Genomic DNA, 57671 nt, shown 5'->3' with positions numbered 1-57671 from the left:
GCCCGCCACGCGCTCGCGCATGCCCAGCATGCCGAATCCGCTGTATTCGGTGTTGTCCTGGCGCAAACCCCGGCCATTGTCTTCCATGGTCAGGTGCAGGATGCCGTGCGCATCGGCGCGCAATTCCACCGTGGCGCTGTCAGCGCCCGCGTGGCGCGCCACGTTCGTCAAGCCTTCCTGCACCAGGCGGTAGATGGCGGTGGCCGTGCTGTCGTCGAGGCCGGCGGGGATGGCGTGCGACGCGTAGCGGCAGGCGATGCCGTGCTGCTGCGCCCAGCTGTCGCACAGCGCCTGCAGGGCCGCATCGAGTCCCAGGCTGTCGAGCGCGGGCGGGCGCAGCCGGCGCAGCATGGTGCGCACCATCGCATGCAGCGCTTCCGACGAGCGGGCGATGCTGGCCGCGCAGGCCTGCACATTTGCCTGGTCGCCGTCGCGCGCGCGCAGGATGTAGCTGGCGGCGGCGCGGATGGCCGTGCAATCCTGTCCCACTTCATCGTGCAGCTCGCGCGCCAGCGCGCAGCGCTCGTCTTCCTGCGCGCGCATCAGGCGCTGCGTCAGCGCCCGGTTTTGCGCCAGCAGGACCGCCACCTGGCGCCCCCGCCGCACGGCAAAGCCGGCCAGCGCCAGCGCCAGCAGCAGCAGGCTCAGGGCCAGCTCGTCAAGTTGCCAGTGCTCCTGGCGCCAGAGTGCGCGCGCCAGCCTTTCCGACAGGTCCAGCCTGGCGGCCAGCAGGAAAAACGCCGGCGCCAGCACGCAGGCCAGCAGGACGGCGCGTGCCGGCCTGCCGCGCGTGCTGGCCCGGGCGCTCAATTGATAGTGTTCCATGATGCACGCTCCCCGAGCACGGTCGATGCCGATGTTCTGCAATCTTCATGCCACCGCCGCCGGGCGGGCGTGGGCGCGCCGCATGGGCGGCGGGGCCGGGCGGGGTGTTCCAGGATGGAACAGGTGTACCGCGATGTGACGGTGCGCCGTGACGCTGACGCCAGGCGCGGTTTTCCAGCTTATCCGAAGTTGCCGGCAGATGCAGGCGCGCACGTTTGACGACGCGCTGGCCGTTGTGCGGATGTAACGTTGAGATTCGTCAAATGTTCATAGACGAGACAAAACAAAGTTTCGGGATGTTAGATAAAAAATAAATAAATGATATTAAAAATATGATATTTATTTTATGCAATTTGCTATATTTATTGGCACTTTTGTGAAAAAGCTGCAAGCGGGCGCCAGACCTGCCGACCTCTCTATCCACAACAATCAAGGGACCAGAATGAATCGCTCATCATGTGCAGTGCGGGTATCGCCCGCCACCGTCCATCGCTCCGCTACCCGCGGTCGCACAACCCTGTTATCCGCCCTGGCCACGCTGGCGCTGCTGTCTTCGGCGTCCGCCACGGCCAGCATCCTGACCTTCGACAGCTTGCGTCCCGACGTGTATGCAAGCGGGCAGACGCTCAATACCTCGAGCTACAACCTGCATTTCCTGGCCGACCCGACGACGGCGGCCAGCGGCGGCGTCAGCGGCGTGGGCGCCATCCTCGATGGCCGCGTGGGCTCGTCGTGCGATATCGCCGCCTGCCCGCAGGGCGCCACCGGCAATTACCTGGCCATCCTCAACGATGGCGGCGTGAATTTTTCGCGCGCCGACCACCAGGCGTTCAGCCTGGCCGGTTTCGACTATTCCTTCATCGCCCCCGTCTCCGGCTTGCCCGACATGCAGTGGGGCCAGCTGCAGCTGAGCGGCACCCTCAGCAACGGCCAGGTGATCAGCACCTCGCTGGCGTTTCCCGGCCAGGGCAGCGATGGCAATTACCATTTCCAGAGCGCTTCCCTGCTGAGCGGCTTCGGCAACCATGCGTTTACGGGCCTGACCTTCAGCGCCTGCATTTTCAATGACACTGGCGTATGCAGCAATTCCCTCGATTTCCCCGCCTTTAACCAGGGCCAGTTCGCGCTCGACAACATCAATATCAGCGCCGTGCCGGAACCGTCGACGTATATGCTGCTGCTGGCCGGCCTGGGCGCCATCGGCATGGTTGCGCGCCGCCGCAGCGGCAAGTTCGCCGCGTTCACCGTGCAAGGAGCGTGAGATGAAACTACGTCCCGTTTCCCTCGCCATCCTCCTGCTGGCCGCCAGCCTGGCGCAAACGGCGCAGGCGCAGGAACGCCGCTCCTACATCGTGCAACTGGTCGACAAGCCGGCCGCCACCTACACGGGCCAGGTCGACGGCCTGGCCGCCACCAGGCCGGCCCCGGGCGCGCGCATCAACGTGGGCGCCGCCGACGTGCAGGCCTACCTGAGCTATCTCGACAGCAAACAGGCCGCCGTGGCCGAAACCGTCGGCGCGGCGCAGATCACGCACCAGTACAGCGTCGTCTTCAACGGCTTTTCCGCCCTGCTGACGGACGATGAAGTGCGGGCCCTGAAGAAGAACAGCGGCGTGGCCAGCATCAGCGCCGACTCCATCCTGCAGCTCGACACCAGCTACACGCCCACTTTCCTGGGCCTGGACAAGCCGGGCGGCATCTGGGAGCAGCTGGGCGGCAAGACGCACGCGGGCGAAGACATCATCATCGGCATCGTCGACAGCGGCATCTGGCCCGAGAACACGGCCTTTGCCGACCGTCTCGACGAGAACGGCGTGCCCAGCCACAGCGGCAGCAATGTCGTGTACGGCGCGCCGCCGGCCAGCTGGCAGGGCAGTTGCCAGACGGGCGAAGGCTTTGGCGCCGAGAATTGCAACAACAAGCTGATCGGCGCGCGCTACTACCGCGCCGCCACGTCGGCCCTGCACTGGACGGAATTTTTGTCGCCGCGCGATTCCGTTGCCGGCCTGACGGGCCACGGCGGCCACGGCACGCACACGGCCTCCACGGCCGGCGGCAACAATGGCGCCATCGCCACCTCGAACGGCGTGTCGCTGGGCAAGGCTTCCGGCATGGCGCCGCGCGCCCGCATCGCCGCCTATAAAGTCTGCTGGACGGCCGCCTCGACGGGCCGCAACGGCTGCGCCACGGCCGACAGCGTGGCCGCCATCGACCAGGCGGTCAAGGATGGCGTCAACGTCATCAACTTTTCCATCGGCCCGAACGCGGGCGGCGGCGCCTTCGACGAGCCGACGGAAGTCGCCTTCCTCGGCGCGGCGGCGGCCGGCGTGTTCGTCGCCACCTCCGGCGGCAATTCCGGCCCGGCCACGCCGGCGCCCGACGTGCCGGCGCCCGTCTCGCACATCAGCCCCTGGCTGGCAACGGTGGCCAATTCCACCCACAACCGCCTGTATGCGGGCAATGTCATCCTCAGCAACGGCAGCAAGCTGGAAGGCGCATCGAGCAACGCGAATACGCCGGCGCTGCCGCTGATCCGCTCGCGCGACGCGGGCCTGGCCGGCGTGCCGCCGACGGACGTCAACCTGCTGCGCTGCTTCGGCGCGGCCGATGCCGCCCCGGCGTATCTGGACCCGGCGAAAGTGGCGGGCAAGGTGCTCGTGTGCGACCGTGGCGGCAACGTGCTGGTCAACAAGAGCGCGAACGCCAGGACGGCGGGCGCGGCGGGCGTGGTCATCGCCAACGTGGCCGGCGGCGCCAACACCGTCATCAACCAGGCGCACGTGCTGTCGACCGTGCACCTGGCGCAGGCGCAGGGCGACGCGCTGAAGGCCTTCATGGCGGCGACGCCCGATGGCGCGGCGGCATTGGGCGAAATCCATACGATTGCCGACACGACGGTGCAGGCGCCCATCGTCAGCGACCGCTCCTCGCGCGGGCCGAACGTGGCCAACGCAAACATCCTGAAACCGGACCTGTCCGCGCCCGGCACCAACGTGCTGGCCGGCGTGACGGCCGACCTGACGCCGGCGCAGCGCGACGCCGTGGCGGCCGGCGGCGCGGCGCCGGCCGCGGAGTGGGATTTCTATTCGGGCACCTCGATGGCCAGCCCGCACGTGGCCGGCGTGGCGGCCCTGCTCAAGCAGCAGCACCCGAGCTGGTCGCCCGCGGCCATCAAGTCGGCGCTGATGACGACGGCCTTCAGCACGTATTCCGATGGCTTGAACGGTTCCGTGTCGTGGGATGCCACGGCGAAGACGTCGGGCCAGCTGCCATGGGGCCAGGGCGCCGGCCATATCGCGCCCAACAGCGCGGCCGATCCCGGCCTCGTGTACGACATGTCGGAAATCGACTATGCGCGCTTCCTGTGCGGCCTGAACCTGAAGGTCTACACGGCCGCCACCTGCCAGGCCGTCGGCACCATTCCCGCCTACAACCTGAACCTGGCGTCGCTGACGGCGGCCAACGTGCTGGGTACGCAGGTGCTGACGCGCACGGTGACGAACGTGGGCGCCAGCAGCGCCGTCTACAACGTCTCGGTCAGCCTGCCCGGCTACACGGTGGCGGTGACGCCCGCGAGCCTGAGCCTGGCGCCCGGCGCCAAGGGCCAGTACCAGGTCAAGCTGACGCGCACCACGGCGCCGGCCAATACCTGGACCTACGGCGCCCTGAGCTGGACGGATGGCACGCACACGGTGCGCAGCCCGCTGACGGCGCGCGGCACCTCGCTGGCCGCCATTCCTTTGGTCAGCAGCGAAGCGGCCTCGGGCAGCAAGGTGCTGACCCTGGGCACGGGCTTCACGGGCGCGCTGGTCGGCGTCAAGTCGGGTCTCGTCGAAGCCGTGCGCGAGTCGCGCACGATCGGCCAGGCGGCGACGGGCGCCGCCGCTTCGGCCGCCTGCAAGGCCGGCGGCGCCACGGGCGTGAACGTGCACAACGTGGTGGTCCCGGCCGGCACCCTGGCGGCGCGCTTTGCCACCTACGACGCGGAAACGACGGGCGGCGCGAATACCGACATGGACATGGAGGTCTACAACGCCGCCAATGTGCTGGTCGGCAGCAGCGGCAATGAAAGTTCCAATGAGCAAGTGGAACTGCGCCTGCCCGCCGCCGGCACCTACAAGGTGTGCGTGATCGGTTTCGCGCCGCAAAACGGCCAGGCCGACTACACCCTGTCGTCGTGGGTGCTGGCGCCGGGCTTGAACAACGGCAACTTCAAGGCGCTGATGCCGGGGACGGCCTACGTGGGCGGCACGGCGTCTGTCTCGCTGAGCTGGTCCAACCTGGCCGAAGGCAAGCGCCACCTGGGCGCCGTCGGCTACCAGGTGGGCGGCGTGGTGCAGGGCGTCACGGTGGTCGAGGTCAATACCAATGATCCCGTGCCGCTGTTCCAGAACGCGCGTAGCGCCAGGCCGGTACTGGCCGAGTAAGTCGTTCATGGTACGAACAAAGGCGTGCCTCCGGGCGCGCCTTTTTTATGCACGCACCCCGTCCGGGAGGAATAGCACTTGCATGGAGGCAACGCCCCCGGTATCTTGTCGAACAGCCATGGCTTTGTGCCCTGGCATTCTTGGGGAGTCGCGCGTGACCAGTTTCCGCACCAATACCGACCGCCTGCTGGAAGTGCGCCTGCAGGATGAAAAAGTGCTGGCGATTGCCGGCGCCATGGTCGCCTACACGGGCAGCATCAAATTTGAGAAATCCCTGCTGGGCGGCGAAGGCATCTTCGGCGCGCTCAAGCGCAAGGTGACGAACGAAGGCATGCAGCTGATGCAGGCTTCAGGCAGCGGCACGGTGTTTTTCGCGCAGAATGCGGCCGAGATCACCGTCATGGCGCTGGCCGGCGAAAAGCTGACCATCGAAAGCAGCAGCCTGCTGGCCTACGACACGGGCCTGAAGACGGGCACCAGCTTTGCGGGCCTGCGCGGCGCCAGTTCCGGCCAGGGCCTGTTTTCCACCACCGTCGAAGGCCACGGCAACCTGGCCGTCATTTCGCGCGGCAACCTGATCATGCTGGAAGTGACGCCTTCTCACCCGCTGCGCGTGGACCCGGATGCCTTCGTCGGCTTCAAGGGCGATATCCGCCAGGAATTCGTTTTTGATGTCAACTGGCGCACCATGATCGGCCAGAGCTCGGGCGAATCGTACCAGCATAAATTCACAGGCCAGGGCGTGGTGTTCATCCAGCCCGCCGAACGTTAAGTCAGCGAGGACCCGCCATGCCTGTCTATCAGCAGATCAATGAAAAGATGCTTGAGGTCAAACTCGGCAATGAAGAAGTGTACGCGCGCAAGGGCGCCATGGTGTCCTACCAGGGCGACGTGGCGTTCAGCCGCTCCTTCCTGGCCGGCCAGGGCGTGCAAAGCCTGGCCATGCGCGCCGTCACGAACGAGGGTTACGCCCTGATGTCGGCGCGCGGCACGGGCAGCGTGTTTTATGCGCAGGGCGGCCTGTTCGTCACCATCGTCCCCGTGCGCGGCGAAACTTTCTATGTGGAAAGCGACTCCCTGCTGGCCTTCGATGCGCGCCTGACGGCCGGCACCATGTTCCTGGGCAACCAGGGCGGCGTGCAGGGCGTGGTGCGCGGCATGGCCACGGGCCAGGGCTTGTTTACCACCACCCTGCAAGGCACGGGCGAAGTGGCGATTTTGTCCGACGGCAATGCCATCGGCTTGCCCGTCACGCCGGATGTGCCCGTCTTTGTCGATCCGCAAGCGTATATCGGCCACACGGGGCAGCTGGGCTCGACCATCGTCACGGACCTGAACTGGAAAACCTTCGTCGGCCAGGCGTCCGGCGAATCCTACCAGGTGAAGTTCACGGGCCAGGGCACGGTCTACATCCAAGCGAGCGAAAGGTAAGCCATGACGATTTACACCCCCGATACCTTGCCGAAGAACGATAAGCTGAACCGTTTTTCGTATGTCATCGACGTCAAGGAACAGATCTTCATTCGCAAGGGCAAGATGATCGCCTTCTATGGCGAGCTGCGCTTCGAAGCCATGGGCAGCAGCGTGCTCGACTTGATCGTGCGCAATGCCTTCAATGCGCCGAAATACGTGCATCACTTTGTCGTGGCGCAAGGCCAGGGCCAATTAATTTTGGGCGACAACGGCAACGACCTGGCCTGCTACGACCTGGACGACGCCAACATGACCATCCGCGCGAAAAACCTGCTGGGTTTTACCAAGGACGTGATCTGCCAGGAATCGACCTTGCCCGGTTATCTCACCATGATAGGCACGGGCAAAGTGATTGCCTCGTCGAACGGCCCCGTGCACTTCCTGGAATTGCCGTGCCGCGTGGACGAGCAGGCCGTGCTGGGCTGGGCCGATTGCCCCAGCCCGTCGTATCACTACGACTACGCCCACGTGCAGGGCTGGGCCTCGGCCGCCGGCGCACTCACGGGTTTTACCTTGTCGGGCGAGGAAAAGCAGATCGACTTCACGGGCGCCGGCACGGTGCTGGTGCAGTCGTCCGAACTGGACGTGACGGGCAGTTCCACCCTGATGCAGCTGCTGGCGCAATTGCCGCTGCTGGGCAAGGAAGACCTGGGCAAGCTGAGTCTTTCCGTGCAGCAGCAGATGAAGGACAGTCGTTAAGACCAGGAAGTCCAAGAGTACCTGACAGAACCGTAGCGAGCGGAAGGGAGAGGTAGCCGAGAAGCGCAACCGTACTGAAGTACGGTGAGCATCGCAGGCTGCCTATACCGACGCGCAGTAGGTTCGGTCAGGTACTCAAGGCCGCGCCCAGCCGGGCGGCCGTTTCTCCAAAAACGCGGTAACGCCTTCCTCCGCATCCTCTTCCATCATATTGCGCGCCATCACGTCGCCCGCATACGCATACGCCTCGTCCAGCGGCAGCTGGCGCTGCCGGTAGAACATGGCCTTGCCGTAGCGGATGGCCGTCGGGCTTTTCGCCATGATCTGCTGCGCCAGGCGCGCCACGGCCTCGTCGAGCGCCGTGTCGGCCACGGTTTCGTTGATCAGGCCCCAGTCGGCGGCCGTGTCGGCGTCGATGAAGCGGCCCGTCACCAGCATGTCGAAGGCCCGCTTGGGCGAGACATTGCGCGACAGGGCGACCGATGGCGTGGCGCAGAACAGGCCCACGTTGATGCCGGAGACGGCAAAGCGGGCGGACGCGCCCGCCACGGCCAGGTCGCAGCTGGCCACCAGCTGGCAGCCGGCCGCCGTGGCGATGCCATGCACGCGGGCAATCACGGGCACGGGCAAGGTTTGAATGGCTTGCATCACGCGCGAGCATTGCGCGAACAGGGTTTGATAATACGCAAGCTGGCGCGTGGCCTGCATCTGGCGCAAATCGTGGCCCGCGCAAAACGCCTTGCCTTCTGCGGCCAGCACCACGCAGCGCACGTCGGGCTGCTGCGCGATGAGGTCGAGTTCGGCCTGCAGCGCCGCCAGCATGGCTTCGGACAGGGCATTGAATTGCAGGGGGCGGTTCAAACGCAGGGTGATGAGGCCATCGTGCTCGTCGCGCAGCACCAGCGGCGCATCGGTATCTTGCAAAGCGGTCATGCGGTCTCCAGCGGCCTGATGGCCTTGTTATTTTCAGGAAAACTTACTTGGCGGCATTCACGCTGCCGATGCCGGCGATCGACTTGTGCACGATCTTCGGCTTGCCGTAATAAATCAGTTCGCCCATGCCGCGCACGACGGCGTTCAGTTCGCCCGAGGAATACACCTTGACGGAGCCGATGCCGTCGAAATTGACGTCGACATTCTTTGCCAGCAAGGCTTTCGTGTCGACTTCGCCCACGCCTTGCGCCTTCAGGCGCAGCCAGTCGACCTGGCCATCGGCGGCCAGGCGGCCCGCGCCCTTGTAGCTGATGTCGACTCTTGGGCCATTGAGCTTGGTCAAGATCTTCTCGCCCGCGCCTTCCGCGATCAGCTTGCGCAAGGTGGGCATGGTGATGATGATGCGCGGGTCGCCCTCGGTCTTCTTGATGTCCTTGTCCTTCATGGAAATTTTCAGCTCGCCGTCGACCACCTCCGTGATCACGCCGCTGAGGAATTTCTGGTCGCCGCGCAGCAGCAGGGTCTGCTCCTTGCCCGATTCCACTTCGATGCTGATGGGGCCGCGGATATCGATGGCGTTGAAGGCGCCGACCGTGCGCGCCTGCTCGTCGGCATGCGCGAGGGGCGCGGCGAAAGCAAGGGACAGGACGGACAACTGGAACAGATGGCGCATGGCGGTTTCCTCGAGTAGTTGATCAGTGTATTCTATGTTGCAACATCTCCAAGGTGGAGAAATTTGCGACGAACGGCACAAATCGCGGCATGGATGAGACAGCTCCGCCGCCGGCCAGCCGCGCGCCTGGCGCGGCGCCGTTCGGCTATGCTATGGCGTACCGCGTCCTGGAGACTGCATGAAAAATTATCACAAAGAAGATTACCCCGTCGCCGATATCCGGCGCTTCCTTGAGCCGGGGCCGGTGGTGCTCGTCAGTTCCACCTGGAAGGGCGAGAGCGACGTCATGACCATGGCCTGGCACATGCTGATGGAATTGTCACCATCGTTGCTGGGCTGCTTCATTTCCGACGCCAACCACAGCTATGAAATGATCAAGCGCAGCATGGAATGCGTGATCAACCTGCCCACGGCCGACATGGTCGACCAGGTGGTCGCCATCGGTAATTGCAGCGGCGAAGATACGGACAAATTCGCCGCCTTCGGCTTGACGGCGCAGCCGGCCGAGCAGGTGGGCGCGCCGCTGATCGCCGAGTGCTACGCCAACTTCGAATGCAAGCTGGCCCAGGTGGCGGGCAACCCGAAGGGCGGCTTCTTCATCTTCGAGTGCGTGAAAGCCCACGTGGCCACTTCGCCCAAGCTGCCCGAAACCCTGCATTACCGGGGCAATGGCGAGTTCATGGTGTCGGGCCGGACCATCAGCCGCAAGAGCCTGATGAAGCCCGAGATGCGTTAACCCCAAACGCAAGGGCCGGGGTCGGACCCTCAGGGTCCGACCCCAGATTTTGTCATTGGGTCAAATGACCCCCTGCGCCAGCATGGCATCGGCGACTTTCACGAAGCCGGCAATATTGGCGCCATCCACATAGCTGACGGTGCCGTCGGCGCGCGTGCCGTACTGCTTGCATGCGGCGTGGATGCCTTGCATGATCTGCAGCAGACGCGCGTCGACTTCCTCGCGCGGCCAGGAAATGCGGGCCGCGTTCTGGCTCATTTCCAGGCCGGACGTGGCCACGCCGCCCGCATTGCTGGCCTTGCCCGGCGCATACAGCACGCCGGCCGCCTCGAACGCTTTCGCCGCCTCGATGGTGGTGGGCATGTTGGCGCCTTCGGCCACGCATTGCACGCCATTGGCGATGAGCAGGCGCGCGTCGTCGATGTTCAGTTCATTTTGCGTGGCGCAGGGCAGGGCGATGTCGACCGGCACATGCCATGGCGCCACGCCCGCTTCGAAGCGCACGCCCGTGCGCGCGGCGTAATCGCTGACCCGGCCATACAGATGGTTCTTGACCTCCATCAGGATGGCCAGCTTTTCCGGCGTAAAACCGGCTTCGTCGATGACGGTGCCGCTGGAATCGGAGACGGTGATGACTTTCGCGCCCATGGCCATGGCTTTTTCCACTGCGTACTGCGCCACGTTGCCCGAGCCGGAGACGGACACGCGCATGCCTTCGAAGGAGCGGCCCCGCGTTTTCAACATTTCTTCGGCGAAATACACGGTGCCGTAGCCCGTCGCTTCCGGACGCATCAGCGAACCGCCGAAGCTGGCGCCCTTGCCCGTAAACACGCAATCGGCGCGGTTGCTGAGCTTTTTCATCATGCCGGCCATATAGCCCACTTCGCGCCCGCCCACGCCGATGTCGCCGGCCGGCACGTCCGTGTCCGAGCCCACGTGGCGGAACAGTTCGCTGACAAACGCCTGGCAGAAGCGCATCACTTCGCCGGGGCTCTTGCCCTTCGGATCGAAATCGGCGCCGCCCTTGCCGCCGCCCATCGGCAACGTGGTCAGGGCATTCTTGAACGTCTGTTCGAAGGCGAGGAATTTCAGCACGGACAGGGTGACGGACGGGTGGAAGCGGATGCCGCCCTTGTACGGCCCGATGGCCATGCTGTGCTGGATGCGGTAGCCGCGGTTCACTTGTACTTGCCCATGGTCATCGACCCACGACACGCGGAACATCACCACGCGCTCCGGCTCGATCAAGCGTTCCAGCAAGCCTTGTTCCGCGTATTTCGGGTGCTGCTCGAGGAACGGCCACAAGCTCTCCATGACTTCGGTGACGGCTTGCAGAAACTCGGGCTGACCTGGATTGCGTGCGGCGACATGCTGGACATACTCGTGGGCAGATGCGTATTTCATCAGAATTCCATGGAGGTAATCGGTTATTTGGGCAACTATCATCGCAGATTTTGCACAAAAATGGTGCGGAAATTTGGTTTTGAGGGGTTTCTGCTACATTGTGGGGAGTTTTCAGGACTCTGCGAAAGCTGCGTGGGGAAACGACAACGCCAGCCCGAAGGCTGGCGTTGCGGTCATGATTGCAGGTTTGGCTGCTCAAGCCGGGATGGGCATCACCCCGCCATGCTGCGCAGGATCAAGCCCGTGATGTAGGCGCCATAGGTGCCCAGCGCGTAGCCGAGCACGGCCAGCAGCACGCCCACGGGCGCCAGGGCCGGGTGGAAGGCGCTGGCGATGACGGGGGCCGAGGCGGCGCCGCCGATGTTCGCTTGCGATCCCACGGCCATGAAGAACAGCGGTGCGCGGATCAGCTTGGCGACGAGCAGCATCAGGCCGCCGTGGACGGCGATCCAGATCATGCCCAGCAGGAACAGGAAGGGCTTGTCGAGCAGGGCTTTCAAGTCCATGTGCATGCCGATGGTGGCCACCAGCACGTACAGCATGGCCGAGCCGATGGTCGAGGCGCCCGCGCCTTCCAGGCTGCGCGCCCGGGTAAAGCTCAGCAACAGGCCGAAGGTGGTGGCGAGGACGACGATCCAGAAGAAGTTCGATGTCAGGCTGTAATCCTGCAGGCGCCATGCGGCTGGCAGGGTATTGATCCAGCTGATGATGGGGCCGGCCAGGAAGTGCGACAGGCCCGTCACGCCCAGGCCCACGCCGAGGATGATCATGATGTCGGTCAGATTGGCGACGCGCGCATGCTGGGCCCGGTAGCTTTCGATGCTGTCCTTGAGCGCATTGATGGCGGACAAATCGGCACCGGTCCAGCGGTCGAAGGCGCCCGCGCGGCCTGCCAGGAACAGCAGCACGGCCGTCCATACATTGGCCACCAGCACGTCGACGGCGACGAACTGGCCGAACAGCGTGGCGTCCACTTCAAACACTTCCTTCATGGCCGCCTGGTTGGCGCCGCCGCCTATCCACGAGCCGGCGACGGTGGTCATGCCGCGCCAGGTGTCGCCCGCCACCGTTTCCGGGTGGAACAAACGCAGGGCCTCGAAGGAGACGAGGGCGCCCAGCATGACGCCGAGTGTTCCTGTGAGAAACATGATGATGGCCTTGGGGCCGAGGCGGAGGATGCCGCCGAAATCGATGGCCACGCACAGCAGCACCAGCGCGCTGGGCAGCAGGTAGTCGCGCGCCACGGCGTACAGGCCGGAGGCATTGCCGTCGATGATGCCGAAGGTGTTGAGCAGCGCCGGGATCAGATAGCACATCAGCAGCGACGGGATATACGTGTAAAACTTTTTCCAGAAACCGTCGGCGCGGGCGGCGGTCCAGAAGACGCCCCCCAGGGTCATGGCGAGCAGGCCGAGGACGACGGCGTCATTGGTGATGAGGGCAGGTGTGGCAGGTGGCATCGGGGATTCCGGTGAACGTGTCAGGAACGCACGGGATGCCGATCAGGCCCCCGGGCGCAGGGTGGCCGTATCGTATAGCAATGTTGAAGCCTAAACAAATTATTTAGACGGTGGCGGCTGGAATTTTTCTTGTCAAATCAAACACTTGGAAACTGCTCGCCACCGCGCGCGGCAGACTGGCGGTTACAAATAGCGGGCCAGCAAGGCTTTGTTCAGCGCTCCGTCGAGTTCGATGCGCACGAAGTGGCCGCTGCCGGGCGCCACCTGGATTTCGCTGCCGTCATCGGCCAGCATGCGGGCGATGGTGAAGTCGCGGTTGCCGCTCGGGTGCAGGGCTTCGATGCGGTCGCCCACGGCGAAGCGGTTTTTCACTTCCACCCTGGCCCAGCCGTCGGCCACGCTCAGCACGTCGCCCACGTACTGGCTGCGGTCCGCCTCGGACGCGCCGCGCATGTAGTTCTGGTGCGCCTGCGTGTGGTGGCGCTGGTAAAAACCGTCCGTGTAGCCGCGGTTGGCCAGGCCTTGCAGCTGGCCCAGCAGGCTGATATCGAAGGGGCGGCCCGCCACGGCGTCATCGATGGCCTGGCGATAGACCTGCGCCGTGCGCGCCGCGTAGTACAGCGACTTGGTGCGTCCCTCGACCTTCAGCGAATCGACGCCGATCTTGACCAGGCGCTCGATGTGCTCGACGGCGCGCAAATCCTTCGAATTCATGATGTAGGTGCCGTGTTCGTCTTCGAGGATCGGCATCAGCTGGCCCGGGCGCTGGGCTTCTTCTATGAAGTATGGCTGGTCGGCCAGCGGGTGGCGCGGCTGCTGGTGCAGGGCGGAAAACGCATTGTTGTCGGCCTCGGCCAGCGCCTGGTGAAATTCCAGCGGCACCACCTGCATGCCGCCCAGGTCGCCGCTGGCGTCTTCCTCGGCATTCTTGACCTTGTAATCCCAGCGGCAGGAATTCGTGCACGTGCCCTGGTTCGGATCGCGGTGGTTGAAATAGCCGGACAGCAGGCAGCGGCCCGAATAGGCGATGCACAGGGCGCCGTGGACGAACACTTCCAGCTCCATTTCCGGGCAGCGCTGGCGGATTTCCTCGATCTCGTCGAGCGACAGCTCGCGCGACAGGATCACGCGCGTCAGGCCCATGCGGTGCCAGAATTTCACGTCGGCCCAGTTGACGGCGTTCGCCTGCACGGACAGGTGGATGGGAATCTCCGGCCATTTGTCGCGCACCATCATGATCAGGCCCGGATCGGCCATGATCAGGGCGTCCGGGCGCATGGCGATCACCGGTTCCATGTCGCGCAAATACGTTTTCAGCTTGGCGTTGTGGGCGAAGATATTGCTGGCGACAAAGAATTGCTTGCCGCGCGCGTGGGCGCCGTCAATTCCCTCCTGTAAGGCTTGCAAGGTCGAAAAATCGTTATTGCGCACGCGCAAGCTGTAGCGCGGCTGGCCCGCGTAGACGGCGTCGGCGCCATAGTCGAAGGCGGCATGCATCTTGGCCAGGGAGCCGGCAGGCAGGAGGAGTTCGGGAGCGTGGCGCATGGAGGAGGGGCAAAGCCGGCGATTGTAAGCGGGCGGCGAGCGCATTGCATTGCCCTGGATCAAGGGATTGCAAGGCGCTGCGGCATGCCAGGCTAGGCGGCCGGGCAGATGTTCTGGTTGGCGCGGAACAGGTTGGCGGGATCGTATTGTTTCTTGATGCGCGCCAGGCGTGGATAGTTCACGCCATACGCGTCGGCCGTGCGGCCGCTTTCATCCTCGGTCAGGAAATTGACGTAGACGCTGCCCGTCGCATACGGCGCGGCGTCGTTGAAGAAGTCGCGTGCCCAGGCGATGCAGCGCGCGTCATCGGCCGGTTCGTCCCAGCGCGTGTGCACGTTCATCACGTACAGGGCGTCGCGGTGCGGATAGGCCGTATCCTGCGGCGCCGGCCGGCTCGCCTGCGCACCCAGCAGGCCGAGGAAGATTTCGCATTGCGGCGTCGGCAGCCGGCCCGCGTGGCGGATGACGGTATCGATGGCCGCGTCGCTGAGCTGCGCGAAGTTATGCGACTTCCAGTAGTTGCGCGCGCCCGGCGTGAGCAGGGGATCGAACGCTTGCTGCCAGGCTGTGTACGGCATGTTGCCCAGGTGCATACCCAGCGGCTGGCCGAAGTGGCAGATGCGCTCGATCGCTTCCTCGATGGCCGGCGACGGCGCCGGCGAAAAGACGGGCAGCACGAGCACGTCCTGACCATGCACGTCCGTTGGCAGGAAGGGCAGCGGCGGCGCCTTGCGCAAGACGGCCCAGACGGTCAGTTCATCGGGCATGCCGTCGACGAAATCGCGGTATTTCGTCAGCACCGCCTTGGCTTGCGCGTAGGGGAAAACGATGAGTCCCGCCGTGACTTCCGGCCCGACCGGATGCAGCTGGAATTCGAAGCGCGTGACCACGCCGAAGTTGCCGCCGCCGCCACGTATGGCCCAGAAGAGGTCGGGATGTTCCGTTGCGCTGGCATGCAAGTACTGGCCGTCGGCCATGACCATGTCGGCCGCCAGCAGATTGTCGGCCGCCAGTCCCAGCGTACGACTGAGCCAGCCAAATCCGCCGCCCAGGGCCAGCCCCGCCACGCCCGTGGTGGAATTGATGCCCAGCGGCGTGGCCAGGCCGAACGCCTGCGCCTCATGATCGAAGTCGTGCAAGGTGGCCCCGCCTTCGACATGGGCGCGCCGCTGCCGCGGGTCGATATGCACCGAGCGCATGTTCGACAGGTCGATCACCAGGCCATCGTCGCACAGGGCGCTGCCGGCGATATTGTGGCCGCCGCCCCGCACGGCAAGGGGCATGGCGTGGTCGCGCGCCCAGGACAGCGCCGCGCGCACGTCCGCCGTGCCGGCGCAGCGCGCGATGAGAGCCGGATGCCGGTCGATCATGGCGTTCCAGATGGTGCGGGCGCCGTCGTAGCCGGCGTCGTTCGCTTGTAAAAGCTGACCTCTCAATGAAGCTTGCAGCGCATTGAAATGGCCATTCGTCAAGGTATTCATCATGTACCTCCCTACAGTTGCAGGTGCTTATGGCAAGAGTGACGGAAAACAGGGGGACTGTTCCGGCGCGTCGGCGCGCATGCAGCGACAGCCAGCGCGTGGTTTCATGATAGGAAGCTGCCAGGCGGTGCGCAAGCAGTGGCGCCGCTCAATGAGGAAAGGAAGTGGATGGATTGTCCTGCGCCAAGTCTCAGGCGTAAGGCGTGCCCGCCATGGCGGCGCTCAAGCCTGCGTGTCCCTGGTCCACGAGGGCCAGAAAACCGGCCTTGGCCAGCTGTGCGTCGCCGTGTTGGCGGAAGGCGCGGTGGGCCTCGATGAGGGCCGTGCTCCAGGTGGCCAGCAGCAGGCTGGCCGCCAGCCGGGCCAGGGGATCGTGCGCGTCGCGCCCGGTGCTCTCCGTCAGCGCTTGCGCGACCACGTGCGCCAGTTCGTCGCGGATGGCCCGCGCCCGCGCTTTCAGGGTCCCGCTGGCTTCGATGGTGGCGATGAAACCCTGGCCGGCGGCGGAAAACGCGATGTAGGGGCTGTCCTCGGCCACCAGGCGGTGCGCCAGCAGGCGCAGGGTTTCGATGGGGGAAACGGCGGGGTCGCGCTGGCGCAGCGCGGCGCGCAGCAGTTCGCGTCCCTCCTCCTCGCGGTCGAAGAACATGTCTTCCTTGCGGGGGAAGTGGTTGAACACCGTCATGCGCCCCACGCTGGCGGCCGCCGCGATCTCGTCCACCGTCACCTGCTCGAAGCCGTGCACGAAGAACAAGCGCGTGGCGGCATTCGAGATGGCTTGCCGCGTGGCAAGGCGTTTGCGGGAGCGGAGGTCGGCAGGAATCGTCATGTTGCTGCGATCATACACGAAGTGTACTGAGTACAGTTAATGCTTGATGGCGCGCGGCTATCGGGCATATTATTTGTGTACTGAGTACATATTTAGATTGAGTATATGAAGCCCCATCCCCCTGTCGCCGCGCTGCCCCTCATCTTCGCCACCGTCGCGCTCGACGCCGTCGGCATCGGCCTGATCTTTCCCATCCTGCCGGCGCTGCTGCGCGACGTCACGCATGCGGCCAACGTTGCGCCGTATATCGGCATCATGACGGCCCTGTACGCGCTGATGCAGTTCGTTTTCGCACCCGTGCTGGGCGCGCTGAGCGACCGCCTGGGCCGGCGCCCCGTGCTGCTGCTCTCCTTGGCGGGCGCGGCCGTCAATTACCTGTTCCTCGCGTTTGCCCCCAGCCTGTGGATGCTGCTGCTGGGGCGCGCCATTGCCGGCTTGACGAGCGCCAACGTTTCCGTGGCTGCCGCCTATATCACCGATATTTCTCCTGAAGAAACAAGGGCGCGCCGCTTCGGCTTGCTCAACGCCATGTTCGGCGCCGGTTTCATCATCGGCCCCGTGCTCGGTGGCGCGCTCGGCGATTACGGGCTGCGCCTGCCGTTCATGGCGGCGGCCATCTTGAATGCCGGAAACTTGCTGCTGGCATTGTTTGCGCTGCCCGAATCACGCATGCCCACGCGTGAAACAATCGACCTGGCGGCATTGAATCCCCTGCGTCCGCTGCGCTGGGTTTTGTCTCAGAAAAGCTTGCTGCCGATCACCGCCATCTTCTTTACCTTCAGCGCGGCCGGCGAAGTGTATGGCGTGTGCTGGGCGCTGTGGGGCCACGATGCGTTTGAATGGAACGGGCTGTGGATCGGCCTGTCGCTGGGCGCCTTCGGCGTGTGCCAGGCGCTGGCCCAGGCTTTTCTGCCCGGCCCGGCCGTGAAACTGCTGGGCGAGCGCGCCACCATCCTGGCGGGCGTGGCCTGCGCCTGCGTGGCCTTGCTCGTCATGGCCTTCGCCAGCCGGGGCTGGATGATCTTCGCCATCATGCCCGTGTTCGCCCTGGGCGGCCTCGGCGGTCCGGCCCTGCAGTCGCTGGCGACGCGGCAAGTGTCCGACGAGCGGCAGGGCCAGTTCCAGGGCGTGCTGGCCTCGTCCGTGAGCCTGGCGTCCGTGCTGTGTCCGCTGGTGTTTTCCAGCCTGTATTTCGGCTTCAGCGCATACTGGCCCGGCGCGGTCTGGCTGTCGGTGATCGTCGTGTATGCGGCGCTCGTGCCGCTCGTGCTGGCCCTGAACGTTACAACGCCAGCCCGCAAGCTGGCGTCCTGAACTATCCATCCGGCAAGACCGGCGCGCGCCTAGTGCGTGTGCGTGGCGCTGCCGCTGCTGACGGCCTGGCCGCTCATGGGCAGGTGTTCGGGCGGCATGCCGTCCTTGAACAGCTGACGCAGCTGCTGGCGCAGCTCCGGCGTGTCGTCGTGATGGTGTACCGAGACCGCGTGCTCCACGGCAATGCCCAATAGTTCTTCCTCGCTGTCGGCCGAAATGGCCACCGAGCAATGCGTGTCGCTGGGGAATTCCCGGCAATCGATGAATTTGCGCGTCATGATCGACTCCTTTCTGGAAAGAACGGGCACAGCACCCGTTCAATCTCAGTATAGGCCGCAAAGCAGCCTGGACTAGGCCGCGCGGCTCTCGCCGGCCGGCGCGTCGTCAAGACGGCGCACGCCGCCGCTGTGAGCCTGATGCGCCGCATCGGGCGCAAAATCGTTGACCTGGATCAAGCCGTCAACCAGGCGCGCATATTCCAGCAAGGTATTGTGCTCCTGGCAGCTGATGGTGCCCGCCGCCTTGGCCGCAGCCAGCCACGGCTGCATGGCGGACAGGCTTTGCGGCAGGTGCCGCAGGGCCGCGCCTTCGGGCGTGTCTTTCAGGCGCTTTTCGATGGACTGCACTTCCGGCAGCAGGGCCAGCGCCCGCTCGCCAGCGGCCACGGGATCGGCCGCATCCTGCGCCACGAAGCCGTCGGCCAGCAGGCGTTCGCGGTCGGCGCCCGGCGTTTGCATCGCTTGCGTCACTTCACCGCCGAGTTCATCGGACGGCGCACGGTGGGGCAGCCCAAACGGGAAAAGCAGCACCCGCAGCAGCACGGCCAGCACGCGCGCGGGGAAGTTGTCGAGTACGCCAGTCAGGCCCTGCTGGGCTTTCACCAGCGCGTCCTGCAGCGACCAGTGCACATAGGGCAGGTCGGCAGGCGGGCGGCCATCGTCCTCGTAGCGTTTCAGCACGGACGAAGCCAGGTACAGCTGCGCCAGCACGTCGCCCAGGCGGGCGGACAGCCGTTCGCGGCGCTTGAGTTCGCCACCGAGCACGAACATCGACATATCCGTCATGACGGCAAACGCCGTCGACAGCCGCGTCAGGGCGCGGTAGTAGGGCGCCAGTGCCGGGGCACCGGCGTCGGGCACGGCCGCCAGGCGGGCGCCGCCGAGGCCGTACCACAACCCCCGCGCCAGGTTGCCCAGCACAAAGCCCACGTGGCCGAAGAAGGCCGCATCGAAATCGCGCAGGGCCTGGCGGCCGTCGCTTTCGCTGACAGCGGCCATTTCCCTCAGTACATACGGGTGCGCGCGGATGGCGCCCTGGCCGAAGATGATCAGGCTGCGCGTGAGGATGTTGGCGCCTTCGACCGTGATCGCGATGGGGATTTGCTGGTAGGCGCTGGCGAGGAAATTGTTCGGGCCCACGCAGATGCCCTTGCCGCCGAGAATGTCCATGCCGTCGTTGACGAGCGCGCGGCCCCGTTCCGTGACGTGGTATTTGACGATGGCGGAAATGACGGCCGGCTTTTCGCCCAGGTCGACGGCGTGCGCGGCCAGGGTGCGGGCCGCATCCATCAGGTACAGGTTGGCGCCCATGCGCGCCAGCGCTTCCTGCACGCCTTCGAACTTGCCGATGGGCATGTTGAACTGGCGCCGCACGGCCGCGTATGCGCTGGTGCCGCGCACGGCCATCTTGCCCATGCCCACGCTGGACGAGGGCAGCGAGATGGCGCGCCCGGCCGCCAGGCATTCCATCAGCATGCGCCATCCCTTGCCCACTTGCGCCTGGCCGCCGATGACCCAGTCGATGGGGATGAAGACATCGTTGCCGGACGTGGGGCCGTTCTGGAAGGCGGCGTTCAAGGGATGGTGGCGCCGGCCGATCACCACGCCGTCGTGGCTGGCCGGGATCAGGGCGCAGGTGATGCCCGGTGTATCGTTGTCGGAGAGCAAGTGGTCGGGATCGCTGGTCCGGAATGCCAGTCCCAGCAAGGTCGCCACGGGTGCCAGGGTGATGTAGCGCTTGTTCCAGCTGAGGCGCAAACCCAGCGTAGGTCTCCCCTCGTGCATGCCCATGCAGACCACGCCCAGGTCGGGGATGGCGGCCGCGTCGGAACCCGCATACGGGCTGGTCAGGGCAAAGCACGGGATCTCGGTGCCGGCGGCCAGGCGCGGCAGATAATAATTTTTCTGTTCTTCGGTGCCGTAGTGCAACAACAACTCGGCCGGTCCCAGCGAATTGGGCACCATCACGGTCACGGCCAGCGCCGAACAGCGGCTCGACAGTTTCATCACCACTTGCGAGTGCATATAGGCGGAGAACTGTTTGCCGCCGTATTGCTTGGGAATGATCATGCCGAGGAAGCCCTGGCTTTGCATATAGGCCCAGGCTTGCGGTGGCAAGTCGAGTTGCTGCTGCGTTTCCCAGTCGTCGACCAGTTCGCACAGCCGTTCGACGTCATGCTCAAGGAAGTGGCGCTCTTCGGCGCTGAGCGTGGCGCGTCCATAGCCCAGCAGCCTGGACCAGTCGGGCCGGCCGGAAAACAGTTCTGCATCCCACCACGTTGTGCCCGCCTCAAGGGCGTCGCGTTCCGTGTCGGACATGCTTGGCAGGATGCGCTTGAACAAGGCCAGCAAGCGGGGGCTGATCAGGGCGCGGCGCACGGGGCCGGGCGCGAACAGTAAAACCAGGCCCGGCAGGGCCACCAGCAGTATGATCGTCAGCATGCGATATCTCCCTGTGTCATGACGACAGGGTAGGCCGAAGCGGCCGATGTTACTGTGCGGTACTGCGCATACGCGCAAAGCCAACCGGATCGGTTGGCTTTGCGTGGGAACAAGCTTGCCGGTGATCGTCGGCGCTAACGGAATTAACGTTGCGGAACGACAATGACCGTGTCGCCTGTCTTGCCCTTGGCGCCCTCATCGCCCTTGGCGCCATCGTTGCCTTGGGCACCGGCAGCACCCTTGGCGCCGTCGTAGCCGGCGGCGCCGCTGTCGCCGGTCTGGCCCGTGGCGCCCGTGGCACCGGTCGCGCCGGCAGGCGCTTCAGCGCCCGTGGCGCCCGTGGCGCCGGCAGGACCAGGCGCGCCGGCAGGGCCGGGAACGACTTGTACGACGGTCGGCGCGGGTGGCGCTTCGCGCTGGCAAGCGGTCAGGGCGAGGGTAGAGGCGAGCGCAAGCAATATCAGAGTAGGTTTCATGATGCATCCTTTGGCAGTGAGCCGTAATGTACGGAACGGCTCGACGGCGTCGGGCGCGAGTTTCGCATGGCGGTGTGGCGGGGAGAGCTGACCAAGTGGCCGTTGCGCCGTGTCGCGCAGGGCGCTGGCGGCGGGAGGGAAAGTGATGGTCTGCCTGCAGCATGGCCGCTTGGGCGGCCGCAGTCCGTTCGTTTGCGTACATAGCGGCGGGCGGGATGGCGGTTTTATGCCAGAACAAACAAAAAAGCCAACCTGAAGGTTGGCTGTGGCTGTTCAGCTGGGAGCGGCAGCACCGTGACTTGGAGCCTGGTGCTGCCCGATGCGCTTATTTAACGGTGAAACTCTTGTCGTGGCCGCCATTTGTACTCGTATAGTCTAATACGTCACGGAAGGCGAGCGAGCCGACCAGCCATTCGCCCGCTTTGGCGCCTGCGGGGATCGTCACCGTCGAACTGAAGGTGGCATGCTTCGCGTCGCCGGACGCCAGCTCCCATTGGCTGTTGATGCGGGTGCCGCCGTTGTCGGCGATGTTGTACCAATAGGGGGCGGGCAGGGCGTTGAGATTGACGCCGGTGGCGTCTGTCACGCTGACGGTGGCCGTCACCTGTTGACTTGTCTGCGAGACGTCAACGATGGCGGGGGTGACAGTGATGGCAGAAACGGCGGGCCCTGAGGTGTCGCTGAGCCCATTGCTTTGCACGGTGAAACCCTGGCTGTAGCCGCCATTTGTACTCGTATAGTCTAATACGTCACGGAAGGCGAGCGAGCCGACCACCCATTCGCCCGCTTTGGCGCCTGCGGGGATCGTCACCGTCGAACTGAAGGTGGCATGCTTCGCGTCGCCGGACGCCAGTTTCCATTGGCTGTTGATGCGGGTGCCGCCGATGTCGGCGACGTTGTACCAATGGGGGGCGGGCAGGGCGTTGAGATTGACGCCGGTGGCGTCTGTCACGCTGACGGTGGCCGTCACCTGTTGACTTGTCTGCGAGACGTCAACGATGGCGGGGGTGACAGTGATGGCAGAAACGGCGGGCCCTGACGTGTCGCTGAGCCCATTGCTTTGCACGGTGAAACCCTGGCTGTAGCCGCCATTTGTACTCGTATAGTCTAATACGTCACGGAAGGCGAGCGAGCCGACCACCCATTCGCCCGCTTTGGCGCCTGTGGGGATCGTCACCGTCGAACTGAAGGTGGCATGCTTCGCGTCGCCGGACGCCAGTTTCCATTGGCTGTTGATGCGGGTGCCGCCGATGTCGGCGACGTTGTACCAATGGGGGGCGGGCAGGGCGTTGAGATTGACGCCGGTGGCGTCTGTCACGCTGACGGTGGCCGTCACCTGTTGACTTGTCTGCGAGACGTCAACGATAGCGGGGGTGACAGTGATGGCCGACACGTTGGGGCCGGAGTTGTCGACGGCGCTGGCGGTGACAGTAACAGTTGCGTCCGCACTGCTCGCCTTGCCATCGTTGACGATGAGTTTGGCTACATACAAACCGCTGGCATCGGCGGTAAAGGTGCTCTTGGCCGAGCTGGCGGAAGACAAGGTGGCCTTGCTGTTCGCCGGTTTTGTCGTCAGCTCCCAGGCAAAAGTCAAGGCATCGCCATTGGCGTCCGAACTGGCGCTGCCATCGAGTTCCACCACGCTGCCGGACAGCACCTGTTGCGCGTAGCCCGCGTGCGCAACCGGCGCCGCATTGGCCGTGCTGGCTGTAACGCTGACCGCTGCCGCGTTGCTGCTGACCTTGCCGTCGTTGACGACGAGGCTGGCAACATAAGTGCCAGCCACATCCACCGTGAACGTGGGCCTTGCTGAGGTCGGCGACGACAAGCTTGCCGTGCTGCCTGCCGGTTTGGATGGCAGGGTCCAAGCATAGCTGAGCGTACGGCCTGCATCCGCCGAGCTGCCGCTGCCATCGAGCGTGACGACAGTCCCCGTCACCACGCTTTGTAGCGGTCCCGCCTGGGCGACAGGGGGGACGGTCGCAATATCGGCGATGACTTGCTTGATGGCGTCTGTATTGGTGATCTTGGCCAGCGCGGTGACGACCTGGGTGAGGCGGGCGGCGTTGATTTTTACTCTGAGCGCATCCAGAAGCCTGTCCTGCGCATCGCCGCCGGCCGGGTTGCCCTGCGTCGCGGCTTTCAATGGCGTGGCAAGGAAATCAACGAGCGGACTCGTGTCGACGACACCGTTGAGTACCGTCCCCACATCAGCCTGTGCTGCCTTCACTGCAGTGGTAGTGACCTTGTTGTTGGCAATAGTGGCGTCAAACGCGGCAAAGAAGACCGTCGGTTCGCTCCCCAGTACCCGCGCCGTCAGCATTTCGGTTAGTGGCGTTATGTTGGCAGTGGCGGCGCTGCCGCTTCCCAGCACGAGCGTGTGTAATTTTGAGCCATCCGCCGGATCGGTGATCTGGAGCAGGCACGGTAGTTTTCCGCCGGCTACGGCAAGGCTGTAGCTGCCGTCAGCCAGCGTCGTGGCGTTGCCGGTGCCTGTCTGGCATTTGGCAGTAATAGTGGCGCCAGCAATGGCCTTCCCCGTTGCGGCAGTGCCGTTGACTGTTAGACTTGTTGGGGTGACAGGAGCCGGTGACGAGCCACCACCGCCGCCGCATGCAACGAGCATGCACGAACTAAGTACAGTTGCCAGTATCTTCATTGAATCTATCCATTTCTAATTTTTAAGTGATGCCTGTGCTTGCGTCGTACTGAAATGGCCTGGTTTTGCCAGGGTCAGGCTGTTGATGTAAATTATATATCTTTTGAGCAATATTGCTTGTTTCAAATCCGAGCCGATGAATTGGACGAAGGCGTGCCCCACCACAGCGTTGGGCAAGCTATCGCTGTGCGTAACGCTGCGTGACTGGCGATGGGGCCGAAGCGAGAGCGGGCAACGCTGAAAAAAAAGCCAAGCCGAAGGCTGGCTTTTTGCTATGTACGGCTGAATTGCTGGTGGCCCGGAGCGAAATCGAAATAAGGATTTTCAATTCCGATGTTGATTGACGTTAAATGAATGACGCTTTTATTTGTATTCAAGATCATTCCTGAATCCCCGAGTGCGGTGTGGGCACATCAAACCATAGTTGATAAAGAGCAACGATCTCTCATTTCTACTTGCCAGCTTCGACCGCGATGAGACAGATGCGGTGCATGAAAAAATGTTTGCAAAGGTTAAGGCATGGGTGCCAAGTACCGAATAAGCTTGCACTCTGATTTGAGGTGGTCGTCCTCCGCGGCGACGGAAGGCGTGGCGTGAATGAGCTTTAAGTCGACACGTTTGTATGGCAGAGCAAATAAACGCTGAGCAATAAGAGGAGTTGCCCGAAGTACGGTGGCCTACCGGACACCATGGATGGAGCGGGGCAAAGACTTTTGAGCCGGTAAACAAAAAAGCCAACCCGAAGGTTGGCTTTTTGCTATGTGCTGCTGAATTCTTGGTGGCCCGGGGCGGAATCGAACCACCGACACAAGGATTTTCAATCCTCTGCTCTACCGACTGAGCTACCAGGCCAAGGCGGCGAATTATAGCAGAAAGACTTTCCACCTGACCAGAGCTAGCTGTGTTCAAATGCAACAGATGGCCAAAACATGGTGTTTTGGCATCCTTGTATGACCTGAAGGGATGTGGCGATGCAGCGACGTATTGGAGTGCAGGGCCTGGCGGCTGCGGGCTTGTTCAGTTTGTTTTGCGGTACGGCGCGGGCCGATGGGCTGGCCGATCTGAATGCGGCGCTGGCGCGGCTGCAGGGACAAACGCCCGTGAAGGCGCAGATCGAATCGAAAACCTGGCGCCGCGAGGGAGAGGGCAAGGCGGCGGAAGACGATAGCGGCCAGGCCACGGTGGCGGTCGAGGGCGGGCCGGCGGGCTTGCAAGTGCTCTATGGCAAGGATTTGCTGGCGAAAGTGGAAGCCGAGCAGCGCGCCAAGGTGAAAGATCCGAAGGTCAAGGCGCCGATCGGCTTTGCGCTGGGAGAAATGAAGGCGGCGGAGTTGCGTTCCATGGTGTCGGCGGCGGACTCCCTGTCGCGCGAGATCGAGGAAGCCGTGTTCAGCGGCGAGAAAATCGATAGCTACAAGGGCAAGCCGGCGCGCCTGCTCAGTTTTACCTTGTCGCTCGACAAGGTGCCTGAGAAAGACCGCAAGTATGTGAAGAAGTTCGACGGCGGCATCGACGTGTGGATCGCCGCCGACGGCACGCCGCTGGCCAGCCATTTTCACTTCGATGTGAGCGGGCGCGCCTTTGTCGTCATCAGCTTTACGCAAAAGACAGACGAAACGCGCCAGTATGGCGTCAGCGGCGACCGCTTATTGTTGCTGCGCAAGGAAAGCAGGAATGCCACCTCGGGCGCGGGCGAGAAGGTGGACAGCAAGATCATCAAGACCTTGCAGCTGCAGTCCTGACTGGTTGCAGAACCCCAACAGCCGCTGATCCAGCGGCTTTTTTACATGGCCGAGCTGCCGCCCAGGCCGCTCTTTTGCAGCACGCAGCGTCCCGCCTCACAGGTGGCGCCCGGGTCCGTGACGATGGAGCAGGTCGACATCATGCCGTCCGCCTGCTGCTGCTTGCGGCTGGCCTCGGCTTGCGCCTGGGCCAAGGCCTTGAGTTTCTTGCCGTCATTGCTTTTGCTGGACCAGGCCAGGTAGCGCTCGGGGCCGCCGCAGGCCTTGGCGCCGATGGCAATGGTTTGGCATTGCTGGGTGGAATCGCAGGAGGCGGCGCCCACTTCCGCCTGGATTTGCGCCAGCAAGCCGGCATTGCCCGGCGCGGGCGGCGCATCTTGTGCGGGGGCGCTGCCGCAGGCGCTGGTGGCCAGCAGCAGGATGCCGGCGCACGCGGCGCGCAGCAGGGGGAAATAGGTGGAGGTATGCATGGCTTCATCATGTGCCACGATTGCTGAAATGGCAAGCGCGATTCGCGTGCTGGCAGATGCTTGATCCCGGTCATTTTCATTGCCAACCAGTCAAAGTTAATATAAATCAACATCCAACCTGCGATGTACGGGTGGCAACCGGGCCGGTGCGCTGCATTCCCGCACCGGTACGCGCCGCCGATTCGGGAATGCTTAAGGAGCTTATATGCGCCGCACCATGTCACCCTTCCTCTTCATCGCCAGCCTGGCTTTCGGCAGTGTCCTGCAGGCCGCCGAGAAGGAGCCGATCCAGCCTATCATTGCCGCCAAGGTCGCCAATCCGGCGATGGTCGAGCTGGGCAAGAAACTGTTTTTCGATCCGCGCCTGTCGCGCTCGGGTTTTATTTCCTGCAACAGCTGCCACAACCTGAGCATGGGCGGCACGGACAATATCAAGACTTCGATCGGCCACAACTGGCAGCGCGGACCGATCAATTCACCCACCGTGCTCAATGCCGGCATGAACCTGGCGCAGATGTGGGATGGCCGCGCCAGGGATTTGCAGGAGCAGGCGGGCGGCCCCATCGCCAATCCCGGCGAGATGGCTTTTACGCACGAGCTGGCCATTGACGTGCTGGCCTCGATTCCCGCCTACCGCGCGGAATTTCGGCAAGTGTTTGGCCAGGATAAGTTGACTATCGAGCAAGTCACGCGCGCCATCGCCGCCTTCGAGGAAGTGCTGGTGACGCCCGGTTCCCGCTTCGACCAATGGCTGATGGGCAAGAAAAGCGCGCTGACAAAAGATGAGCTGGCCGGCTACCAGCTATTTAAATCCAGCGGCTGCATCGCCTGTCATAACGGCCCCGCCGTGGGCGGCAATTCCTTCCAGAAAATGGGTATCGTTGCGCCGTACAAGACGGCCATGACGACCGAGGGCCGCGCGGCCGTGACGGGCAAGGATGCCGACCGCTTCAATTTCAAGGTGCCGACCCTGCGCAACGTGGAATTGACGTATCCCTACTTCCACGATGGCGAAGCGGCGACCCTGACGCAGGCCGTTGACGTGATGGGACGTCTGCAGCTGGGCCGCACCTTCACGCCCGATGAAAACGCGAAACTGGTCGCCTTCCTGAAGACCCTGACGGGCAGGCAGCCGCACATCGTGCTGCCGATCCTGCCGCCATCGAGTGACACGACGCCGCGGCCCGTGCCGTTTGACTGAGTGCTTGCCAACCCGTCGGCAGGGGCCGGCACCGGACTTTTTGCTGTGGGGTTAAAACAATGCCCGCGTTTGGCGGGCATTGTGATTGCTTCGTTTACTTCAGCGTGCGCTGGAACAGCTGATAAATGCGGCGGTACTCGTCATACCACGCTTCCGGCTGCACGAAGCCGTGGCGCTCCATCGGGTAGCTGGCCATTTCCCAGTTGTCCTTTTTGAGCTCGATCAAGCGCTGCGACAGGCGCACGGAATCCTGGTAAAACACGTTATCGTCGATCATGCCGTGGGCGATCAGGAGGTTGCCCGTCAGCTTGTCGGCGTATTCGATCGGCGACGAAATTTTATACGCCTGCGGATCGACGTCCGGCGTGTTCAGGATGTTGGCCGTGTATTCGTGGTTGTACGTGGTCCAGTCCGTCACGGGACGCAGGGCGGCGCCGGACTTGAAGATCTCCGGCGCGCGCATCAGGGCCATCAGGCTCATGAAGCCGCCATAGCTGCCGCCATAGATGCCCACGTTCTTGATGTCGCCCTGGTGCCGGGCTGCCAGCCAGTTGGCGCCGTCGATGAAGTCTTCCAGTTCCGGATGGCCCATCTGGCGGTAGATGGCCGTGCGCCAGGCGCTGCCATAGCCCATCGAGGCGCGGTAGTCGACGTCGAGCACGATGTAGCCTTGCTCCACCAGCAGGTTGTGGAACATCTGCTCGCGGAAATACACGGGGTAGCGCTCGGTCACATTCTGCAGGTAGCCGGCGCCGTGGGCGAACATGACGATAGGATACTGCTTGCCCGCTTCCAGCTGCCTTGGCTTGTACAGCTTGGCCCAGATCGGCGCCGCGCCATGCGTGGACGGCACTTGCACCAGTTCCGGCATGACCCAGTTGCGCGCCTTGAAGGCCTCGCTGCGCGTGTCCGTCAGGATGGTCGCCTTGCCGCCGGAGACAGGAATCGTGGCCAGCTGGGCCGGCAGGTAGCTGGTCGAATAGCGCAGCAGCAGCTTGCGGCCATCGGGCGACAGGCCGAAGTTTTCCACGCCTTTCAGATTCGTCACTTCGCGCGCGCCGCCATCGCTGGCCGTGCTGGCGCATACTTCATACGTGCCAGGTGCCTGCCGGTTGCACATAAAATAGGCATTCTTGCCGTCGCGGCTCCATTCGACGGCGCTCACTTCCCATTTGCCTTGCGTCAATGCGCGCGCCGGGGCCGCGCCCGTTTTCGCGTACAGGTGGGCGTAGCCGCTTTCCTCGGACAGATACCACAGGGTGGCGTTGTCGGGCAGCCAGCCGAATTCCTCGGCGCGGCGGTTGACCCAGGCCGTGTCGCTGATGCGGTGCGCCGGCACCAGGGCGGCGTTGGCCAGGTCGACGGTGGCGAGCCAGCCGTCCTTGTTGTCGATGGCGCGCACGCGCACGGCAACCTTGCTGCCGTCGGCGCTCCAGGCGATGCCGTCGCGCTGGGCGTCGATGCGCACGGGACGGTTGCCTTTCAGCGGCGGCAGCTTCTGTTCGTCGCGCAGGGAGGCCAGCGGGTCGGTGGCGATGCCGGGCAGGCTGTCGAAGGCGATGTCGCGCACCTGGCCCGTGCGCAAGTCCGCCAGTTTCAGGCTTTGCGCGATCGGCATGTTGCGGCCCACGCGCGTGCGTTCGTCGTCCGCTTCCGGGTAGCCCGTTTCCGTGACGTAGCGGGCCAGTTTGCCCAGCTTGCCCTTTTCGGCGGCCTTGTCCTGCGTGACGAACAGCAGCCAGCGGCCATCCGGCGACAGGGCGCTGCCGGAAATCGTCACTTTATCTCCCAGGTAGATCGGTTCCGGCGCGCGCGTGGCGTCCAGGCGGCGCTCTTCGTGGCGGCGCTCGCGGCTCGCATCGCGGTCTTGCTTCTGGCGCGCCAGGTTGACGATCAGGCGCAGCTGCAGCTCGCGCAGGGCGTCCGCTTCCGGCCTGGCGTCCGGGTCCTTGGCCGCGCGCAGCAGGGCGACGGGGGCGCTCAGGCGGTCAGCGCGGCTCCAGCTGAACCAGTCGTTGCCGCTGCGGTATTGCACGGCGCCGCCGTCGGCGCAATACTGCGGGTCGCTGATGGCGGAGACGCCCCGCGTGATCTGGATCAAGGCGCCGTTTTTCAGGTCGCGCTCGAACAGGTCGCCGTTGCGCAGCAGGATGGCGCGCGTGCCGGCCCGGTTGACGACCATTTGCTGGCCATCGAGGTTCGCCAATTGCGCATCGTCAACCTTCTTGCCGCTATTGAGCGTGGCGTTTGCACCGGCTACCTGAAACGTGTCGCGCAGGGGCGAACCGAGGCGCTTTTGCTTGTAATACAGCTGGCCATTCCAGCCCCACCATGCCGCTTCGACGGGGGTGCCGATCCAGTCGGGATCGGCCATGGCCTGGTCCAGCGTGATTGGCGTGGGGACAGCGGTGGAAGGGGCCGCATGGGCGGCGGGCAGGGCGGCGGCCAGCAAGGTGAGCAGCAGAGGACGGGCCAACAGGGGAAGAACCAGACGCATCGGGGATCGCTTTAAGAAAAGGGGATGGTGAAGGTGCAGGCTATGAGGCCGGTATTCTAGCGGAGGAGTTTCACGCAGGAAATGTCGGAAAGCTAAGTCCTGGGCACCGCCAGCCAGGTGACAAAGTCATCGAGCGGCATCGCTTGCGCATACAGGTAGCCCTGCAAGCCGTCGCAATCATGGGCGATCAGGAAGTCGGCCTGCTCCTGCGTTTCGACGCCCTCGGCTACCACGCGCAAGCCCAGGTGGCGCGCCATGGCCAGGATGGCTTGCACGATGGCCGTGTCGTGCGCGTTGCGCGGCGTGTCGTCGATGAAGCGCTTGTCGATTTTCAGTTCGTACAGCGGCATCGAGGTCAGGTAGGCGAGGCTGGAATAGCCGGTGCCGAAGTCGTCGATGGAAAAACGGATGCCCAGGGCGGCCAAGTCGCGCATGCGCGCCAGCGAGGCGTCGCGCTGGTCGATCAGCAAGCCTTCCGTCAGCTCCAGGATCAGGGCGGCGGCCGGCGTGCCGTGTTCGGCCAGCGCCGCCTGCACGCGGGCGGCGAAATCGGGCTGGCGGAACTGGGCCGGGCTGACATTCACGGACAGGGCGACGGGCTGCCCGGCCTGCGCCAGCACCGTGGCGGCGCGGCACGCTTCGCGCAGGGCCCAGTTGCCCAGTCTGACGATCAGCCCCGATTCCTCGGCGATGGGGATGAAGACGTCCGGCGCGATATGGCTGCCGTCCGCCTGCGGCCAGCGCATCAGCAATTCGGCGCCCGTCACCCGGCCGTGGCGGTCGACCTGCGGCTGCGCGTGCATGCGCAGTTCGCCCAGGTCGAGGGCGCGCGCCAGCGCCCGTTCCAGCGTCAGGCGGCGCTCCACGCCAGCCTGCATGGCCGCTTCAAAGAAGGCGATGCCGTTGCGCCCTTCCGCCTTGGCGCGGTACATGGCGATGTCCGCTTCGCGCAGCAGGTCGTGCGCCTGCAGCTGCGCTTTCGGCAGCAGGGTCACGCCGATGCTGGCCGAGCAGTGGTAGGACTGGCCGGCGATGTCGAAGTCGCGGGCGATGGCGGCGCGGATTTTTTCGGCCACCTGGGACGCCGGGCGGGCGGCGCTGTCCAGGTCATCGGCCAGGTGCGCCAGCAGCACCACGAATTCATCGCCGCCGATGCGCGCCACGGTGTCGGCCTTGCGCATCAGCTGCGCCAGGCGTTCGCCGGCCATGCGCAGCAGCGCGTCGCCGGTGGCGTGGCCGCGCGCGTCGTTGATGTGCTTGAAGTGGTCGAGGTCGATGAACAGCAGCGCGCTGATGGTATGGTCGCGCGGCGCGGCGGCCAGCAGGTGGTCGAGGCGGTCCATCAGCAGGCGCCGGTTGGGCAAGCCCGTCAGCACGTCGTAGAAGGCCAGGCGGTGGATGTCCGCTTCCGATTTCTTGCGCTCGCCGATTTCCCGCTCGACGGCCACCCAGTGCGTCTGCCTGCCGTCCGCATCCGCAAACGGCACCAGCTCCGCTTCCACCCAATACGCCTTGCCGGCCTTGTTGTAGTTCAGCAACTCCGCCCTGGCCGGCTGGGCGCTGGCCATGGCGGCGGCGACGCGCGCCAGTTCGTCCGCGTCGGTGGCAGGGCCCTGCTGGAACAGCAGGCTGCGGCCCAGTACCTCGGCGCGCGCATAGCCGCTGCTGCGCTCGAAGGCGTCGTTGACGAAGATGATGCGCGTGGCCGGCGCCGCACCGGCGCCGAGGGAGGGGGCAGGCGGGGCGTCGGCCACTTCGGCGATCATCACCATGTCGTTCAGGCGGGCCAGCGCCGTGGCCGTCAGGCGCAGCTCGGCGTTCAACTGCGACAGGGCCTGGCTGCTGTCTTCCAGGTGGCGCAGCAGGAAGGCGCAGGACAGGGTCAGCACGGCGGCGATGAACAGGAAGTTCAGGGCCACGATCAGGGCGCGCAGCACGGGGGAATCGGGCGTGCCCGGCAGGCGCAGGGCGACGTCGGGGTGCAGGCCGAGGAAAAAAATGGTCAGCGAGGTCAGGACCAGGGTCGACAAGGCTGGCCGCATGCCCAGCAGCAGTGCCGCCAGCACGGGCATGAGCATCATGTAGATCTGGCTGACGGGACCGATTTTCAGCAGCAGGCCCACGCCTACCAGGTAGGCGACGATGAGGAATTGCCACACGCGCCAGCGGTAGGGCATGGCGCGCAGATGCCAGAGGACGCCGATCCAGCCGATGCCCAGCAAGTCGAGGGCGACGATGGACCAGATCGCTTCGCTGGCGGCCAGCAACGCACTGGGAATGGCCGTGACGAAGCCGAGCAGCAACACCGCCTGCAGCAGGCGGTCAAAGACCTGGCCGCGCCAGTGCGCGAGATCGTTCGACGCCGCCACGCTGCCGTCCTTTCTCCAGAATGCCGTGTAACCGTACTGAGCAGTAGGTTGATTAAATACTACGCGCTATCTTTCTCCATGTCATCTTGATCATTCATCATGATCGCCGGCGTTCAGCGTTCAGTGTTGCCGGCCGATTCATTGATCCATTGGTAGGGCATGATCACCTTGCAGGCAACGGGCTGGCCGTCCAGTGTTTCCGGCTGGAAAATGCATTTGGCCAACGCATCGCGGGCCGCCTCGTCGATGGCGGGATAGCCGCTGGACCGGATGACTGCCGCTGCGCTGACCTTGCCGTCTGCCTGCACCGTGCAGTGCAAGGTCACCCGGCCTTGGGCGCCGCGCCGTTTTGCGCCCGCGGGCCAGGCTGGCGGCGTGCAGCCGGCCGGCATGCTGGCCGGCGGAGGAAGGAGACAGGCGACAGGGCAAGAGGCAACTCCAAATGGTGGGAGCAAAAAAAAAAGCCAGCCTTCAGGCTGGCACTGCGCGGTGAAGCGCACAGTGGCGCTTCGAACCGGCGCTTATTTCTTCGGTGCGCTCAGGCATTCTTTCATGAAAGTCTTACGGGCGTCGCCCTTCATGTCCTTGGCGTCGGCATTGCACGCCTTCATCTTGTTTTGCTGGGTCATGGCCGGCGCCGGCTTGGCGCTCAGGCATTCCTTCATGAAGGTTTTGCGTTCATCGCCTTTCTTGCCAGCGGCATCGGCATTGCAGGTGGTCATTTTCGATTGCTGCGCCGTCTTGGCGACGGGCGCCGCTTCCGGTGCGGCGGCAAAGGCGGTACCGGCAAACGCGGCGGCGATGCAGAGGGCGATTAATTGTTTCATGGCAAATCCTTGTAGACGCTGGCGGTGGAAGGGGGCATGCAATCGGCACGGAAGTGCCGATATGCAAAACGTAACTAACTATATGACATTTATCAACAAGATTTCGAATTGAGTGTGTCTTTTTGTTACTGCCAGGCGCCAGGCGCCCGCCCGCTGGCCAGGGCCGCCATTCTGCGGCGGCAGCGGTCCCATTTTTTGCTATGCTAGCGTCTTTCCACCGGCCGATGCCGCTGCCTTGGCCGGCGCACCCTCAATACGGAGTAGTTATGGTCTCGTTGCAAGAGCAGTTTTTAAAGGCCGGCCTGGTCGACAAGAAGAAGGTCAAATTGGCCAACCAGGACAAGAGCAAGCAAAAAAAGGACGAGCGCAAGAGCGGCACGCAGAGCGTCGACGAGGTGCGCCTGGCCGCGCTCGAGACGCAGCGCAAGAATGCCGAGCGCGCACGCGAACTGAACGCCCAGCGCGATGCGGCCGCCAACCAGAAAGCCATCGTGGCGCAGATCGCGCAAATGGTGCAAAAGAACCGCCAGAGCAAGGGCAACAACGGCGACGTGCCATATAACTTCACGTTCAACAACAAGATCGAGCGCATCTACGTGACGGCCGCCGTGCAGGCGCATCTGGTGGCGGGCCGCCTGGTGATCGTCTGCCTGGGCGGCGCCGTGGAACTGGTGCCGCGCATCATCGCCGACAAGATCGCCGAACGCGACCCGGCCATCGTCGTGCGCGTGAAACAGGCCAGCACGGAAGTGGACGAAGACGATCCGTACGCGGCGTTCCAGATTCCTGACGATTTGATGTGGTAAGGCCGCGCTTGCAGCATTGAGACACGAATGCAGATGCTGCAAGCAAGAAAATAAGAGCAATCGCTGAGGCTGCTCAAGGTCGGCACAGCCCAGCGCGGCATGCTGTGGGAATCTTCCCATCGGGCATGCCATGACGATACTTTCCTATGACCGCTCGCGCCTGCATGCCATGCTGGTGGCGCTCGATCAGCAAGCCGAGCGTGACCTGCGGACGCCGGCTTTGTGGTGTCTGACTTGCATCGCCCAGCGCCCCATGCCAGCATGGTTGCCGCCGATTTCGCCCATGGCCATGCGCTCGCCGTCATCGCCATGCTGCACAGCGTGAGCCTCGGTTTACGCCATGGCAGCATGCGGCGGCAAGCCATACTCGGCGCCGCCATGCACAATGCGCGGCTCGGCCCCAAGGTCGCCGTGTGGCTAGCGCGCAATGAACTGGCGCTGGCCAGGCATCCGTCCTTGCAGGCGCGAACGGCGGCTATCGAGACGGCGCCTGCCATGCTGGCGCGCACCGCGCCGGCCACTGCCGTCAAAGGCGTGGTGGCAAACGCAAGCAAGGTCGCGCGCGACATGGAAATCCTGCGCTTCTACGCGGCCCAGGGCAACCGTGAAGCCTACTGGAACTATCTGGCCGCCGGCGGCGACCGTTATGCGCGGCTGGCGCTGGGTGTCGTGCGCAATGACACCATCAGCGGCGTCATTGCCAGCGGTTATGCACAGGTGCGGGCAGATCAGCTTGGGAGAGTGATGAGCACAACGATCTGCCGCAGCGCGTGCGGCACGATGTGATCACGGTGTTTTATGAAAAGGACTTGTATTTATACCCATCGCGCAAACGGATAGAAACGCAGGTTGTCTGCGATCCGGATTTTTTTCCCGATCCCGGTACGGAAAGAGCGAACGCGTTGAAGAAGCGCGTAAGTTGGTCATTAATCCCCGCTGCTCGCACGATATTTTCCTGCACGGCTTGAGGAATTCTCATATCGACATCGGCTACTTTCGCAGCCATCTGCATGAATGGCAAGCCATCGAGCAGGCTGTGGTCGCGTTGCCGGATTCATTGAATCAAGAGCCGCAGAAGGCCTTGTCGCTGGCGCGGCAGCGCGATGCTCGGCTTGAAAGCGGGATGGGACGATAAACGCAAAAACGCCACCCGAAGGTGGCGTTTTTGAACGTATTACGAATTCTTGGTGGCCCGGGGCGGAATCGAACCACCGACACAAGGATTTTCAATCCTCTGCTCTACCGACTGAGCTACCAGGCCAAGGTGGCGAATTATAGCAGACCAAAACGGGAATGCAAGAGCCGGCTGCGACTTTTCCCGGATTTCCTGCATGGGCATCAGCTTACTTGCCTGTGGATCAAATATGATTTGATGTAAACGGTATTTTTCTCAATAAACGATGGCGCATGGCGTGGCCATCGAAATCTGTTTGAGAGGACTGCCGCATGAGCGCCACCACCAATCACACCTCCACCTCGACCTGGATGAAGATCCTCCCATGCCGCTGCAGCGTTTCCGCTTCGGCTGCCGCACGGGGCGCGATGGCCTGATCGCGGAGCTGCACGCCATGCGTGCGGCCGGCGTGCGGCATATCGGCCTGCAGTTGCGGCAGAACCGCCGCCCGCTGACAGAGACCTTGCAGGAGATCGCGGCATATGTGCTGCCGCATTTTCACGCAGAAGGAGAGAGTCCATCCGTCTGAGCGCTTGTGTAGCGCATGATGTTGCCGGATAATCAAGCACTCAACGCCGCTCGTGAACCCGAAGTTCATGCGCGGCGCTTTTTCATGGCGGAACCGGCGGGGAGTGGCGATTGAAAGTGATACAGACGGTGAAATGGCGGCTGGCGGTCCTGTCCGTGCTCGTCCTGCACATGGCCGCCGCGCAGGCGGGCGAGGGCGATGTGCTCGCGCTGGCGCGGCTGTGGAGCGAGGCGCGCGCCACGCATCCGGCCCTGGCCGATGGCGCCATCGACTGGGACCGCGCGCTGGTCGCTGCCTTGCCGCAGCTGCAGGGCATGGATAGCGAGGCCAGCTTGCTCGGCGCCGCCCGCACGCTGATGGCGCCGTTACATGACGCTGCGTTGCGCATTGGCTTGCCAAGCCAGGAGTTCGTGCGTTGGCCGGCCGACGGTGCCGTGCTGGAATGGCTGCCCGGCGATACCGCGCTGCTGCATCTGCACCCGGGCATGCGCCTTGATACCGCGCCGTTCGTACTGCCGGCACGTGCCAGGCGGGTGATTCTGGACCTGCGCCCGATCGCTGAAGTTCCGTCCATGCCGTCGCCAGTCAGGTTGCACGCGGTGCTGGCCCAGTTGATCGGCCAGCCGCTGTTGCTGCCGGCGGGACGCTACCGCTTTTCCACGGGGCCACGGCCGCAAGATCCGCAGGACTGGGAAGGCATCGCGCCCGGTTTCATACAGATGGAAACGCAGCGCCTGTACCCGTCGGCCGGTGCGCGTGCCCTGCCCATGGTGGCGATCGTGAACGATACGCAGCCCGTGCCAGGCGCCTTGCTGGCGTTGCAGCGTGCGGGGCGCGCGCGCATCGTGGCCGAGGAAGGGGCGTGGCGCAGCCGCGCCGGCCCGCTGCAAATACAGTGGCTGGGCGTAGGCCTGCCGGTGGAGTTTTCCGCGGGCCAGCAGGTCTGGCCAGACGGCAGCGTGGCGCTCTGGCATGCTGACCGGACCTTGCCGGAGGACCGGGCCACAGGCCAGGGCAGCGCGCCCGTGAAGGCGGCGCTGGCGCTGCTGGCACGCCCGGCCCGCGCAGTGGCGCCTGTGGCGCAAGCGGCCATCTACCCCGTGCGGCAGGATGATGCCGCGTATCGCGACATGCGTTTTCCGCAGCGCGAATGGCGCATGCTGGCGGCGATCAAGCTGTGGGCAACCATGGATAAGTACTTTCCCGCCCGCCGTCTGATGGACGCTTCCTGGGACGAGGCCCTGCGGGTTTGCCTGCGGCGTATGGAGGAGGTACGGGACGCCCGAGAATATGGCCTGGCGCTGCAGGCGATGGCGGTGCATCTTGATGACAGTCATGTAGGCACGGCTAGCCGGGCGCTGGGCTGGAACGAGCGTACGCATGGTCTGGGTGTGCAGCTTGCGCGCATCGACGCACAGATCGTGGTGGCCGGCGTGACCGACCCCGCGCTGGAGCGCACTGGCATGCTGCATGCGGGAGATGAGATCATCAGTATCGATGGCGAAGACGTGGCCGTGCGCCTTGCGCGCTTGCGCACCATGACGGCCGCCTCGACGGATGCGGGGCACTGGCGCAAGGCAATGTATGAGATGTTGATCGTCCCGGCCGGAAGCGAGGTGCAACTGCTGCTCTCCGGCGGCGATGGGGCGCGGCGCACAGTGACACTGGAGCCAACGCCGCTGGGCGATGCGCTGCCCTTGCGCCATGCCTTGCCTGCCGTGCGGCTGGAGCAGGGCATCGCCTATGTCGACCTGGATCGACTGCTGCCCGAAGAAGTCGACGCCATGTTTGACACCATCGAGGATAGCCGCGCGCTGATTCTCGACATGCGCGGCTATCCGCATGCGACAGGACGCGCCATCGCCAGGCGCCTGAATGTCAATCATGCCGCCTTCTTTTCCACCTCGTACCAGCAGCTGGCAATGCCGCTGGAAGCGGGCCATGGCGCGCAACTGGCGTATGTGGATCCTCTCTTTCCGGCGCGAGGGCCGCTGTACCGGGGCAAGGTCGTCATGCTGATCAACGAGCAAACGCAAAGCGCGGCCGAACACCTGGCGTTGATGCTGGAGGCGGCCACGCCTGTCACCTTCATCGGTACGCCCAGCGCGGGGTCGAATGGCGACTTGCGCGAAGTAGTGCTTCCTGGAAATGTTCATGTCTGGTATTCGGGCCTGGAGGTGCGCCATGCGGATGGGCGCCAGCTGCAAAGAGTGGGCGTGCAGCCGCATATCCTGGCCGCGCCCTCGGTGGCCGGCTTGCGTGCCGGGCGCGATGAAGTGCTGGAACGGGCGCAGGCATTTCTACGCCAGGATCAAGAATAGTCAAAATCTTTGGCTTCCCCCCGTTTTCTCTGGCGCGCAAGCATGCTGAAACGGGGGCGGCAAACGCTATAATGACCGCATGAACAGTCCCTCTTCCCCCACCATGCGGCGCTTCATGCACAGCCACAGCGACGTTTGCATCGTCGGCAACGGCGCCATCGCGAAAACCACGGCGCTGGCGTTTGCCCAGGCAGGACAAAGCGTCACCCTGTTATCCCCGGTGAGCCCTCCGGCACCCGCGGTCAAGCCGGTCGAAGCCAGCTGGGATGTGCGCGTGTATGCGCTCAACCACACGGCGCACCAGTTGCTGTCGTCGCTGAAGGTGTGGGGCGCGCTCGAAGCCGACAGGGTGGCGCCAGTCGACGCCATGCTGGTCAACGGCGACGGCGCGCAGGCGGGCGGACTCGGTTTCGACGCCTACGGCGCCCATGTGGGCACCCTGGCGTGGATCATCGAAGACCGCAACCTGGGCCAGGCGCTGGACGCGGCCCTGAAGTTCGCGCAGAACGTCAATGTGGTGCAGGGGCGCGCCAGCCGCCTGGAATGGACGAATGACTCGGCCATCGTGCACCTCGACGGCGGCGACACCATCACCTGCGCGCTGGTGGTGGGTGCCGACGGTGCCCAGTCATGGGTGAGGGGCCAGTGCGATATCGGCCTCGATTACCGTTCGTATGGCCAGCGCGGCGTGGTCAGCAACTTCGCCTGCGAAAAACCGCACCATGGCGCGGCCCACCAATGGTTTACCGGCAGCGAAGGTATCGTCGCGCTGCTGCCGCTGCCGGGCGAGCGCGTCTCGCTGGTCTGGTCGGCGCCCGATGCGCTGGCCGATACCTTGATGAGCGAATCGGCCGACGCCCTGGCCGCGCGCCTGGCCGCGTATGGCCACGATAAACTGGGCAAGCTGACGCCTTTGCAGCCGGAACTGGTGCGCGCGTTTCCCCTGACCCTGATGCGCCCGCACGCCATGGTGGCGCCGCGCGTGGCCCTGGTGGGCGACGCCGCCCACGTGGTGCACCCGATGGCGGGCCACGGCATGAATCTGGGCTTTGCCGACGTGGCGCAGCTGGTCAAGACGATCAGCGAACGCGAAGCGCACCGCGGCATCGGCGACGAACGCGTGCTGGCCCGCTATGCGCGCGCGCGCAAGGAAGACGTGCTGCTGATGCAGCTGGCGACCGATGGCCTGGCGCGTTTGTTCGGGGCCGATCTCGAGCCGTTGCGCGTGGTTCGCAATTTGGGATTAAACTTGCTGGATAAATTACCTGCCCTGAAGCGCAAAATGATTTCGCACGCGTTGGGAAATCAGTAAATATCAGTGCATCTTAAGATATCACTGGATAATGGCAGCAGTGAAAATTCAAGGTCGCCGCAGCTGGTCTGCGGCGCTCGTTTTGTTAAAAAGATAATGGCCTGGGCTGCGTAGCCACTCTTGCCGGGCGTTTCAAGTGGAGAAGTGACAGTGATGAAAATGAGCAGAATCGCATTAGTGCTGGCCTCGGGCCTGATGATGTCGTGCGCCGGCGCGGAAACGCCGACGGAAGCGAACATCAAAAAGCTGATCGAGCCGCGCCTGGGCGACGGCGCCAAGGTCGATTCGGTCAAGGAAACGCCGTACGGCGGCCTGTATGAAGTGCGCACGGGCGGCGACATCCTGTACACGGACAAGGCCGCGCAGTATCTGTTCGTCGGCCACGTCTTCGACGCCAAGACGTCGCAAGACCTGACCAAGGTGCGCCTGGACGAGGTCAACCGCATCAAGTTTTCCGACCTGCCGCTCGATTCGGCCATGAAAACCGTCAAGGGCAACGGCAAGCGCGTGATCGCCGTGTTCGAAGATCCGAACTGCGGCTATTGCAAGCGCTTCCGCCAGAATGCGCTGAAGGAAATCGACAACGTCACCGTGTACACCTTCATGTACAACATCCTGTCGCCCGATTCCATCGTCAAGTCGCGCAATGTCTGGTGCGCCCCAGACCGCAACAAGGCCTGGGACGACTGGATGCTGAACGGTAAGGTGCCCGCCACGGTCGCCGCCAATTGCGCCAACCCGCACGAAAAAATCCTCGCGCTGGGACAGCAGTTGCGCGTCTCGGGCACGCCCGCCATCTTCTTTGCCGACGGCAGCCGCATTCCGGGCGCCATCGATACGAAGACCCTGGAACAGAAACTCTCGACCATCAAATAATCCGGGCTGTCGCCAGGAAGGCTGGACGGCGCGCCCTTGCAAGGCGCGCTTTTTTTTGCTTTTTTTTCCGCTGTCGTATGATCAGGTGTTGTTTGTAGACTCAATAACAATTCAAAGGGGGAGCAGCAGATGATTACATTGAATATCAACGGGCACGACACGCAGGTCGACGCCGATCCATCCACGCCCATCCTGTGGGCGCTGCGCGACAACCTGAACATGACCGGCACCAAGTTCGGTTGCGGCGCGGCCCTGTGCGGCGCCTGCACGGTGCACCTCGATGGCCAGCCTATCCGTTCGTGCATCACGCCGATTTCCTCGGTCGGGGCGCAAAAGATCACCACCATCGAAGCGATGGAAAACGACCAGGTGGGCAAGGCGGTGCAGGCGGCATGGGTACGCCACGACGTGCCGCAATGCGGCTACTGTCAAAGCGGCCAGGTGATGAGCGCCACGGCGCTGCTGCGCACGAACAAGGCGCCCAGCGATGCCGACATCGACGGCGCCATGAGCGGCAATATCTGCCGCTGCGGCACCTATCAACGTATCCGCGCGGCCATCAAGGACGCGGCCAAGACCCTGGCCTGAGGAGAACGACATGCGTATCGAATGGTTGAATCAGGAAGCATTGCAGCATGGCGGCGTGACCCTGGGCGCGGCGCTGGCATCGTCGGCGGAGCCGGATGCGGGCGGCGTGTCGCGGCGCGGTTTCATGAAGGCCGGCGCGGTGGCCGGCGGTGGCTTGATGCTGGGCTTTTTCCTGCCGGGCGCCGGCAAGCTGGCGCTGGCGGCCGATGGCGCTCCCGCCAAGCCCGTGTATGCGCCGAACGCCTTTTTGCACATCGCCCCCGATAACGCGGTGACGGTGCAAGTGAACCGGCTGGAGTTCGGCCAGGGCGTGCAAACGAGCTTGCCCATGCTGATCGCCGAGGAACTCGACGCCGACTGGAGCCTGGTGCACGGCGCACTGGCGCCGGCCGGCGAGCAGTACAAGGATGCCGCCTACGGCATGCAGATGACGGGTGGCTCGGGCAGCATCGCCCATTCGTTTACGCAGTACCGCGAAATCGGCGCCAAGGCGCGCGCCATGCTGGTGGGCGCCGCTGCAGCACAGTGGAAAGTCAATCCCGACCAGGTGCGCGCCGCGAAAGGCGTGCTGTATGGCCCCGGCGGGCAAAAGGCGACGTATGGCGAGTTTGCCGACGCGGCCATGCGCCAACCCGTGCCCGCCACCGTCAAGCTGAAGGAGCCGCGCGATTTTGCCATCATCGGCAAACCAGTGAAGCGGCTCGACGCGGCAGCCAAGTCCACCGGCAAGCAGCAGTTCGGCATCGACTTCAAGCCGCCTGGCGCGAAAGTGGCCATGGTGGCGCGCCCGCCCGTGTTTGGCGCGAAGGTGGCGAAATTCGACGCCAGCAAGGCGAAAGCCATCAAGGGCGTGCTGGAAGTACTGGAAGTCAAAACCGACCGTGGCGGCAGCGGCGTGGCCGTCATCGCCGACGGTTACTGGCCGGCCAAGCAGGGGCGCGATGCGCTGGTGATCGAGTGGGACAGCAGCGCCGTGGAAAAGGTCAGCAGCGACCAGCAAATGGCGGCCTTCAAGGCGCTGGCCAGGACGCCTGGCACCGTCGCCAAGCCTGCCGACATGGGCAAGCTGGCCTCGGCGCCGAAAAAGATCGAAGCCGTCTACGAGTTCCCCTACCTGGCGCACGCGCCGATGGAACCGCTCAATTGCGTCGTTGACCTGCAGGCCGACAAATGCACGATGTGGGTCGGTTCGCAATTCCAGACGGGCGACCAGGCTGCCATCGCCGCCACCTCGGGCCTGAAACCCGAGCAGGTGACCCTGCATACGATGATGGCGGGCGGCGGCTTCGGCCGGCGCGCCGTGCCCTCGTCCGACTACGTGGTCGAAGCCGTCAACGTCGCCAAGGCGTACCGGGCGGCCGGCAAGAGCGGCCCGTTAAAGCTGATGTGGAGCCGCGAGGATGACATCAAGGGCGGCTACTACCGGCCGTCGCATGTGCACCGCGCGCAGATCGGCCTCGACGCCAAGGGCAAGATCCTCGCCTGGGACCATACCATCGTGGGCCAGTCCATCATGGCCGGCACGCCGTTCGAAGCGTTCATGGTGAAAAATGGCGTCGACGGCACGATGGTAGAGGGCATGGGCGAGCCGTACACCCTGCCGATGAAGCTGTCCGTACATACGGCCAAGGCGAACGTGCCCGTGCTGTGGTGGCGCTCCGTCGGCTCGACGCATACGGCCTTCGTCATGGAAACCCTGATCGATGAAGCGGCGCACGTGGCGAAGATGGACCCCGTCGCCTACCGCAAGCAGCTGATCGACGCCAAGCATACGCGCCACCTCGCCGCGCTGGACCTGGCCGTGGCCAAGTCCGGCTATGGCAGGAAGAAGCTGCCGAAAGGGCAGGCCTGGGGCGTGGCCATGCACGAGTCGTTCAATTCCGTGGTTGCCTACGTGGTGACGGCCTCCGTGGTGGAAGGCGCGCCCAAGCTGCACCAGGTATGGGCCGGCGTGCATTGCAACCTGGCCGTCAACCCCTTGACGATCGAGGCGCAAGTGCAGGGTGCCGCGCTGATGGCGCTGGGCATGACCATTCCCGGCGCGGCCATCACGCTCAAGGATGGCGTGGTGGAGCAACAGAACTTCGGCGACTACCCGGTGCCGCGCATGCCCGACATGCCGGTGGTCGAGGTGCACCTGGTGCCCTCCGGCGATGCGCCGACGGGCATGGGCGAACCGGGCGTGCCGCCGCTGGCGCCTGCGTTTGCCAACGCGCTGTTCGCGCTGACGGGCAAGCGCCTGCGCAAGCTGCCGTTCGACCTGGCGGCCGCATGACGGCAGCGTTTTTTTGAGTACGGTCGGCATCTTGCTGGCAGCCGGAAGGGGACGCAGGTTCGACCCTTCCGGCGTACAGAACAAATTATTGCAGCCGCTGGCCGAAGGCCCGCATGCGGGCTTGCCCGTGGTGGCGGCGGCGGCAAAAAACATGCTGGCGGCCCTGCCGCGCGTGCTGGCCGTGGTGCGCGCCGACGACACGCAGGTGGCGCGCGTGCTCGGCGCGCTGGGCTGCGAGGTGCGCGTCTGCGACGACGCGGACACGGGCATGGCCGCCTCGCTTACCTGCGCCATCGATTACGTGCGCGGCGCGCCGGGCTGGCTGATCGCGCTGGGCGACATGCCTGGCGTGGCAGCAGCTACAATCGCCGCCTTGTCGCATGCCATTGCAGATGGCGCGCACATCGCCGTGCCCGTCTTCCAGGGCCGGCGCGGCAATCCCGTCGCGTTCAGTGCCTTGCACTTGCCGCTGCTGCTGGCGCTCGATGGCGATCAGGGCGCGCGCAGCATCGTCAACAGCCATGCCGTGTGCGAAGTGACAGTGGACGACAGCGGCGTCTTGCGCGATATTGATACACCTGACGATTTGTAAGGCGGGCCAGTGGCGCTCCCGGGAAGACTAGCCAGACACGAGGAAAACATGAAGAAAGTAGCGACTAAAAAAATCATCGCCAAGGCGGGAGCCAAGGCAAGCGGCAAAGCCACAAGCAAAGCCGCGGCGAAAACCGCAGTGAAAACCACATCGGCCGCCGGCATCATCTACAGCATCGCCGCAGCCGATTTGGCAGGCCACATGTTCAAAGTGACCTTGACAGTCAAGTCGCCGGCCGCCATCGGCCAGGTCTTGTCCTTGCCGGCCTGGATTCCCGGCAGCTACATGATCCGCGAATTCTCGCGCAATATCGTCAGTATCCGCGCCGAGTCCGAAGGCAAGGCCGTGGCGCTGTCCAAACTGGACAAGCATTCTTGGCAAGCCGCCCCGTGCAAGGGCCCGTTGACGGTCGAATACGACGTGTATGCCTGGGATTTGTCCGTGCGCGCCGCCCACCTGGACCAGAACCACGGTTTCTTCAACGGCACCAGCGTGTTCCTGCGCGTGCTGGGCCAGGAGACCGAGCCGCACGAAGTGCACATCGTGCAGCCGAAGGAGGCGGCCTGCAAGAGCTGGAAAGTAGCCACCACCTTGCCGGAACTGAAGGCCAAGCGCTATGGCTTCGGCAGCTACCAGGCGGCCAATTACGATGAGCTGATCGACCACCCTGTGGAAATGGGTGACTTTGCGCTGGCCACCTTCACCGCGTATGGCGTGCCGCACGATATCGTTGTCACGGGCACGGTGCCAAACCTGGACCTGGACCGCTTGTGCCGCGACCTGAAAGCCATTTGCGAAACGCAGATCGCCTTCTTCGAGCCGAAGACAAAAAAAGCGCCGATGGACCGCTATGTGTTCATGACCATGGCCGTCGGCGATGGTTATGGCGGCCTCGAACACCGCGCCTCGACCGCCTTGATCTGCGCCCGCGCCGACCTGCCGACGACGGCCTCGAACAGCACTGAAATCGGCGATGGCTACCTGAAATTCCTGGGGCTGTGCAGCCATGAGTACTTCCACACCTGGAACGTCAAGCGTATCAAGCCGGCCGCCTTTGCGCCGTACAACCTGCAAGTGGAAAACTACTCGCCGCTGCTGTGGTTGTTTGAGGGCTTCACCAGCTATTACGATGACCTGATGCTGGTGCGCGCGGGCCTGATCGACGAAGCGGCCTACTTCAAATTGCTGGGCAAGACCGTCAACAGCGTCTTGCGCGGCAGCGGCCGCACCAAGCAAAGCGTGGCCGATTCCAGTTTCGACGCCTGGGGCAAGTACTATCGCCAGGATGAAAACGCGCCGAACGCCATCGTCAGCTATTACACCAAGGGTTCGCTGATCGCGCTGGCCTTCGACCTGACCTTGCGCTCCAAGACCAACGGCGAGAAATCGCTGGACGACGTGATGCAGGCATTGTGGCAGCGCTATGGCCGCGATTTCTACAAGGGCAAAGCGCGCGGCGTGACGCCGGCCGAAGTCGAGGCCCTGTTCGATGAGGTCTCCGGCACGCGCATGAAGCCATTTTTCGAGCGCTACATCCGAGGCACCGACGACGTGCCGCTGGAGCGTCTGCTGGCCCCATTCGGCGTGAAGTACAGCGACCAGCGCAAAGCGGAAAAACCGAGCCTGGACGTGAACCTGGGCCGCGACGGCAACGACGCCAGGCTGGCGCAGGTGCATCAGGGCGGCGCCGCGCATCTGGCTGGCCTGTCGGCGGGCGACGTACTGGTGGCCGTCGATGGCTTGCGCGTGACGGGCAATCCGGCAAACCTGGACACTCTGCTGGGCCGATACCCCGTTGGGGCCAAGGTAGCGATCCACGCCTTCCGCCGCGATGAGCTGATGACGTTTACGGCCGTGCTGCAGGGTGACCGCGTGCCTGGCGTCAGCCTGGCCTTGTCGCCGACGCCAAAGAAAGCCACGGGGCCGAAGCGTCCTAGCGCGGCATAGCGTTGTTTTTCGGGCCGTAAGACTGGAAACCGGCCGTGACAGGCCGGTTTTCTATTTCAAAGTACATTTTTCACAAGTGACTCACCTGACCCGGGCGCTCGCGTTTTGGGATCCCGCCTTGCCAGCCAATACTGGCAAAGTGGCATCATATTTACCGCAAATGAACTAATTTTTCTTTAACTAAACTAAAATTGCCAAACTGCCTCTTTTAGATCGCGCCCAACGTGCAAACCCTCGATCCTCGAACGATTATGCTGATGACGACCCTGATGTGCGGGGCGATGAGCATCGTCATGTTCTCGGTATATCGCAGTTTCCGGCGCGAGGTGCATGGCCTGGGGCATTGGGCGGCCGGCTTGCTGTTGCTGGTGTGTGCGTCACTGCTGTTCGGCACCCGCGAAGTGCTGCCCCAGGCCTTGTCCCTGATCGCGGCCAATGCGGTGCTGGTGGCCGGCATTGGATTGTCGATGCTGGGCACGGAGAAATTCTACGGCCTGGCGCCCAGCCGCCGCGCTTATCTGCTGATACTCGTCCTGTCCATTGCCGGTAGTAGCTGGTGGCTGCTGGTGCACCCCGATTTCTCGGCACGCGTGGCGGTCTTTTCGCTGCTGGTCTTCCTGTTTTATGCGCGCCAGGTGCAACTGGTATGGCGTCATGGCGAACGCCATTTCTCGAGTTTTTTCTTTGGCGCGCTGATGCTGATGCAGGCCGCCGTGGTGCTGGCGCGTGGCGTGTCCGCCTTGCTGCATGGCGGCGCCAGCGTGAGCCTGACGGTGACCGGTACGCCGGCCGGCATCTATCTGGCGGTCGCCAATTTCATGGCACTGCTGCTGACGGTGGGTTTCATGACGGTGGCGACGCGGCGCCTGCAGCAGATACTGGAGCGCCGCTCGACCCACGATCCACTGACGCAGGTGTTGAACCGGCGGGGCTTTGGCGATGCCTACGCGCGCGAAATAGGCAATCTGCGCCGCCGCCGCTTGCCGCTGACACTGCTCAGCATCGACCTCGATTACTTCAAATCGATCAATGACCGCTACGGTCATGCGGTGGGCGACCGGGTGCTGGCGCATGTGGCCACCATCATTGGCGGCGCCCTGCGCGAATCGGATTGCGTGGCGCGTTTCGGCGGCGAGGAATTCGTCGTGCTGATGCCGGACATGCCGGCGCATAATGCACTGGGCGTGGCTGAACGCATCCGCACCTTGCTGCGCGAGCCCAGTCATGCGGGGCTGCCATCGTGTACGGTCAGCATCGGCGTCGCTTGTCAGGCATCGGTACTGGAAGGGCTGGAGCAGCTGCTGTCGCGCGCCGATGCAGCTCTGTACCTGGCCAAAGAGCGGGGACGCGACCGTATCGAATTCGATGCCAGCGGCTTTACTGCGGACCGGACAATGTCCGCAGCTGGAAGCGGTACTGGTCGTTGAACAGGAAGGTTTCGGAAAAATCGAAAGTTTTGGCGTGGCTGCGCATCAGGTGTGCCGCCGGCGGAAAGAGGACCTGCACGCGCCGCACGGCGGCCAGTGCCGCGGCTGATGCTTCGCTGTCGCGCGAACGGTGCACGCGCACGCTTTTCAGCTCGCCGTCGGGACCCACGCTCAGGTCAAGCACCACGATGGCCGGCAGCATGGGCGGCAGGCGCCCATTGAACGTGTATTCTGCGTTGGCGGCCATGATCTGCTGCGCTACCAGGGATTTGTAGTCATCGATGCTGGCGGCGAGCTGTATCGCGGCCGGCGTGCCAGGGGGCGTGCGCTCCACTGGCGAGGGCGCGCGGCTCACGGGCGGTGGCGCATTCTGGCAGGCTGCCAGCAGGCCGGCGGCGGCAACGATGATAATTGCGTGTCTCATGGCTGCCAGCCTACCATGATTTAGCTGAACAGGCGTTCCAGCTCCACGCCTGGATCTGGCGCACGCATGAATGCTTCACCCACCAGGAAGCCGTGCACGTCAGCGTCGCGCATGCGCTTGACGTGCGCCGTATTGAGGATGCCCGATTCCGTGATGATCAATTTGTCTTGCGGGATGCGCGGCAGCAGGCCGATGGTGGTGTCGAGCGAGGTGTCGAAGGTGCGCAGATTGCGGTTATTGATACCGATCAGCGCGCTCTTGAGTTTCAAGGCCGCGTCGAGTTCTGCGCCGTCGTGGCTTTCGATCAGCACTCCCATGCCCAGTTCGTGGGCGCACTCCTCCATCTCGGCCATCAAGCCATGGTCGAGCGCAGCGACGATCAGGAGGATGCAGTCGGCGCCCATGGCACGCGCTTCATAGATCTGGTACATGTCGACCATGAAGTCCTTGCGCAGCACGGGGATGGCGCAGGCGGCGCGCGCCTGCTGCAGGTATTCCACGCACCCCTGGAAAAACTGTTCGTCCGTCAGCACGGACAGGCAAGCCGCGCCATGCGCCGCATAGCTGGCGGCGATGTCGGCGGGGCGGAAGTCGGCGCGGATCACGCCTTTCGATGGCGACGCTTTTTTTACTTCGGCGATGATGCCGGGTTTGCCGGCGGCGATGTGCTGGCGCAGGCTTGCTTCAAAGCCGCGCAAGTCGGCGCGCAGGGCGCTGTCACCCTCCACGTCGCTGCGCAGGCTGGCCAGGCTGCGGTGGGCTTTCGCTCTGGCCACTTCTTCGGCTTTCACGGCGAGGATTTTATCGAGTATGTCGGACATGATGGTCGCTGTTCTATAGAGAAGGGGAGATTACGCTTGCGCCGGGGTGCCCAGCTGCTGCGTCACCTGTACGAATTGGTCGAGTTTCGCCAGCGCGGCGCCCGAGCTGACGGCGGCGCGCGCGCGCGCCAGGCCATCCTCGATCGAGCTGGCCACGCCGGCCGCGTACAGCGCCGTGCCCGCATTCAGGGCGACGATGTCGGCGGCGGCGCCGGGTTCGCCGCGCAGCGCTTCCATCATCTTCGCTTTCGATTCGACGGAGTCGGCCACCTTCAGGTTGCGGCTGGCGATCATCGACATGCCGAAATCTTCGGGATGGATTTCATATTCGCGGATTTCGCCGTTGATCAATTCACCGACCATGGTGGCCGCGCCCAGCGAGACTTCATCCATATTGTCGCGGCCATACACGACGATGGCATGCTGCGCGCCCAGGCGTTGCAGCACGCGCACCTGGATGCCGACCAGGTCGGCGTGGAATACGCCCATCAGAATGTTCGGCGCGCCGGCCGGATTGGTCAGCGGGCCGAGGATATTGAAGATCGTGCGCACGCCGAGTTCCTTGCGCACGGGCGCCGCATGTTTCATGGCCGCGTGGTGGTTGGGCGCGTACATGAAGCCGATGCCCGTTTGCGCGATCGACTGGGCGATCTGCTCGGGCTGCAGGTTGATGTTGACGCCCAGCGAGTCGAGCACGTCGGCGCTGCCGGACGAAGACGAGACGCTGCGCCCGCCGTGCTTGGCCACGCGCGCGCCCGCTGCCGCCGCCACGAACATCGAGGCGGTGGAAATATTGAAAGTGTGCGCGCCGTCGCCGCCCGTGCCGACGATGTCGAGCAGGTTGGTGGTGTCGGCCATGGGCACCTTGATGGAAAACTCGCGCATCACTTGCGCGGCGGCGGCGATTTCGCCGATGGTTTCCTTTTTCACGCGCAAGCCCATGGTGAGGGCTGCGATCATGGTGGGCGACATTTCGCCGGACATGATCTGGCGGAACAGGTACAGCATTTCGTCGTGAAAGATTTCGCGGTGTTCGATGCAGCGCAGCAGGGCTTCTTGTGGGGTGATCGGCATGATGCTTCCTTCTTCAATGATGGCGCAGGAGGACACTGACGGCACGCCGTGGCGTGCGCATGGGATCAGCGCTCGAGGAAATTCTTCAGCAGCGCGTGGCCGTGTTCCGAGAGGATCGATTCGGGGTGGAACTGCACCCCCTCGATATCGTATTCCCGGTGGCGCACGCCCATGATTTCGCCGTCGTCCGTCCACGCCGTCACTTCCAGACAGGAAGGCAGCGAGGCGCGTTCGATCGCCAAAGAGTGGTAGCGGATCACTGTGAAGGGGCTGGGGATGTCCTTGAAGACGCCCACGCCCGTATGCGCGATGAGGGAAGTTTTGCCATGCATGACCTGCTTGGCGCGGATGACCTTGCCGCCAAACGCATCGCCGATGGCCTGGTGGCCCAGGCATACGCCCAGTATCGGCTTCTTGCCGGCGAAGTGTTTCAGTACTTCCACCGAAATGCCCGCCTGTGCCGGCGCTTTCGGACCGGGCGAGATGCAGATGCGGTCAGGGTTCAGCGCCTCGATCTGTTCGATCGTGATCTCATCGTTGCGGTAGACCCGCACGTCTTCGCCCAACTCGCCGAAATACTGCACGATGTTGTAGGTGAAGGAGTCGTAGTTGTCGATCATTAGCAGCATCTTAAAACCCTCCATCCAGGCCATCTTGCACTTGTTCGGCGGCGCGCAGCACGGCGCGCGCCTTGTTTTCCGTTTCCTGCCATTCCATTTCGGGGATGGAGTCGGCCACGATGCCGGCCGCGGCCTGCACGTACAGCATGCCGTCCTTGACCACGCCCGTACGGATGGCGATCGCCACATCCATTTCGCCGCCAAACGACAGGTAGCCGCAGGCGCCGCCGTAGATGCCGCGCTTGGTGATTTCCAGTTCGTCGATCACTTCCATGGCGCGCACTTTCGGCGCGCCCGTCAGGGTACCGGCGGGGAAGGTCGCGCGCAGCACGTCCAGGTTCGACAGGCCGTCCTTCAAGGTGCCTTCCACGTTCGAGACGATGTGCTGCACATGCGAATACTTTTCGATGACCATGCGGTCGGTGACTTGCACGCTGCCCGTTTCCGCGATACGGCCGATGTCATTGCGGGCCAGGTCGATCAGCATCACGTGCTCGGCGATCTCTTTCGGGTCGGCCAGCAGTTCGGCCGACAGCTCGGCGTCGCGCTCTGGCGTGGCGCCGCGCGGACGCGTGCCGGCGATCGGACGCAAGGTGACTTTCTTGCCGCCATCGGCCGTCGTTTCGTTGCGCACCAAAATCTCGGGCGAGGCGCCGATGATCTGCATGTCGCCGAAATTATAGAAGTACATATACGGCGATGGATTGAGCGAACGCAAGGCGCGGTACAGGGTCAGCGGCGAATCGACATACGGTTTGCGGATGCGCTGGCCGATCTGCACCTGCATCAGGTCGCCCGCCATCACGTATTCGTGGGCCTTGGCGACCGCTTTCAGGTAGTCTTCCTTGGAAAAATCGCGGATGGTTTCCGTGCGCACGGAAGCGCTGGTGACGGGCGCATCGACACCGCGGCGCAGCATCATGCGCAAGTCCTTCAGGCGCTGCTGCGCTTTCGAAAACGATTCGGGCTGCGCCGTGTCGGCGTAGACGATCAGGTACAGCTTGCCGGACAGGTTGTCGATGACGGCCAGTTCTTCCGTCACCATCAGCTGGATGTCGGGCAGGTTCAAGTCATCCTTCGGCGCGCCGCCGGCCAGCTTTTTCTCGATGTGGCGCACGGTGTCGTAGCCGAAGTAGCCGGCCAGGCCGCCGCAGAAGCGTGGCATGCCGGGGCGCAGGGCGACCTTGAAGCGCGACTGGAACTGTTCGATGAAGTCGAGCGGATTGCCTTCGTGCTCTTCGATCACGCTGCCGTTCTTGACGATTTCGGTGCGTTTGCCGTAGCTGCGCAACACGGTCGTGGCGGGCAAGCCGATGAAGGAGTAGCGGCCGAAGCGTTCGCCGCCGACGACGGATTCGAGCAGGAAGGTGTTCTTGCCGCCGTGTTGAGCCTGCGCCAGTTTCAGGTACAGGGTGAGCGGGGTTTCCAGGTCGGCGAACGCTTCCGCGATCAGGGGGATGCGGTTGTAGCCTTGCTGGGCCAGCGATTTGAATTCGAGTTCGGTCATGTGTCTCTCCATGCCGCCAGGGTGCGAGTGTGCATAGTGCACAAACCCTGCGGTGGGTTATCAAAAAACTTGCCGGTACATGGAACTTGCGCAAGAGGCGCAAAGGACGCGTGTGCAGCCGGCAGCAATCGTAACGGCTCGGCCCTTAGGCCTGCCAGGATTGCCAGCGTCGCCAAAGCCAGGCCTCAATCGAGCCGGTTTGGGTGACATTGTGTTTTTTGATGAGAAACGTGTTCACGATATGGTGTTGGGTTTGGTCAGTATGCCGGTTAATTTTGCATGCTAATAAAACGTGCTGCTTCGAGCAGTGTCTTTACTATACCATCGGAATCGGTATCGTGTATAGAGTGTCCGTGATTGTAGCCATATGGTACCGTCAATACGGGGCAAGCCGCAGCCCTGGCCGCTTGCGCGTCATTCGATGAGTCGCCGATGGCCACCACTCTGGCGGGGGGCAGGTCGAAGTCCGCGCACACTTGCAGCAGCGGCATGGGGTGCGGTTTTTTCTTCGGCAGCGAATCGCCGCCGTAGACGATCTCGAAATAGCCATCGAGTTTTTTCTGCTGCAGCAGGGGCAGGGCGAAGGCGATCGGCTTGTTGGTGACGCAGGCCAGGCGCAAGCCCGCCGCCTGCATCGCCGCCAGCCCCGCTTCCACGTCCGGGTACAGGGTGCTGAACTGGCCATTGACGGCCAGGTAATGGCGCTGGTAAGCCTCCATTGCCGCGTCAAAACGCTGTTCCACGCCGGCCGCGTCGAAGTCGAGCGCCAGCACGGTGCGGATCAGGTTTTCCGAGCCCTTGCCCACCATCAGCTTGATGGCATCGGCGCTGATGGGCGCCAGGTCGAACTCGGCGCGCATGCCGTTGATGGCGACATGAAAATCGGGCACGGTGTCGAGCATCGTGCCATCGAGGTCGATGATGGCGGCGCGCACGCCGGCCAGTACGTGGTCTTTCACCGTGCCCGCCTGCATCAGGCGCCCGCTACTTTGGCCAATTCTGCGCGCATGGCGTCGATGACGGCCTTGTAGTCCGGCTTGCCGAAGATGGCCGAGCCGGCGACAAAGGTGTCGGCGCCGGCAGCGGCGGCGGCGGCGATGTTGTCGATCTTGATGCCGCCGTCGACTTCCAGCATGATGTCACGGCCCGATTCGTCGATCATGCGGCGCGCTTCGGCGATTTTCTTCAGCGCCTGCGGAATGAAGGACTGGCCGCCAAAGCCTGGGTTGACCGACATGATCAGGATGATGTCGATCTTGTCCATCACGTGTTCCAGGTAGTGCAGCGGCGTGCCCGGGTTGAATACCAGGCCCGATTTGCAGCCATTGTCGCGGATCAGTTGCAAGGAACGGTCGACGTGATCGGACGCTTCCGGGTGGAAGGTGATGATGTTCGCGCCAGCCTTGGCGAAATCCGGGATAATGCGATCGACGGGCTTGACCATCAGATGCACATCGATGGGCACTTGCACGTGCGGGCGGATCGCTTCGCACACCAGCGGTCCGATGGTCAGGTTCGGCACATAATGGTTGTCCATCACGTCGAAGTGGATGATGTCGGCGCCGGCGGTAACGACGTTGCGCACTTCATCGCCCAGGCGGGCAAAGTCGGCTGACAGGATGCTGGGAGCGATACGGAATGTTGTCATGGTGGCTAAAGGCTCAGAGTAGAAAATGCGAAGATGCGCTATTTTACGCTTGACGCCGTTACCATGCTTTATTGAAACACAGAATATGCGCCGCGCAGTGGCCGCTGAGCCACGCGCGACATTCATGATTACTGAAGGGATGACGATGTCGACTTATGAATTTACGGTAACGGTCAAGACGCAGTACTTGCCCGAGCAATCGGCACCCGAGCAGGGCCGCCATGTATTCAGCTACACGATTCGCGTGGTTAACAGCGGCACCGTCGGCGCGCAACTGATTTCGCGTCACTGGGTCATCACGGACGCCAATAACAAGGTGGAAGAGGTGCGCGGCTTGGGCGCGGTCGGTCACCAGCCGCTGCTGCAGCCGGGCGAACAGTTTGAATATACGAGCGGCACCATGCTGGCCACGCCGCAAGGCTCGATGCGGGGCGAATACTTCTGCGTGGCCGAGGATGGTCACCAGTTCGAAGCGCTTATCCCGGAATTCGTGCTGTCACTGCCGCGTACCCTGCATTAAGAAGCGTCAGGCTTGCGGGCCATCGTCTATCATTTCAGCTTTTCCGCGGCATCTTTTTCGTCGCTTACTTGTTTCCGTGCCGGTGGCGCGGGCTTCTTGCCCGAATACATGGTCCACCAGACGATAAATACCAGCAAGAAGAAGGCCACCAGCGCTTCAATCATCAAGATCCACATACGCATCCCTATGTTATTTACACGCAGCTTATTCACGCGCCGCTTATTTACACGCGGTAGTCTACTCGTTTCAATCGGCGCCGTCGCGCTTGTTCTTTCCGCCTGTACCACGCCGCCTGCGCCGCCCGCTGCCAGCGGCAAGGCGCCGCCCATCGCGCCGACCGTCGTCAAGCCTGTGCCGGCCAAACCCGCCGATGCCAAGGATGCCACGGATGTGGCGGCGCCCATCTTCGTGCCTGCCAAGTTTGCCGCCTTGCCCGGCTGGGCGCGCGACGACATGCGCGCCGCCTGGCCAGCCTTCATGGCCTCGTGCGGCGTGCTGGTGAAACGCCCTGACTGGAAGGAGTCATGCACGATCGCGCGCCAGGTGAATGCGGACAGCGACAAGGCCATCCGTCTGTTTTTTGAAACCTTCTTTGTGCCAAATCAAGTGCTGGCCGCCGACGGCGCCAGCACCGGCCTCGTCACCGGATATTATGAACCGCTGCTGCACGGCGCGCGCAAGCGCGGTGGCCCATACCAGACACCGCTGTACAAGGTGCCTGACGACTTGGTCTCGGTGGACTTGTCCGGCGTGTATCCGGAACTGAAAAACATGCGCTTGCGGGGCAAACTGGTCGGCAAGAAGGTGATACCGTACGCAACCCGCGCCGACATCGAGCGCGCCACCGCCGTCACGGGCAAGGAATTGCTGTGGGTGGATGACGAAGTCGAGGCGTTCTTCCTGCAAGTGCAGGGTTCCGGGCGCGTGCAGCTGACCGATACGCAGGAAACCGTGCGCGTGGCGTATGCGGATCAAAACGGCCATCCGTACAAATCCATCGGCCGCTATCTGGTCGACAAGGGCGAGCTGACCCTGAGCCAGGCGTCCGCGCAGGGCATCAAGGCGTGGATTGCCGGCCATCCCACGCGCAAGGATGAATTGTTCAACGCCAACCCGAGCTATGTGTTCTTCAAGGAAGAGCGCCTGCCCGATCCGAAAGTGGGGCCGAAGGGCGCACTGGGCGTGCCGCTGACGCCGCAGCGCTCGGTGGCCATCGATTCGCGCTTCCTGCCGCTCGGTGCGCCCGTATTCCTGTCCACCACGCAAGCCAATAGCGAGATTCCCATGCAGCGCCTGGTGATGGCGCAGGATACAGGCGGCGCCATTCGCGGCCCTATCCGTGTCGATTACTTCTTTGGTTTTGGCGCGGAAGCGGCCGAGAATGCGGGCCGCATGAAACAGAGCGGCGCCGTGTGGGTGTTGTTGCCGAAGCAGGCGCCGGCGCGCTGAGTTTTTCGCGGCGCCGGGCTGGGATTGCGCTAACGCAAGGTTAGCGCAGGACCATCACTGGAAGATGGGTATGCGCCAGCACTTTTTGCGTTTCGCTGCCCACGAACAGCTTGTTCAAGCCTTTGCGGCCATGCGAGGCCATCAGGATAATGTCGCAATGGTAAGTCTGTGCCGCGTTGACGATTTCTTCGTGCGGGCTGGGCGAGACGGCCACCACGCCTTCGAAGGGCACGCCGACGGCGCGGGCCGTCTCGCCGATCTTGTCGATGGCGCGCTGCGAGGCTTCCTGCATCTGTTGTTCGTACAGGCTGGCGTCGAGCACGATGCCGCCGTCCGCCATCGGCGAAAACGGGAAGGGCTGCACCACGCTGATGGCGACCAGCTTGGCCTTGTTCAGTTGGGCGAAGGCGAGGGCGGTCTCGGCGGCTTTGTCGGACAACGGCGAACCGTCGGTGGGAAATAAGATGGTGTTAAACATGGCGTACTCCTCAAGTGATGTAAGACAGCTTATGGAGTTACATCAATTAAAACCTTGATGTAAATCAAACCTACCGGGCTTTGGCAGAAATAGTGTCGCCAAAGCAATCTTTCGCCAGTGTATGCCTGTTCCCCGCCTCAGGTGCGCACGCTACGCAGCGCCGTGCTCCACACCATGGCGACCGTCAACGCAATGCTGCCGGCCGCGATGCAGGCCAGGCCATTGCGCACGCCAAAGTGTTCCGCTACCCAGCCGGCGGCCAGCGCGCCCAGCGGCGCCGTCGCCACCGTCAGGAAGCGCATGGTCGACGTCATCCTGCCCAGCATGGCATCGGGTGTGACTTTCTGGCGCAAGCCCAGGTAGGGAATAAAGAACAGCATCACGCCGCAATCGAAAAAGAACATCAATATGGCATAGGCCACGGCGCTGGCGGCCGCGCTGCCGAACAAGGCGGCGGGGATGGTGGGCGTCAGGGCAAAGCAGAGCGAGGTCGAAGCCAGGCCGATCAGGATGGTGCGGCCGGCGCCATAGCGTTTCGTCAATGGCTTGACGATGAAGGCGCTCAGCAGCACGCCGGCGCCGCCCAGCATCTGCGTCATGCCCAGCACGCCCGGACTCATGCCCAGGTCGCGCGTGGCGAACAGCACCGTCAAGGCCATGCTGGCGTAAAACAGGAAGTGCCAGATTCCGGCGCCCCATGCCAATGCGCGCAGCAGCGGCTCGCGCCACACGAACAGCAAGCCGTCGGCAATGTCGCGCAGGGCGTGCTTGTCGGACGGCGCAGGCCGCGGGTCGCGCACGCTCATGGCGCGCAAATTGAAGACGGAAATTAAGTATCCGCAGGCCGTGCACAGGATGGCGACGGGAGCCGACAGCATTTGCACGAGCACGCCGGCCAGGCCTGGGCCGATCAGGCGCGAAGCCGATTCGGTGGCGGCAAATTTCGACTGCGCATCGATCAAGCCATCGCGCCCCACGAGGAAGGTCAGAAACACCTGTTCGGCGCCGCCACCGACGACGAAGCCTGTGCCGATGACGAATCCCACTATATATAACCAGGGCATCGACAGCACGCCGCACCAGTAGGCCACGGCCACGCTGGCCAGGGCCAGGCCCGACATGCTTTCGCTGAACAGCATGATAGGGAGCTTGCTGCGCCGGTCCAGCAGCACGCCGACGGGCAAGCCGAACAGGGCGAACGGCAGCGCCTGCAGAGCGACCAGCAGGCCCATCTGTTCCGGCGTCGCATGCAGCAGCAGTACCGCGCACAGGGGCAGGGCCAGCGAAGTGATCTGGGCGCCGAAGCAATTGAGGCCATTGCTGAACCACAGGCGGCGAAAATTGACGCTGGCGGCGCTGCCGTCGCCGCGCAGGTAATCGGCGCAGTACTGGAAGATGGAGGAGAAAATATCTTGCTCGATATGAAAATGATCAGGCTCACAATAATAGCAGTGCACCTGCCGCGCCGCTGCCGTTAGCCGCTACAATCGTTGCACCGTTCATCGAGAGGAGACACTATGCAATACGAAGACCTGATCATCGACATCCAGGATAAAGTGGCACTGATACGCCTGAACCGCCCCAAGGCCCTGAACGCCTTGAACGACAACATGATGAATGAGCTGGGCCACGCCTTACTCAAATTCGATGCCGACGAGAATATCGGCTGCATCGTGCTCACGGGCAGTGAAAAAGCATTTGCCGCCGGCGCCGATATCGCCGCCATGGCCGATTACACCTACCCGGACACCTTTACCCAGGGTTACATCAGCCGCAATTGGGAGCATATCTTGCGCGTGCGCAAACCGGTGGTGGGCGCGGTGGCTGGCTATGCGCTCGGTGGCGGTTGTGAACTGGCCATGATGTGCGATTTCCTGATCGCCGCCGACAGCGCCAAATTCGGCCAGCCGGAAATCAAGGTCGGCGTCACGCCGGGCGCGGGCGGCACGCAGCGTTTGCCGCGCGCCATCGGCAAGGCCAAGGCCATGGATTTGCTGCTGACGGCGCGCACCATCGACGCCGCCGAGGCTGAGCGCATCGGCCTGGTGTCGCGCGTCGTGCCGGCCGATAAGCTGCTGGAAGAAGCCCTGGCCGCCGCCAAGACCATCGCCGCCATGCCGACCTCGGTAGCCATGATGATCAAGGATTGCGTCAACCGCGCGTTTGAAACGACCTTGACCGATGGTGTCGCCTACGAGCGCCGCTTGTTCCAGGCCGCCTTCGGTACGCCTGCACAAAAAGAAGGCATGCACGCTTTCCTGGAAAAGCGCTTGCCAAACTTCGACGGTCTTTGATATGATTCGCCTCCCCGATGAGACGCACTAGTTTGCGGCACAAAAGGGACAGCCTTCAGGGGCTGGGTAGTAAAAAAGAAGGTTGACGAAATGGCCGAAACGCTTCATACTCTTCCTTCTTCGCAGCTGACAAACACAACGCTTTGTCGAAGGCGCGAAAGCAGTACCGAATACAGTTCTTTAACAATTAACAGTCGATAAGTGTGGACATTTGATGTAAGTGCAGCAG

Annotated in this window: 51 protein-coding genes and 2 tRNA genes (1 of these 53 running past the window's edge); 24 read left to right on the top strand and 29 right to left on the bottom strand. The window is 63.6% G+C overall.

Going from position 1 to position 57671, the window contains the following annotated elements; genetic code table 11:
* Window positions 1-825, bottom strand: the 5' portion of a protein-coding gene (locus tag AC07VI_RS22605) for a histidine kinase (protein ID WP_086145565.1). The gene continues 87 nt to the left of window position 1, outside the view; only the first 825 of its 912 coding nucleotides appear in the window; its start codon is at window positions 823-825; its stop codon lies off the left edge, out of view.
* Between the two features lie 442 nt (window positions 826-1267).
* Here AC07VI_RS22605 and AC07VI_RS22600 point away from each other — a divergent pair, with 442 nt between their 5' ends.
* From AC07VI_RS22600 to AC07VI_RS22580, 5 genes are all read left to right on the top strand, one after another.
* A complete protein-coding gene (locus AC07VI_RS22600; RefSeq protein ID WP_193068926.1) occupies window positions 1268-2086 on the top strand; it encodes an NF038120 family PEP-CTERM protein in 819 nt (272 codons plus the stop codon).
* 1 nt (window position 2087) lies between these two features.
* Window positions 2088-5252, top strand: coding sequence for a S8 family serine peptidase (locus tag AC07VI_RS22595; protein WP_492992379.1), 3165 nt, complete (start codon window positions 2088-2090; stop codon window positions 5250-5252).
* Window positions 5253-5370: 118 nt separating this feature from the next.
* Entirely contained in the window at window positions 5371-6024 is a 654-nt protein-coding gene (locus AC07VI_RS22590; protein ID WP_076565521.1) for an AIM24 family protein, read from the top strand.
* A gap of 17 nt (window positions 6025-6041) precedes the next feature.
* Complete coding sequence (locus AC07VI_RS22585; RefSeq protein WP_086145567.1) at window positions 6042-6683, top strand: AIM24 family protein; 642 nt, start codon at window positions 6042-6044, stop codon at window positions 6681-6683.
* A gap of 3 nt (window positions 6684-6686) precedes the next feature.
* Window positions 6687-7424, top strand: a complete 738-nt coding sequence (locus tag AC07VI_RS22580) for an AIM24 family protein (protein ID WP_086145568.1) — start codon at window positions 6687-6689, stop codon at window positions 7422-7424.
* Window positions 7425-7559: 135 nt separating this feature from the next.
* Here the strand turns inward: AC07VI_RS22580 and AC07VI_RS22575 are convergent, their stop codons facing one another.
* Both AC07VI_RS22575 and AC07VI_RS22570 read right to left on the bottom strand, forming a co-directional pair.
* Entirely contained in the window at window positions 7560-8357 is a 798-nt protein-coding gene (locus tag AC07VI_RS22575; protein ID WP_099375235.1) for an enoyl-CoA hydratase, read from the bottom strand.
* Between the two features lie 43 nt (window positions 8358-8400).
* Window positions 8401-9030: a head GIN domain-containing protein gene (locus AC07VI_RS22570; protein ID WP_086145570.1), complete on the bottom strand. Its 630-nt coding sequence runs from the start codon at window positions 9028-9030 to the stop codon at window positions 8401-8403.
* Between the two features lie 178 nt (window positions 9031-9208).
* Between AC07VI_RS22570 and AC07VI_RS22565 the strand changes: the two genes are divergently transcribed.
* The gene (locus AC07VI_RS22565; protein ID WP_492992382.1) at window positions 9209-9766 is read left to right on the top strand and encodes a flavin reductase family protein; all 558 of its coding nucleotides are present in this window, start codon (window positions 9209-9211) and stop codon (window positions 9764-9766) included.
* Between the two features lie 60 nt (window positions 9767-9826).
* On the opposite strand, the gene gdhA is transcribed toward AC07VI_RS22565, so the two are convergent.
* The 5 genes from gdhA to AC07VI_RS22540 form a co-directional block, all read right to left on the bottom strand.
* On the bottom strand, window positions 9827-11170 hold the full coding sequence (gene gdhA, locus AC07VI_RS22560; RefSeq protein ID WP_086145572.1) for an NADP-specific glutamate dehydrogenase: 1344 nt from the start codon (window positions 11168-11170) through the stop codon (window positions 9827-9829).
* A gap of 212 nt (window positions 11171-11382) precedes the next feature.
* Entirely contained in the window at window positions 11383-12630 is a 1248-nt protein-coding gene (locus tag AC07VI_RS22555) for a DUF819 family protein (RefSeq protein ID WP_086145573.1), read from the bottom strand.
* Window positions 12631-12813: 183 nt separating this feature from the next.
* Window positions 12814-14175, bottom strand: a complete 1362-nt coding sequence (gene trhP / locus AC07VI_RS22550) for a prephenate-dependent tRNA uridine(34) hydroxylase TrhP (protein WP_492992385.1) — start codon at window positions 14173-14175, stop codon at window positions 12814-12816.
* Window positions 14176-14267: 92 nt separating this feature from the next.
* A complete protein-coding gene (locus AC07VI_RS22545; protein ID WP_492996247.1) occupies window positions 14268-15656 on the bottom strand; it encodes an FAD-binding oxidoreductase in 1389 nt (462 codons plus the stop codon).
* Window positions 15657-15846: 190 nt separating this feature from the next.
* Complete coding sequence (locus AC07VI_RS22540) at window positions 15847-16485, bottom strand: TetR/AcrR family transcriptional regulator (protein WP_099375290.1); 639 nt, start codon at window positions 16483-16485, stop codon at window positions 15847-15849.
* A gap of 105 nt (window positions 16486-16590) precedes the next feature.
* Here AC07VI_RS22540 and AC07VI_RS22535 point away from each other — a divergent pair, with 105 nt between their 5' ends.
* On the top strand, window positions 16591-17799 hold the full coding sequence (locus AC07VI_RS22535; protein ID WP_086145576.1) for a TCR/Tet family MFS transporter: 1209 nt from the start codon (window positions 16591-16593) through the stop codon (window positions 17797-17799).
* A 29-nt stretch (window positions 17800-17828) separates the two neighbouring features.
* On the opposite strand, the gene AC07VI_RS22530 is transcribed toward AC07VI_RS22535, so the two are convergent.
* From AC07VI_RS22530 to AC07VI_RS22510, 5 genes are all read right to left on the bottom strand, one after another.
* Window positions 17829-18077 (bottom strand): DUF1059 domain-containing protein, encoded by a 249-nt coding sequence (locus AC07VI_RS22530; protein WP_086145577.1) that lies wholly within the window; start codon window positions 18075-18077, stop codon window positions 17829-17831.
* A 72-nt stretch (window positions 18078-18149) separates the two neighbouring features.
* Complete coding sequence (locus AC07VI_RS22525) at window positions 18150-20519, bottom strand: acyl-CoA dehydrogenase (RefSeq protein ID WP_086145578.1); 2370 nt, start codon at window positions 20517-20519, stop codon at window positions 18150-18152.
* 143 nt (window positions 20520-20662) lie between these two features.
* A complete protein-coding gene (locus AC07VI_RS22520) occupies window positions 20663-20995 on the bottom strand; it encodes a hypothetical protein (RefSeq protein ID WP_099375231.1) in 333 nt (110 codons plus the stop codon).
* Window positions 20996-21320: 325 nt separating this feature from the next.
* Window positions 21321-23654, bottom strand: coding sequence for a PKD domain-containing protein (locus tag AC07VI_RS22515; RefSeq protein ID WP_492992388.1), 2334 nt, complete (start codon window positions 23652-23654; stop codon window positions 21321-21323).
* 776 nt (window positions 23655-24430) lie between these two features.
* A tRNA-Phe gene (locus AC07VI_RS22510) sits at window positions 24431-24506 on the bottom strand.
* 119 nt (window positions 24507-24625) lie between these two features.
* On the opposite strand from AC07VI_RS22510, the gene AC07VI_RS22505 reads away from it, so the two are divergent.
* On the top strand, window positions 24626-25396 hold the full coding sequence (locus AC07VI_RS22505; RefSeq protein ID WP_226936316.1) for a hypothetical protein: 771 nt from the start codon (window positions 24626-24628) through the stop codon (window positions 25394-25396).
* A 41-nt stretch (window positions 25397-25437) separates the two neighbouring features.
* On the opposite strand, the gene AC07VI_RS22500 is transcribed toward AC07VI_RS22505, so the two are convergent.
* Window positions 25438-25866 carry a hypothetical protein gene (locus AC07VI_RS22500; RefSeq protein WP_099420872.1) on the bottom strand — a complete coding sequence of 143 codons (429 nt, stop codon included), beginning with the start codon at window positions 25864-25866 and terminating at the stop codon, window positions 25438-25440.
* A 205-nt stretch (window positions 25867-26071) separates the two neighbouring features.
* On the opposite strand from AC07VI_RS22500, the gene AC07VI_RS22495 reads away from it, so the two are divergent.
* Window positions 26072-27067, top strand: coding sequence for a cytochrome-c peroxidase (locus AC07VI_RS22495; RefSeq protein WP_086145583.1), 996 nt, complete (start codon window positions 26072-26074; stop codon window positions 27065-27067).
* Between the two features lie 94 nt (window positions 27068-27161).
* On the opposite strand, the gene AC07VI_RS22490 is transcribed toward AC07VI_RS22495, so the two are convergent.
* From AC07VI_RS22490 to AC07VI_RS22475, 4 genes are all read right to left on the bottom strand, one after another.
* On the bottom strand, window positions 27162-29564 hold the full coding sequence (locus AC07VI_RS22490; RefSeq protein ID WP_492992391.1) for a S9 family peptidase: 2403 nt from the start codon (window positions 29562-29564) through the stop codon (window positions 27162-27164).
* A gap of 92 nt (window positions 29565-29656) precedes the next feature.
* On the bottom strand, window positions 29657-31933 hold the full coding sequence (locus AC07VI_RS22485) for a putative bifunctional diguanylate cyclase/phosphodiesterase (RefSeq protein ID WP_492992393.1): 2277 nt from the start codon (window positions 31931-31933) through the stop codon (window positions 29657-29659).
* 113 nt (window positions 31934-32046) lie between these two features.
* Window positions 32047-32325 (bottom strand): energy transducer TonB, encoded by a 279-nt coding sequence (locus AC07VI_RS22480; protein WP_086145586.1) that lies wholly within the window; start codon window positions 32323-32325, stop codon window positions 32047-32049.
* A 129-nt stretch (window positions 32326-32454) separates the two neighbouring features.
* On the bottom strand, window positions 32455-32760 hold the full coding sequence (locus AC07VI_RS22475) for a PsiF family protein (protein WP_492992395.1): 306 nt from the start codon (window positions 32758-32760) through the stop codon (window positions 32455-32457).
* A 266-nt stretch (window positions 32761-33026) separates the two neighbouring features.
* Between AC07VI_RS22475 and AC07VI_RS22470 the strand changes: the two genes are divergently transcribed.
* The 3 genes from AC07VI_RS22470 to AC07VI_RS22460 all read left to right on the top strand — a co-directional run bounded on the left by AC07VI_RS22470 (window position 33027) and on the right by AC07VI_RS22460 (window position 34701).
* The gene (locus AC07VI_RS22470; protein ID WP_034753528.1) at window positions 33027-33566 is read left to right on the top strand and encodes a DUF2058 domain-containing protein; all 540 of its coding nucleotides are present in this window, start codon (window positions 33027-33029) and stop codon (window positions 33564-33566) included.
* 234 nt (window positions 33567-33800) lie between these two features.
* Entirely contained in the window at window positions 33801-34352 is a 552-nt protein-coding gene (locus AC07VI_RS22465) for a DUF6861 domain-containing protein (RefSeq protein ID WP_492992397.1), read from the top strand.
* A 133-nt stretch (window positions 34353-34485) separates the two neighbouring features.
* Entirely contained in the window at window positions 34486-34701 is a 216-nt protein-coding gene (locus tag AC07VI_RS22460) for a hypothetical protein (RefSeq protein ID WP_086145589.1), read from the top strand.
* 50 nt (window positions 34702-34751) lie between these two features.
* Here AC07VI_RS22460 and AC07VI_RS22455 read toward each other — a convergent pair.
* Window positions 34752-34827, bottom strand: a tRNA-Phe gene (locus tag AC07VI_RS22455).
* A gap of 151 nt (window positions 34828-34978) precedes the next feature.
* Between AC07VI_RS22455 and AC07VI_RS22450 the strand changes: the two genes are divergently transcribed.
* The 9 genes from AC07VI_RS22450 to AC07VI_RS22410 all read left to right on the top strand — a co-directional run bounded on the left by AC07VI_RS22450 (window position 34979) and on the right by AC07VI_RS22410 (window position 46607).
* A complete protein-coding gene (locus tag AC07VI_RS22450) occupies window positions 34979-35269 on the top strand; it encodes a hypothetical protein (RefSeq protein WP_492992399.1) in 291 nt (96 codons plus the stop codon).
* 116 nt (window positions 35270-35385) lie between these two features.
* The gene (locus AC07VI_RS22445) at window positions 35386-37590 is read left to right on the top strand and encodes a S41 family peptidase (RefSeq protein ID WP_492996249.1); all 2205 of its coding nucleotides are present in this window, start codon (window positions 35386-35388) and stop codon (window positions 37588-37590) included.
* Between the two features lie 79 nt (window positions 37591-37669).
* Window positions 37670-38902: an FAD-dependent monooxygenase gene (locus AC07VI_RS22440; RefSeq protein WP_492992401.1), complete on the top strand. Its 1233-nt coding sequence runs from the start codon at window positions 37670-37672 to the stop codon at window positions 38900-38902.
* Between the two features lie 153 nt (window positions 38903-39055).
* A complete protein-coding gene (locus AC07VI_RS22435) occupies window positions 39056-39778 on the top strand; it encodes a DsbC family protein (RefSeq protein WP_086145593.1) in 723 nt (240 codons plus the stop codon).
* Between the two features lie 129 nt (window positions 39779-39907).
* Window positions 39908-40366, top strand: a complete 459-nt coding sequence (locus AC07VI_RS22430) for a (2Fe-2S)-binding protein (protein WP_086145594.1) — start codon at window positions 39908-39910, stop codon at window positions 40364-40366.
* Window positions 40367-40376: 10 nt separating this feature from the next.
* Entirely contained in the window at window positions 40377-42641 is a 2265-nt protein-coding gene (locus AC07VI_RS22425; protein ID WP_086145595.1) for a xanthine dehydrogenase family protein molybdopterin-binding subunit, read from the top strand.
* A 13-nt stretch (window positions 42642-42654) separates the two neighbouring features.
* Window positions 42655-43233, top strand: coding sequence for a nucleotidyltransferase family protein (locus AC07VI_RS22420; protein ID WP_099375221.1), 579 nt, complete (start codon window positions 42655-42657; stop codon window positions 43231-43233).
* Window positions 43234-43371: 138 nt separating this feature from the next.
* Window positions 43372-45180 (top strand): M61 family metallopeptidase, encoded by a 1809-nt coding sequence (locus AC07VI_RS22415; protein ID WP_492992405.1) that lies wholly within the window; start codon window positions 43372-43374, stop codon window positions 45178-45180.
* A gap of 251 nt (window positions 45181-45431) precedes the next feature.
* On the top strand, window positions 45432-46607 hold the full coding sequence (locus tag AC07VI_RS22410; RefSeq protein WP_086145597.1) for a GGDEF domain-containing protein: 1176 nt from the start codon (window positions 45432-45434) through the stop codon (window positions 46605-46607).
* Here the strand turns inward: AC07VI_RS22410 and AC07VI_RS22405 are convergent.
* The 7 genes from AC07VI_RS22405 to rpe all read right to left on the bottom strand — a co-directional run bounded on the left by AC07VI_RS22405 (window position 46558) and on the right by rpe (window position 52701).
* Window positions 46558-47031 carry a hypothetical protein gene (locus AC07VI_RS22405; RefSeq protein WP_086145598.1) on the bottom strand — a complete coding sequence of 158 codons (474 nt, stop codon included), beginning with the start codon at window positions 47029-47031 and terminating at the stop codon, window positions 46558-46560. The two genes, AC07VI_RS22410 and AC07VI_RS22405, sit on opposite strands and share 50 nt — an antisense overlap.
* A gap of 20 nt (window positions 47032-47051) precedes the next feature.
* On the bottom strand, window positions 47052-47852 hold the full coding sequence (gene trpC / locus AC07VI_RS22400; RefSeq protein ID WP_492992408.1) for an indole-3-glycerol phosphate synthase TrpC: 801 nt from the start codon (window positions 47850-47852) through the stop codon (window positions 47052-47054).
* 30 nt (window positions 47853-47882) lie between these two features.
* Window positions 47883-48926 (bottom strand): anthranilate phosphoribosyltransferase, encoded by a 1044-nt coding sequence (trpD, locus tag AC07VI_RS22395; protein ID WP_492992410.1) that lies wholly within the window; start codon window positions 48924-48926, stop codon window positions 47883-47885.
* Between the two features lie 65 nt (window positions 48927-48991).
* Complete coding sequence (locus tag AC07VI_RS22390) at window positions 48992-49555, bottom strand: aminodeoxychorismate/anthranilate synthase component II (protein WP_086145601.1); 564 nt, start codon at window positions 49553-49555, stop codon at window positions 48992-48994.
* 1 nt (window position 49556) lies between these two features.
* Window positions 49557-51053: an anthranilate synthase component I gene (gene trpE / locus AC07VI_RS22385; protein ID WP_086145602.1), complete on the bottom strand. Its 1497-nt coding sequence runs from the start codon at window positions 51051-51053 to the stop codon at window positions 49557-49559.
* Window positions 51054-51322: 269 nt separating this feature from the next.
* Window positions 51323-52027 carry a phosphoglycolate phosphatase gene (locus tag AC07VI_RS22380; RefSeq protein ID WP_086145603.1) on the bottom strand — a complete coding sequence of 235 codons (705 nt, stop codon included), beginning with the start codon at window positions 52025-52027 and terminating at the stop codon, window positions 51323-51325.
* Window positions 52027-52701: a ribulose-phosphate 3-epimerase gene (gene rpe / locus AC07VI_RS22375; RefSeq protein ID WP_492992411.1), complete on the bottom strand. Its 675-nt coding sequence runs from the start codon at window positions 52699-52701 to the stop codon at window positions 52027-52029. Before rpe ends, AC07VI_RS22380 begins: the two co-directional genes overlap by 1 nt.
* Before the next feature lie 145 nt (window positions 52702-52846).
* Between rpe and apaG the strand changes: the two genes are divergently transcribed.
* Entirely contained in the window at window positions 52847-53221 is a 375-nt protein-coding gene (apaG, locus tag AC07VI_RS22370; protein WP_086145620.1) for a Co2+/Mg2+ efflux facilitator ApaG/CorD, read from the top strand.
* Window positions 53222-53250: 29 nt separating this feature from the next.
* On the opposite strand, the gene AC07VI_RS22365 is transcribed toward apaG, so the two are convergent.
* Window positions 53251-53568, bottom strand: a complete 318-nt coding sequence (locus AC07VI_RS22365) for a hypothetical protein (RefSeq protein WP_172404731.1) — start codon at window positions 53566-53568, stop codon at window positions 53251-53253.
* Between the two features lie 4 nt (window positions 53569-53572).
* Between AC07VI_RS22365 and mltA the strand changes: the two genes are divergently transcribed.
* Window positions 53573-54670, top strand: a complete 1098-nt coding sequence (gene mltA / locus AC07VI_RS22360) for a murein transglycosylase A (RefSeq protein ID WP_492992412.1) — start codon at window positions 53573-53575, stop codon at window positions 54668-54670.
* Window positions 54671-54710: 40 nt separating this feature from the next.
* Here mltA and AC07VI_RS22355 read toward each other — a convergent pair whose 3' ends face one another.
* Both AC07VI_RS22355 and AC07VI_RS22350 read right to left on the bottom strand, forming a co-directional pair.
* On the bottom strand, window positions 54711-55148 hold the full coding sequence (locus AC07VI_RS22355) for a universal stress protein (protein WP_086145605.1): 438 nt from the start codon (window positions 55146-55148) through the stop codon (window positions 54711-54713).
* 137 nt (window positions 55149-55285) lie between these two features.
* Entirely contained in the window at window positions 55286-56605 is a 1320-nt protein-coding gene (locus AC07VI_RS22350) for an MFS transporter (protein WP_253251925.1), read from the bottom strand.
* 60 nt (window positions 56606-56665) lie between these two features.
* On the opposite strand from AC07VI_RS22350, the gene AC07VI_RS22345 reads away from it, so the two are divergent.
* Window positions 56666-57442 carry an enoyl-CoA hydratase gene (locus tag AC07VI_RS22345; protein WP_086145606.1) on the top strand — a complete coding sequence of 259 codons (777 nt, stop codon included), beginning with the start codon at window positions 56666-56668 and terminating at the stop codon, window positions 57440-57442.
* The last annotated feature ends 229 nt before the right edge of the window (window positions 57443-57671 follow it).

The sequence above is a fragment of the Janthinobacterium sp. GW821-FHT03A03 genome, assembly GCF_059421435.1.
Note: the sequence above shows the minus strand (reverse complement) of the source record. Positions and strands in the feature narration are given on the sequence as shown.

Coding starts and splice junctions, on each gene's coding strand:
- AC07VI_RS22380 (WP_086145603.1), bottom strand. CDS start 52,027: ATGCAGGCGGGCACGGTGAAAGACCACGTACTGGCCGGCGTGCGCGCC.
- AC07VI_RS22470 (WP_034753528.1), top strand. CDS start 33,027: ATGGTCTCGTTGCAAGAGCAGTTTTTAAAGGCCGGCCTGGTCGACAAG.
- AC07VI_RS22565 (WP_492992382.1), top strand. CDS start 9,209: ATGAAAAATTATCACAAAGAAGATTACCCCGTCGCCGATATCCGGCGC.
- rpe (WP_492992411.1), bottom strand. CDS start 52,701: ATGACAACATTCCGTATCGCTCCCAGCATCCTGTCAGCCGACTTTGCC.
- gdhA (WP_086145572.1), bottom strand. CDS start 11,170: ATGAAATACGCATCTGCCCACGAGTATGTCCAGCATGTCGCCGCACGC.
- AC07VI_RS22520 (WP_099375231.1), bottom strand. CDS start 20,995: ATGAAACCTACTCTGATATTGCTTGCGCTCGCCTCTACCCTCGCCCTG.
- AC07VI_RS22405 (WP_086145598.1), bottom strand. CDS start 47,031: ATGAGACACGCAATTATCATCGTTGCCGCCGCCGGCCTGCTGGCAGCC.
- AC07VI_RS22555 (WP_086145573.1), bottom strand. CDS start 12,630: ATGCCACCTGCCACACCTGCCCTCATCACCAATGACGCCGTCGTCCTC.
- apaG (WP_086145620.1), top strand. CDS start 52,847: ATGTCGACTTATGAATTTACGGTAACGGTCAAGACGCAGTACTTGCCC.
- AC07VI_RS22515 (WP_492992388.1), bottom strand. CDS start 23,654: ATGAAGATACTGGCAACTGTACTTAGTTCGTGCATGCTCGTTGCATGC.
- trpC (WP_492992408.1), bottom strand. CDS start 47,852: ATGTCCGACATACTCGATAAAATCCTCGCCGTGAAAGCCGAAGAAGTG.
- AC07VI_RS22580 (WP_086145568.1), top strand. CDS start 6,687: ATGACGATTTACACCCCCGATACCTTGCCGAAGAACGATAAGCTGAAC.
- AC07VI_RS22430 (WP_086145594.1), top strand. CDS start 39,908: ATGATTACATTGAATATCAACGGGCACGACACGCAGGTCGACGCCGAT.
- AC07VI_RS22490 (WP_492992391.1), bottom strand. CDS start 29,564: ATGCGTCTGGTTCTTCCCCTGTTGGCCCGTCCTCTGCTGCTCACCTTG.
- trhP (WP_492992385.1), bottom strand. CDS start 14,175: ATGCGCCACGCTCCCGAACTCCTCCTGCCTGCCGGCTCCCTGGCCAAG.
- AC07VI_RS22590 (WP_076565521.1), top strand. CDS start 5,371: ATGGCTTTGTGCCCTGGCATTCTTGGGGAGTCGCGCGTGACCAGTTTC.
- AC07VI_RS22355 (WP_086145605.1), bottom strand. CDS start 55,148: ATGTTTAACACCATCTTATTTCCCACCGACGGTTCGCCGTTGTCCGAC.
- AC07VI_RS22440 (WP_492992401.1), top strand. CDS start 37,670: ATGAACAGTCCCTCTTCCCCCACCATGCGGCGCTTCATGCACAGCCAC.
- AC07VI_RS22500 (WP_099420872.1), bottom strand. CDS start 25,866: ATGCATACCTCCACCTATTTCCCCCTGCTGCGCGCCGCGTGCGCCGGC.
- AC07VI_RS22535 (WP_086145576.1), top strand. CDS start 16,591: ATGAAGCCCCATCCCCCTGTCGCCGCGCTGCCCCTCATCTTCGCCACC.
- AC07VI_RS22480 (WP_086145586.1), bottom strand. CDS start 32,325: ATGCCGGCCGGCTGCACGCCGCCAGCCTGGCCCGCGGGCGCAAAACGG.
- AC07VI_RS22525 (WP_086145578.1), bottom strand. CDS start 20,519: ATGCTGACGATCATACTGCTGGTGGCCCTGCCGGGCCTGGTTTTACTG.
- AC07VI_RS22530 (WP_086145577.1), bottom strand. CDS start 18,077: ATGACGCGCAAATTCATCGATTGCCGGGAATTCCCCAGCGACACGCAT.
- AC07VI_RS22435 (WP_086145593.1), top strand. CDS start 39,056: ATGAAAATGAGCAGAATCGCATTAGTGCTGGCCTCGGGCCTGATGATG.
- AC07VI_RS22545 (WP_492996247.1), bottom strand. CDS start 15,656: ATGAATACCTTGACGAATGGCCATTTCAATGCGCTGCAAGCTTCATTG.
- AC07VI_RS22600 (WP_193068926.1), top strand. CDS start 1,268: ATGAATCGCTCATCATGTGCAGTGCGGGTATCGCCCGCCACCGTCCAT.
- trpE (WP_086145602.1), bottom strand. CDS start 51,053: ATGACCGAACTCGAATTCAAATCGCTGGCCCAGCAAGGCTACAACCGC.
- AC07VI_RS22595 (WP_492992379.1), top strand. CDS start 2,088: ATGAAACTACGTCCCGTTTCCCTCGCCATCCTCCTGCTGGCCGCCAGC.
- AC07VI_RS22425 (WP_086145595.1), top strand. CDS start 40,377: ATGCGTATCGAATGGTTGAATCAGGAAGCATTGCAGCATGGCGGCGTG.
- AC07VI_RS22575 (WP_099375235.1), bottom strand. CDS start 8,357: ATGACCGCTTTGCAAGATACCGATGCGCCGCTGGTGCTGCGCGACGAG.
- AC07VI_RS22505 (WP_226936316.1), top strand. CDS start 24,626: ATGCAGCGACGTATTGGAGTGCAGGGCCTGGCGGCTGCGGGCTTGTTC.
- AC07VI_RS22345 (WP_086145606.1), top strand. CDS start 56,666: ATGCAATACGAAGACCTGATCATCGACATCCAGGATAAAGTGGCACTG.
- AC07VI_RS22390 (WP_086145601.1), bottom strand. CDS start 49,555: ATGCTGCTAATGATCGACAACTACGACTCCTTCACCTACAACATCGTG.
- AC07VI_RS22540 (WP_099375290.1), bottom strand. CDS start 16,485: ATGACGATTCCTGCCGACCTCCGCTCCCGCAAACGCCTTGCCACGCGG.
- AC07VI_RS22495 (WP_086145583.1), top strand. CDS start 26,072: ATGCGCCGCACCATGTCACCCTTCCTCTTCATCGCCAGCCTGGCTTTC.
- AC07VI_RS22475 (WP_492992395.1), bottom strand. CDS start 32,760: ATGAAACAATTAATCGCCCTCTGCATCGCCGCCGCGTTTGCCGGTACC.
- trpD (WP_492992410.1), bottom strand. CDS start 48,926: ATGCCGATCACCCCACAAGAAGCCCTGCTGCGCTGCATCGAACACCGC.
- AC07VI_RS22585 (WP_086145567.1), top strand. CDS start 6,042: ATGCCTGTCTATCAGCAGATCAATGAAAAGATGCTTGAGGTCAAACTC.
- AC07VI_RS22410 (WP_086145597.1), top strand. CDS start 45,432: ATGCTGATGACGACCCTGATGTGCGGGGCGATGAGCATCGTCATGTTC.
- AC07VI_RS22570 (WP_086145570.1), bottom strand. CDS start 9,030: ATGCGCCATCTGTTCCAGTTGTCCGTCCTGTCCCTTGCTTTCGCCGCG.